38 protein-coding genes, 1 other RNA gene and 2 pseudogenes (1 of these 41 only partly in view) are annotated in these 57,671 nt (G+C 45.2%); 16 read left to right on the forward strand and 25 right to left on the reverse strand.

Annotation, left to right across the window (positions count from 1 at the left end; genetic code table 11):
• Nucleotides 1–1,456: the 3' portion of an asparagine synthase-related protein gene (locus tag QUA25_RS09235; RefSeq protein WP_333037169.1), read on the forward strand. It extends 218 nt beyond the left edge of the window; the window shows 1,456 of its 1,674 coding nt (coding positions 219–1,674); the start codon falls outside the window, past its left edge; it ends in the stop codon at nt 1,454–1,456.
• Between the two features lie 520 nt (nt 1,457–1,976).
• Here the strand turns inward: QUA25_RS09235 and QUA25_RS09240 are convergent.
• Nucleotides 1,977–2,981, reverse strand: a complete 1,005-nt coding sequence (locus tag QUA25_RS09240; RefSeq protein WP_333037205.1) for a zinc-dependent alcohol dehydrogenase family protein — start codon at nt 2,979–2,981, stop codon at nt 1,977–1,979.
• 186 nt (nt 2,982–3,167) lie between these two features.
• On the opposite strand from QUA25_RS09240, the gene QUA25_RS09245 reads away from it, so the two are divergent.
• Nucleotides 3,168–4,232 carry a transposase gene (locus QUA25_RS09245; protein ID WP_333037170.1) on the forward strand — a complete coding sequence of 355 codons (1,065 nt, stop codon included), beginning with the start codon at nt 3,168–3,170 and terminating at the stop codon, nt 4,230–4,232.
• Nucleotides 4,233–4,473: 241 nt separating this feature from the next.
• Complete coding sequence (locus QUA25_RS09250) at nt 4,474–8,019, forward strand: EAL domain-containing protein (RefSeq protein ID WP_333037171.1); 3,546 nt, start codon at nt 4,474–4,476, stop codon at nt 8,017–8,019.
• A 36-nt stretch (nt 8,020–8,055) separates the two neighbouring features.
• Here QUA25_RS09250 and QUA25_RS09255 read toward each other — a convergent pair whose 3' ends face one another.
• The 6 genes from QUA25_RS09255 to QUA25_RS09280 form a co-directional block, all read right to left on the reverse strand.
• Nucleotides 8,056–8,220, reverse strand: coding sequence for a four helix bundle protein (locus tag QUA25_RS09255; protein ID WP_333037172.1), 165 nt, complete (start codon nt 8,218–8,220; stop codon nt 8,056–8,058).
• Complete coding sequence (locus QUA25_RS09260; protein WP_333037173.1) at nt 8,174–8,422, reverse strand: four helix bundle protein; 249 nt, start codon at nt 8,420–8,422, stop codon at nt 8,174–8,176. The genes QUA25_RS09255 and QUA25_RS09260 overlap by 47 nt, the downstream gene beginning before the upstream one ends.
• Nucleotides 8,423–8,533: 111 nt before the next feature.
• The gene (ilvN, locus tag QUA25_RS09265; protein WP_041622928.1) at nt 8,534–9,052 is read right to left on the reverse strand and encodes an acetolactate synthase small subunit; all 519 of its coding nucleotides are present in this window, start codon (nt 9,050–9,052) and stop codon (nt 8,534–8,536) included.
• A 438-nt stretch (nt 9,053–9,490) separates the two neighbouring features.
• Complete coding sequence (locus QUA25_RS09270) at nt 9,491–10,303, reverse strand: carbon-nitrogen hydrolase family protein (RefSeq protein WP_333037174.1); 813 nt, start codon at nt 10,301–10,303, stop codon at nt 9,491–9,493.
• A gap of 240 nt (nt 10,304–10,543) precedes the next feature.
• Nucleotides 10,544–10,672, reverse strand: a complete 129-nt coding sequence (gene psaJ, locus QUA25_RS09275; protein ID WP_333037175.1) for a photosystem I reaction center subunit IX — start codon at nt 10,670–10,672, stop codon at nt 10,544–10,546.
• Nucleotides 10,673–10,790: 118 nt separating this feature from the next.
• Nucleotides 10,791–11,279 (reverse strand): Photosystem I reaction center subunit III, encoded by a 489-nt coding sequence (locus QUA25_RS09280; RefSeq protein WP_333037176.1) that lies wholly within the window; start codon nt 11,277–11,279, stop codon nt 10,791–10,793.
• A 330-nt stretch (nt 11,280–11,609) separates the two neighbouring features.
• On the opposite strand from QUA25_RS09280, the gene tsaD reads away from it, so the two are divergent.
• Both tsaD and QUA25_RS09290 read left to right on the forward strand, forming a co-directional pair.
• Nucleotides 11,610–12,683 carry a tRNA (adenosine(37)-N6)-threonylcarbamoyltransferase complex transferase subunit TsaD gene (tsaD, locus tag QUA25_RS09285; RefSeq protein WP_333037177.1) on the forward strand — a complete coding sequence of 358 codons (1,074 nt, stop codon included), beginning with the start codon at nt 11,610–11,612 and terminating at the stop codon, nt 12,681–12,683.
• Nucleotides 12,684–12,736: 53 nt separating this feature from the next.
• Nucleotides 12,737–13,225, forward strand: a complete 489-nt coding sequence (locus QUA25_RS09290) for an N-acetyltransferase family protein (RefSeq protein ID WP_333037178.1) — start codon at nt 12,737–12,739, stop codon at nt 13,223–13,225.
• A 297-nt stretch (nt 13,226–13,522) separates the two neighbouring features.
• On the opposite strand, the gene QUA25_RS09295 is transcribed toward QUA25_RS09290, so the two are convergent.
• The 10 genes from QUA25_RS09295 to QUA25_RS09340 form a co-directional block, all read right to left on the reverse strand.
• Nucleotides 13,523–14,263, reverse strand: a complete 741-nt coding sequence (locus QUA25_RS09295) for an HAD family hydrolase (RefSeq protein WP_333037179.1) — start codon at nt 14,261–14,263, stop codon at nt 13,523–13,525.
• A 199-nt stretch (nt 14,264–14,462) separates the two neighbouring features.
• Complete coding sequence (locus tag QUA25_RS09300; protein ID WP_333037180.1) at nt 14,463–14,846, reverse strand: endonuclease domain-containing protein; 384 nt, start codon at nt 14,844–14,846, stop codon at nt 14,463–14,465.
• A gap of 396 nt (nt 14,847–15,242) precedes the next feature.
• Complete coding sequence (locus QUA25_RS09305; RefSeq protein ID WP_333037181.1) at nt 15,243–19,469, reverse strand: chemotaxis protein CheB; 4,227 nt, start codon at nt 19,467–19,469, stop codon at nt 15,243–15,245.
• 234 nt (nt 19,470–19,703) lie between these two features.
• Nucleotides 19,704–21,101 (reverse strand): adenylate/guanylate cyclase domain-containing protein, encoded by a 1,398-nt coding sequence (locus QUA25_RS09310; protein WP_333037182.1) that lies wholly within the window; start codon nt 21,099–21,101, stop codon nt 19,704–19,706.
• A 542-nt stretch (nt 21,102–21,643) separates the two neighbouring features.
• The gene (locus QUA25_RS09315; RefSeq protein WP_333037183.1) at nt 21,644–22,750 is read right to left on the reverse strand and encodes a 30S ribosomal protein S1; all 1,107 of its coding nucleotides are present in this window, start codon (nt 22,748–22,750) and stop codon (nt 21,644–21,646) included.
• A gap of 266 nt (nt 22,751–23,016) precedes the next feature.
• A complete protein-coding gene (gene nrdR / locus QUA25_RS09320) occupies nt 23,017–23,574 on the reverse strand; it encodes a transcriptional regulator NrdR (protein WP_333037206.1) in 558 nt (185 codons plus the stop codon).
• Nucleotides 23,575–23,790: 216 nt separating this feature from the next.
• Nucleotides 23,791–23,886: a photosystem II reaction center protein T gene (locus tag QUA25_RS09325; protein ID WP_006635641.1), complete on the reverse strand. Its 96-nt coding sequence runs from the start codon at nt 23,884–23,886 to the stop codon at nt 23,791–23,793.
• A 143-nt stretch (nt 23,887–24,029) separates the two neighbouring features.
• On the reverse strand, nt 24,030–25,559 hold the full coding sequence (psbB, locus tag QUA25_RS09330; RefSeq protein WP_333037184.1) for a photosystem II chlorophyll-binding protein CP47: 1,530 nt from the start codon (nt 25,557–25,559) through the stop codon (nt 24,030–24,032).
• Between the two features lie 198 nt (nt 25,560–25,757).
• Nucleotides 25,758–26,087, reverse strand: coding sequence for a hypothetical protein (locus QUA25_RS09335; protein ID WP_333037185.1), 330 nt, complete (start codon nt 26,085–26,087; stop codon nt 25,758–25,760).
• 709 nt (nt 26,088–26,796) lie between these two features.
• Complete coding sequence (locus QUA25_RS09340; RefSeq protein WP_333037186.1) at nt 26,797–27,540, reverse strand: DUF3800 domain-containing protein; 744 nt, start codon at nt 27,538–27,540, stop codon at nt 26,797–26,799.
• A 218-nt stretch (nt 27,541–27,758) separates the two neighbouring features.
• On the opposite strand from QUA25_RS09340, the gene mnmG reads away from it, so the two are divergent.
• Entirely contained in the window at nt 27,759–29,675 is a 1,917-nt protein-coding gene (gene mnmG / locus QUA25_RS09345; protein WP_333037187.1) for a tRNA uridine-5-carboxymethylaminomethyl(34) synthesis enzyme MnmG, read from the forward strand.
• A gap of 241 nt (nt 29,676–29,916) precedes the next feature.
• Here mnmG and QUA25_RS09350 read toward each other — a convergent pair.
• The 4 genes and pseudogenes from QUA25_RS09350 to QUA25_RS09365 form a co-directional block, all read right to left on the reverse strand.
• Nucleotides 29,917–30,766: pseudogene (locus QUA25_RS09350) on the reverse strand (IS630 family transposase).
• A gap of 551 nt (nt 30,767–31,317) precedes the next feature.
• On the reverse strand, nt 31,318–33,876 hold the full coding sequence (glgP, locus tag QUA25_RS09355) for an alpha-glucan family phosphorylase (protein ID WP_333037188.1): 2,559 nt from the start codon (nt 33,874–33,876) through the stop codon (nt 31,318–31,320).
• Nucleotides 33,877–34,026: 150 nt separating this feature from the next.
• Nucleotides 34,027–34,224, reverse strand: coding sequence for a hypothetical protein (locus tag QUA25_RS09360; protein ID WP_333037189.1), 198 nt, complete (start codon nt 34,222–34,224; stop codon nt 34,027–34,029).
• A 40-nt stretch (nt 34,225–34,264) separates the two neighbouring features.
• Nucleotides 34,265–37,615 (reverse strand): EAL domain-containing protein, encoded by a 3,351-nt coding sequence (locus QUA25_RS09365; RefSeq protein WP_333037190.1) that lies wholly within the window; start codon nt 37,613–37,615, stop codon nt 34,265–34,267.
• 343 nt (nt 37,616–37,958) lie between these two features.
• On the opposite strand from QUA25_RS09365, the gene QUA25_RS09370 reads away from it, so the two are divergent.
• The 6 genes from QUA25_RS09370 (at nt 37,959) to QUA25_RS09395 (ending at nt 45,226) form a co-directional block, all read left to right on the forward strand.
• Complete coding sequence (locus tag QUA25_RS09370) at nt 37,959–38,537, forward strand: hypothetical protein (protein WP_333037191.1); 579 nt, start codon at nt 37,959–37,961, stop codon at nt 38,535–38,537.
• Between the two features lie 352 nt (nt 38,538–38,889).
• On the forward strand, nt 38,890–39,930 hold the full coding sequence (locus tag QUA25_RS09375) for a M28 family peptidase (protein WP_333037192.1): 1,041 nt from the start codon (nt 38,890–38,892) through the stop codon (nt 39,928–39,930).
• A 122-nt stretch (nt 39,931–40,052) separates the two neighbouring features.
• Nucleotides 40,053–41,792: an ABC-ATPase domain-containing protein gene (locus QUA25_RS09380; RefSeq protein WP_333037193.1), complete on the forward strand. Its 1,740-nt coding sequence runs from the start codon at nt 40,053–40,055 to the stop codon at nt 41,790–41,792.
• 77 nt (nt 41,793–41,869) lie between these two features.
• The gene (locus tag QUA25_RS09385; protein ID WP_333037194.1) at nt 41,870–44,230 is read left to right on the forward strand and encodes an FHA domain-containing protein; all 2,361 of its coding nucleotides are present in this window, start codon (nt 41,870–41,872) and stop codon (nt 44,228–44,230) included.
• Nucleotides 44,231–44,288: 58 nt separating this feature from the next.
• Nucleotides 44,289–44,771 carry an SRPBCC family protein gene (locus tag QUA25_RS09390; protein WP_333037195.1) on the forward strand — a complete coding sequence of 161 codons (483 nt, stop codon included), beginning with the start codon at nt 44,289–44,291 and terminating at the stop codon, nt 44,769–44,771.
• 5 nt (nt 44,772–44,776) lie between these two features.
• Entirely contained in the window at nt 44,777–45,226 is a 450-nt protein-coding gene (locus QUA25_RS09395) for an EVE domain-containing protein (protein ID WP_333037196.1), read from the forward strand.
• A gap of 300 nt (nt 45,227–45,526) precedes the next feature.
• Here the strand turns inward: QUA25_RS09395 and QUA25_RS09400 are convergent.
• The 3 genes and pseudogenes from QUA25_RS09400 to QUA25_RS09410 form a co-directional block, all read right to left on the reverse strand.
• Nucleotides 45,527–46,239: pseudogene (locus QUA25_RS09400) on the reverse strand (IS1 family transposase).
• Nucleotides 46,240–46,810: 571 nt separating this feature from the next.
• A non-coding RNA gene (ssrS, locus tag QUA25_RS09405) (6S RNA) lies at nt 46,811–46,998 on the reverse strand.
• Nucleotides 46,999–47,048: 50 nt separating this feature from the next.
• Nucleotides 47,049–48,311, reverse strand: coding sequence for a 5-(carboxyamino)imidazole ribonucleotide synthase (locus QUA25_RS09410; protein ID WP_333037197.1), 1,263 nt, complete (start codon nt 48,309–48,311; stop codon nt 47,049–47,051).
• A 338-nt stretch (nt 48,312–48,649) separates the two neighbouring features.
• Here QUA25_RS09410 and purD point away from each other — a divergent pair, with 338 nt between their 5' ends.
• Both purD and QUA25_RS09420 read left to right on the forward strand, forming a co-directional pair.
• Complete coding sequence (purD, locus tag QUA25_RS09415) at nt 48,650–49,930, forward strand: phosphoribosylamine--glycine ligase (protein WP_333037198.1); 1,281 nt, start codon at nt 48,650–48,652, stop codon at nt 49,928–49,930.
• Between the two features lie 162 nt (nt 49,931–50,092).
• Nucleotides 50,093–52,258 (forward strand): ATP-binding protein, encoded by a 2,166-nt coding sequence (locus tag QUA25_RS09420; RefSeq protein WP_333037199.1) that lies wholly within the window; start codon nt 50,093–50,095, stop codon nt 52,256–52,258.
• Nucleotides 52,259–52,378: 120 nt separating this feature from the next.
• On the opposite strand, the gene QUA25_RS09425 is transcribed toward QUA25_RS09420, so the two are convergent.
• Nucleotides 52,379–53,734 (reverse strand): O-antigen ligase family protein, encoded by a 1,356-nt coding sequence (locus tag QUA25_RS09425; RefSeq protein WP_333037200.1) that lies wholly within the window; start codon nt 53,732–53,734, stop codon nt 52,379–52,381.
• A 33-nt stretch (nt 53,735–53,767) separates the two neighbouring features.
• On the opposite strand from QUA25_RS09425, the gene QUA25_RS09430 reads away from it, so the two are divergent.
• Nucleotides 53,768–55,198 (forward strand): SLBB domain-containing protein, encoded by a 1,431-nt coding sequence (locus QUA25_RS09430; protein WP_333037201.1) that lies wholly within the window; start codon nt 53,768–53,770, stop codon nt 55,196–55,198.
• Between the two features lie 25 nt (nt 55,199–55,223).
• Entirely contained in the window at nt 55,224–57,455 is a 2,232-nt protein-coding gene (locus QUA25_RS09435) for a polysaccharide biosynthesis tyrosine autokinase (protein ID WP_333037202.1), read from the forward strand.
• Nucleotides 57,456–57,671 lie beyond the last annotated feature (216 nt).

Here is a 57,671-nt window from a genome sequence, read left to right on the forward strand (position 1 = left end):
GATCGTCGGGCGGCTATGGGAACAGTCAGGTCCTCAAACTTTGAGCTTACTGGAAGGACAATTTGCCGTGGCTGTGTGGGATAGAGAGGAGCAAACCTTGTGTCTGGGGCGCGATCGCGTGGGAGCCAAAACGCTCTATTACACCCGTGCAGAAACTACTCGCTGGATCGCGCCTCGACTGCGATCACTCAATCCGTATCACGATCGAGAACTTGATTTAGTTGCTTTGCGCGACTACTTGTGCTGTGCGTTTGTACCCGGAGCACAAACCCTGTGGGAAGCCGTGCGAGAGTTGCGGCCCGGTAGCTACCTGTACTTACCGGATATTGAGGGGCAGAGATACTGGCAGCCACAGGAGCAAATTACTAACGCCGATCGCCCTTTGGAATGGCACAGTCAACAAGTGCGATCGCTTTTGGAACAACTGGTGCAGGAAGCGCTACCAGCGGGAGAACCAGTCGCAGCATATCTTTCGGGCGGGATTGACTCAAGTTGCGTCGCGGCGATCGCCACAAGGCTGCACGATCGTCCGGTACACACTTTCTCGATGCACTTTGGCGCTCAATATCCCAGCGAGATTGAATTTGCCAACATCGTCGCAGCACATTGTGGTACTGAGCACCATATTTTAGAAGTTTCGCCGCAGCAAATTTGGGAGTTGCTACCGGAAACGCTGGCGGCGATGGATGATCCGGTGGGGGAAGGCTTGACGGTTCCCAATTTGCTGTTGGGGCGATCGGCAAAGCAATTCGCAGACGTGGTACTGAATGGCGAAGGCGGCGATCCGTGCTTTGGCGGGCCGAAAAATAAGCCGATGTTACTCAACAGTTTGTATGGTTCGATTCAGGGTAAACCAGATCCGATCGCAGCTTATTTGACTTCGTTTCAAAAATGCTATGTGGATTTGCCACGTTTGCTGAAGCCGGAGGTTTGGGAAAAGGTGAAGAATGCGCCTTCCGTCTTTGCTGAGGAATTGCAACAGACAGAAACGACGTTTTTGAATCGGCTGATGCGGCTCAACATTGAGTTTAAAGGAGCCGATTACATTTTGACCAAGGTGAATAATCTCACGGCTGCGGCGGGACTAAAAGCTCGATCGCCTCTATTCGATGCGCGGATGGTGGGGCTGAGTTTGCAAATTCCGCCCGAATATAAGCTTTCGGGCGCGCAGGAAAAAGCGGTTCTCAAAGCTGCTGTGGCGGATTTGCTGCCCGATGTCATTGTCAACCGTCCGAAAAGCGGCATGGTGATGTCGATGCAGCAGTGGTTTTTGAGGGATTGGCAGCGGCAAGCGCGATCGTTGCTGCTGAATCGTCATGCGGCGATCGCGCCTTACCTCGATCGAACACTAATCCGCGAGTGGCTAAACTATCGTGGCGAAGTTTTTCCCCGCTATGGGCTGAAGCTGTGGCTGCTGGTGACGCTGGAAATTTGGTTACAAGTGAATCGCCGTTAGTTATCCCAAATTAGGAGACGCCGCTGTGCCTTTCGTCATGTTAAATTCAGCAGTTGACGCCCAAATTGCTCGATCGACAATGGTATTTTCCCTATGCGGTTTTCGCTCTTGTTTATACCACCAGTTGACATTTTTAGGCTGCCAGCCTTTTAATCATCAGCGTAATAATATGAATTCCGGTTGTATTGGAATGATGAAACCGCAGAGGGCGCAGAGGATACAGAGAAACGGAAGAGACAGATGGATCATTCCGATGCCAATGGATTTTATATAAAACAAAGATTTACCTTGGTCGAATTAGCCAGAACTCTCTCAAGACTATTAACGAGGATTTTGCACCTTTCTATCCAAGAATTTCATATCATGTCCGCTCAATTAACCATAATATCCCGGTCGGGGCGGGTTTTTGAGATTGTCAATTATTGGCAGGTATTCTTGGCTCACTGGTCCCTACAAAAATCTCGTTCCCTCGACCGGACATGATATCAGTTGTGAATTTCTTATTTAACCAGGCGCATTTTTAACCCCCAATTTCAAGCACTATTTTCCCAGTTACTGAGCCTGTTTCTAACAGTTCGTGAGCGGCTTGCGCTTCTTCGAGAGGGAAAGTTTTGCTGACGTGAATTTTTAGCAAGTTGCGATCGCACAAACGAGCACACTTCTGCAAAATATGAGCCTGCTGTTCCTGTTCCTCCACCAAACCTTCTAGCATTGGTGTTAACATTAATTCCAGACTAATTCTCAGATTCCGCATTCTCGCTGTTTTCAAATTGCCCAAAGCTGGATCGGGTTCCAAAATTGTTACCAAATCTCCATAAATCTTCACAGCCGGAATAGTTTGGTAAAAAGTTTCTCCCCCGACTGTATCGAAAGCCAAATCAACTCCTTGTCCTTGAGTCCAAGTCAAAACCTCATCGACAACATTGGTATTTTTGTATAAAATAACTGAATCTGCACCTAAGTTCTTGACAAAATTGGCTTTTTCCTCAGAACTAACAGTCGTGCAAACCTCTGCCCCCTGTAATTTCGCCAACTGTACCGCGACGTGGCCGACACCGCCTGCACCAGCTTGAACCAGCACTTTTTGGCCGGCTTGCAAGCGCCCTCGATCGTACAGCGATTCCCAAGCTGTAATTAAAACTAACGGTGCCGCCGCCGCCTCAGCAAAACTTAAAGCAGCAGGCTTGAGGGCGAGAAAGCGTTCGTCTACAACGGCAAACTCAGCATAAGTACCGATCGACCCGCCCAAACCGCCATTGCAGAAAAAAACCTCGTCTCCTACTTGGAAACTTTGTACACCAGCACCGACAGCCTCTACGACTCCAGCACCGTCGCACCCCAAAACGTGAGGAGCTTTATCGGGGTAAAAAGTGCCGCGCGATCGCAACTTAGTATCTATCGGATTGATACCAGCCGCTCGCAACCGCACCAAAACTTCAGTTTCTGTTTGTATAGTAGGGGCGGGGATATCTTGCAGTTTCAATACGGACGGGCTTCCGGGGGTTTGAAAAACGATCGCTTTCATCATGGGTGTTACACTAGATCAGATAATCCCTAGACTTTATTGTATATTGCTTAGCAAAGCAACAAAAAAGTTTTCGTTTATCCCAAAATTTATGATTGTTGTTGAAAGGCTTTACATAGATCGTCAGCATCAGTTTTATGACTTATCATTTTTGTCCAAAAATCTCAACGACCCTGGTAAATATTTATGAGGAAAAACTTTTTCACTTCTGAACCTAAAGTTAGTGGCACTAAAATTATCAGACAGTTATTTGCTATCTTAAAACCTAGAGACGGCTCTCAATCATTCCCTGCTAAAATTAGCAATCAAGTTCTCAAACAAATTGTTCACGCTTGGGAGGATTGCCAAAATTCAAGGATAGCTTATGACCGAGATATAGCTACATTTTTATTCCTCCCCAGCATCCCCCAATACCAACCTAAAATCTGTACAGGTAACTTGTTCACTTCTGATAACCAATCCATAGAAAAAAGCGGGATAAACCCCAATAAGGGACTAATTTATTTATCTCAAAGTGACATAATAATTTCTACAAACTCCCAAAATGTCATAAAGGTAAGGGTAGTTCCTGCAAAAACGCTATACTTTTTTGAGGTGGCTAGTCTAAGTCTAAAGCCTGTAAGGTTGGTGGATTTAAATTACCACCTCAGAGCAGGTATATGTTTAGGGATTGATAACCTCGTCGCTGTGACATCTAATAAGCCAACATTTACTCCAACTATTTATGATAAAAAACCTCTCAAATCAATTGATAAACGTGTCAATCACCACCGAGCATTTTTACTGTCAAAATTTGACCTGGGAAAATCTACCACGCGCCCACTCCAGCAAATCACCTTTAATCGAAACAAGCAATTAGAAAACTACCTTCATCAGACCAGCAGTTGGATTGTCAAGCGGTTGGGGGATGAGAAAATAATCCAGTTAATTATTGGCACAAATGTGAGGGGGAAACAAAATATAAAATTAGAAAAAAAACATCACATTTTTGGAGTAATTCCTCATATCCAGCTCATAAGATTTATTACTTACAAAACTGAGTTAGTCGGTATCAAGGTAATAGTTACACAAGCATATTATACAAATAAGTGCATATTTGGGGATTTAGAGCCTGTCGGTAAGCAAGAGTCTTGCCAGGATAAGAGCGGTAAACGGGGGTGGTTTCGGTCTTGGAATGAAAGTCCGATTAATGCTGATGTAAATGCAGCGTTAAATATGATTAGAAAAGTAAACGTAAACTTACCCCATTAGAGGAGTGCCACAACCGTATATATGTGTTTGCAATTTCACCTGCACGGGTTGAGCCTGTACGAAAAAAAAACAAAAAGTTCGGTAATGTCAAGTATTGCCAGGTTTTTTGTGAACTGTTAACTCTCTTGTCGCCTTCGCGGCGATCTGACCTTGTATTCGTTACCCATCCGTGACGATACTTAGTTATTTTTAAATAGATTGGCTTCAGATAACTACAACAATTGTCGAGCGGTGCTAATCGATGTTCGATCTAGATTTATTTTTTTACTTTGAGATTCTTGCATATCTTCTGGGATTATTGGCGACTTTAGCCGTGGTGTCCGCGATTTATATCAAGTGGCACCGAAGGCCTTCCAGTCTACCGCTAGCCCAAGAGCAACGGCAGTTGGTAGACTTAAAGCCCGACGATTTATCTGCAGGATTGAAAATGCGGAAAAACTTTTTGATTTTCCCCAACTCAAATCGGTGGCCGGCAACTGACAGCTTCTTGGGTAAAGTTTTAGGTATAAGCCGCGCTGTATTCTTTGCCAAGCAACAGCGCCTAACTGTGAATTCTTCGCCTATTGTGGGGCCTGGAACCAGCAAAACCCTAAGTCTGAGCATTTCGGGTTCGAGGGGGGAAAATCCCGATCGCCCGAATGCCGAGAATCCTCCCAAAGTTAATGCTTTCGCACAATTAGAGGAAGATTTGCTGGGCGAAATCCTAGCAGGTACTGATTCGCCGGGGGGAGCAGAATTCTTTGATGCCTTAGTTTGCCACTTAGCCTCAGCACTCGGAGTTCGCACCGCCGTCGCTGCCAAATCGATTAAGTCGAAGGCACGCACCGATGCTGCTGCCGATAGATTGCAACTTATCAGTTTTTGGAGCGACGGACAGCAGCAGCCAAAATTTGAGTGCGACACCGCCAATACTCCCGAAGCGCGGGTGCTGGAGGCGGGAATGTATGCCTGTCCCGACAACCTTGGGGAAACCTTTCCAGAAGACCGCAGGCCGATAGTTACAGGTGCGCGCAGTTTCCTGGGAGTCTTGCTGAAAAACTCTTACGGCGAACCTTTAGGCATTATTTGTATTTTCCACGATCGACCCCTGGCCGAAGCACATCTTGCCAAATTTCGATTAATTCTCAGCATCTTTGCGGGACGGGCAGCCGCCGAGTTAGAGCGGCAGCGCCTAGAAGCAGCACTGTCCACTGTAGAAGCGAAATACTGCGCCCTGGTAGAACAAATGCCCGCTGTCACCTACATTTCTCCCCTCAACCGCAAGGCTGCCAAACTTTACATCAGCCCGCAAATCGAGACTTTTCTAGGTTATTCTGTAGCTGAATGGAGAGCAGACCCTGACCTGTGGCTGAAACTCGTTCACCCAGAAGACCGTGATCGGGTGTTAGTTGAAAACGCCACACAGAAATTCAGCGATGGAGAAGATATTTTCTGCGAGGGGTCGCTGGTTTCAGAATACCGCGCGATCGCCCGCAACGGCAGAGTTGTCTGGTTCCGCGATCAAGCGACCGCAGTTCGCGATGAAGCAAGCAAGTCTGTCATCCTTCAAGGCGCAATGTTTGACATCACCGAGACGAAAGTAGCTGCCAGCGCGCTGCTAGAAAGCGAATACCGCTATTACACCTTGGCAAAAATACTACCTGTCGGGATTTTCCGCGCCGACGCTGCTGGAGATTGCTTGTACGTCAATGAGCGATTTTTGGAGATGGCGGGACTGACTGCACCAAAGGCACTAGGCGAAGGTTGGGCGCAAAGTTTGCATCCCGAAGACCGCGAGCGCGTTTTGAGCCAGTGGTATCGCGCTGTCACAGACAAGTTGCCCTGTAAGTTAGAGTACCGTTTTTGCAAGGGTGACTTCACAACCTGGGTCTTTTGGCAAGCAGTGCCAGAAATGACCAAAAGCGGTGAAGTTCTAGGCTATCTCGTCACGTTGACGGATATCACCGATCGCAAGCAGGCAGAATTCGCGCTGCAACAGGCGGAAGAGAAATACCGCAGTATCTTTGAAAATGCGATCGAAGGCATTTTCCAGACAACGACCGACGGACGCTACCTCAGCGCTAACCCTGCTTTGGCGAGAATTTACGGCTACGAGTCGGCCACCGAATTGATCGCGAATATCCAAGACATAGACCGCCAACTTTACGTCGATCCCAACCGGCGCGTCGAGTTTTTGCGCGCGATCGAAAAACAAGGTTTTGTGTCTGAGTTCGAGTCCCAAGTTTATCGCGCTGATGGCACTACTATCTGGGTTTCCGAGAACGGCCGGGCAGTTCGCGATCCTGACGGAAATTTACTTTACTACGAAGGAACTGTCGAAGATATTACCCTCCGCAAAATAGCAGAAGATAAGTTAGTACACGATGCTTTGCACGATATGCTAACCGGTTTGCCCAACCGAGCTTTATTTATGGATCGCTTGGGGCACGCGATCGATCTTTCAAAACGCCGCCCCGAGATTTTGTTTGCGGTGCTGTTTATCGATCTCGATCGCTTTAAGGTTGTTAACGACAGTTTGGGGCATTTAGTGGGCGATCGATTGCTAATCGCGATCGCGCAGCGTCTGGGAATCTGTTTGCGCGGTGGAGATACCGTTGCCCGTCTCGGCGGCGACGAATTCGCTATTTTGCTGGAAAATATCAAAAGCACCGAGGATGCGATCCTGATTGCCGAACGAGTGCAAGCGGAACTGGCAGAGCCTTTTTACCTTAACGAATATCAAGTTTTTACCAGTGCTAGCATTGGGATTGTTTGTTCTGGTTTGCCTCCGTATCCAAGGGAAACCAGCACATTGTCGAGTCCCGAGAATCTGGGAAATATCGATCGGGAAACTTCTTTGTCTTGCTTATCTTCCGACTCTCCTGTTCCCAATGTCCCGTTCCCCATGTTGTACGATCGGCCTGAAGAACTGCTCCGAGATGCAGATGCTGCCATGTATCATGCTAAGGGATTGGGCAAAGCTCGCCACGAAGTTTTTGACTTAAGTATGCACACTCGCGCCGTCGCCCTTTTGCAACTGGAAAACGACCTGCGACGCGCTTTAGACTCCCAGGAATTTCAGCTTTACTATCAGCCTATCGTCTCTCTAGTTACTGGTAGAATCAGCGGTTTTGAAGCGCTGCTGCGGTGGTATCACCCGCAGCGCGGTGTCGTATCTCCTGGCGAGTTTATTTTAGTAGCTGAAGAAACTAGATTGATTATACCTATGGGCTGGTGGATGATGCGATCGGCTTGTCATCAGATCCACGAGTGGCACCAAAAATTCCCAGCAAATCCGCCGTTGACTGTCAGCGTCAACCTTTCTAACCAGCAATTTAAACAACCAGATTTAATCGATCGCATTAGCGAAATTTTACAAGAAACTCAGCTTGACCCTCGCACTTTAAAGGTAGAAATTACTGAAGGCGTTATCATGGAGAATGCCGAATCTGCAGTCGCTATCCTCGCGGAATTGAAAAATTTAGAAATTCAATTATATATTGACGATTTCGGCACTGGCTATTCTTCTTTGAGCCGCCTGCACACTTTTCCAACTGATGCTTTAAAAATCGATCAAGCTTTTGTTAGTCGTATGACTGAAGATGAAGGCAACGAAGCGATTGTACAGACTATTTTAATTTTAGCCAGTCATTTAGGAATGGATGTAATTGCTGAAGGAATCGAAACCATCGAACAGCTTAATTTACTTAGAGCGCTGCAATGCGAATACGGACAAGGATACTTTTTCTCAAAGCCGATAGACAGCATCGCAGCCACACTTTTGATAGAAAGTGAACCTAAATGGTAATTTGACTGTTGACTGTTGACTGTTGACTGTTGACTGTTAACCTTTGGCTTTTTGTTTGAGTGAATTAAGATAGGCATTGAGTTTTGGTGAAAGTTCATTTAATAAGGGATGCAGGCGATCGATCTGTTCTTGAGTTAAAAGATTTCGAGCTCCGTCAAGTCTTAACCAGTGTCTTGTTTCGTTTAAGGAACCCAAGAGCAATTTTCACAAAACGCTGATTATCTTGGCAGCTATAGCGTCCATGTCCTTCTGCAATATTAGCACCAACACTATCAGCCGATCGTACTATTTGTTTGCCCATCGTATCCTTCGTAAACTCGTCCCATTTTTTAACAATAAACCATATTTCGTTTGATATTTTTTCAGCTAATTGATAAACTTGTAGCTGTTGAAAGCTTTCCATATTAGCTTGTTTAAATAATTAATAGCAAACAATTAATTAATGACCAATACAAGTTAACCGTCAACCGTCAACCCTCAACAGTCAACAGTCAACAGTCAACAGTCAACTAACTTAAACTTTCGCTTCCAAAGATTTGAGAAACTCAGTATTTACCCCCGACTCCCGCGTCAGGGCAATTTTCCCAGTACGAGCAATTTCCTTAATCCCAAATCTATTCAGAACTTGGACGATCGCCACCATTTTACCGGGATCTCCGACAACTTCCAATGTCAGCGTATCATCACCAATATCCACCACTCGCGCTCTAAAAATTTGAGCTAACTCAATGATCTCCGATCGCGTCCCGCTAGCAGCATTAACTTTCAGCAACATCAACTCCCGTTCCACACAGGGAATTTCCGTTATATCCTGAACTTTAAGCACGTTAATCAACTTGTACAGTTGCTTTGTCAACTGTTCGATAATTTGGTCATCTCCGGGTACAACCATCGTAATCCGAGAAACTCCCCCTTGTTCCGCCGGGCCAACGGCCAGACTTTCAATATTAAAACCCCGACGGGCAAACAAACCAGCAATTCGAGTGAGGACACCCGCTTCATCTTCAACTAAAACCGAAAGAGTGTGTTTCATTTCTCCAAAAAGACGCATTTCGTGCAATTCTACTTTCGCCAATTCGCCTTTTAGCAGAATTGCACGGTCATTGAACCTGTATTAAACAATATATAGCAGTTGACAGTTGACAGTTACATATAGCAGTTCGATCGCTTTGTGAGGTACGCCCGCTGTGCCCTATATCCCAGAACACCTGATGTTACTGAGAAAGACTCTAGTATCCGACTCAAACCGTTGATGAAGCAAGGGCTCGCGGGATCTATTCATGATGTTATTTATGTCAAGACCGATGTAGCGGTTACTATATTATCTTGTACCAGCAGGTATGGGGTCGATTCTTCAATTCTAAAATTGCTTTCGCAGTGTTCCCGATCGCCCTGCAACCTCTAAAATCTAAAATCTAAAATCGATTGACGGGAACTGAAATTTTGAGACCCATTGGGTCTCAAAATTCCTTCAAAGAAAAACCCGGTGTTGCAGAGATGGCATCTGGCGGCGGACTTGTTCTAGTCGATCGGGATTAATTTCTGCAATCGCCACACCCGGTTCCTCTCCCGCATCCGCCAACACAACACCCCAAGGGTCTATAATCATCGCGTGACCGTGAGTTTGACGGCGACCGTAGTGGCGGCCAGTTTGTGCTGGGGCAATCATATAACAAGTATTCTCGATCGCCCTAGCTTGCAACAAAACCTTCCAGTGATCCTTGCCAGTGTAAGCGGTAAACGCCGCCGGCACGAACAAAATATCAGCCCCCTTGTACGACAAATGCCTGTACACTTCCGGGAACCGCACGTCATAGCACACGGAAAGTCCCAGCGTCCCTAAATCCGGCGACACATAAAGCGATGGCAAATCTTCACCAGCTTTCACAGTGTTCGATTCCCTGTAAGTAATGCCGTCGGGAACATCCACATCGAACAAATGTACTTTTCTGTACCTTGCCACTTCAGTGCCGTTTGGGTCTACCAGCAAACAAGTATTGTATACCTTGCCCCCTGGAGTCGGCACGGGAAATCCGCCGCCCAGAATCGTTACCTGGAACCGTTGTGCCATCGTTTTGAGGAATTTTTCGCTTTGGAGTCCGATCGCCTCTGCTAAAGCAATCTTTTCCTCTTCTTCGCCCATAAACGAGAAATTTTCTGGTAAGGAAACTAACTCCGCACCCCGACGCACTGCCAGGTCGATTAATTCCTCTGCCTGAACCAAATTTTTTTGCAGGTCAGGCAAGCTAGTCATTTGAATTGCTGCGGCGAGATAAGACTTCATCGATTCACAATATTAGTCATTAGTCATTAGTCATTAGTCATTAGTCATTAGTCATTTGTAACTAATTTGATAACTAAATAGTTGATAGCCTTGAATTTTACCCATTTATGCGCTGTATAGCACGAACTGGTATGTTTGAGAGTTTTGATATTTGAGCTTTAAATTAACCTGTAACTCATAATTCAAAAATCAAAACTCTCAACTTTTACCTAGGTTTTGCAACCTAATTTCCCTCAAATCTTAAGGCATTGGATGGAAAAGCAGGTCGGGGAAAAAGCGGTTAAATTCAATTAAAGCCGCAGCTTGAATAGATATCCAAAGGATAGCCAATACTGGTGCTGTCGAAAGAAACTTGACAAAGTATTGCATGAATTCTGCTCCTGAAAATTCCAGACAGTTGGTAATTGCCGATCGGTAAGCGGGCTAATTGCTAATTTCTAGTTAATTACTTAACTGTTAGCTATTAGCTCTTCTCCATTTCCCAATTTTAGCGGGGGGAAACAGTAATTTCGTCGTCCTTCGCAAACATTTCACCGCTGGTGATTGATGTGAGAGCTGCCAGAGGCCATAAAACGCCGCTCAGCATACATTTGATTGCCAAAGGAACGTCGATAATAATCTCTTTTTCCTCTGGGGTTGCTGATTTTTTGGTAACTTGCAGATAAGAACGGCCGACCCAACCAATCCAACCTGCGATATACAAGAACAGTATGCTAGGAATCAAAAAGTCCCCTGCTTTGCTCAAGTTGCCGTCTACGATTAAGTGGGGGTATCCTTCCGGGCCGCACATAGCTTGAGAATAGCGATCAAATCTTGCTTTCGCAGATGCCGGGTCGCCATTGGTAGAACGTGCATTTTTAGCCAGTTCCTTGAATTCGGGAGAGTCTTTGCACGGCACTAAATTGTAAGCCGAAGCAACTGGAGCAAAACTGATCCAGACACTCAACACTAAAATTGCAGCAAACAATCGTCGCATGGAATTGTTTCCTTTTGTTACAAAACAATAAGTTTTTGTACAAGCATTTCAACTTGCCGATCTCGAATCCAGATGATCGTGTTTGTTGACAGTGTAAAGTATCCATCATTGATGCGGCAAAGCCCAATAGAATGAGGGATTGCCGTTTTCATAGGTCAATGCTGAGCTAGCAATACCGCGAGGATATTCCTTCATTGCATCCGATGATGGCCTTACCTGTCGATCGGGCAAAAATCCCTTAACAATAACCTGAGTACAGGTAGAGCGGGGGACTTGCGCCGAATTAGTTAAGCTAGCAATAACTAACCTATCAAATAAAATTACCAGTTAATGGCAACCATTTTCGCAATCGAAACAAGTTGTGACGAAACAGCAGCAGCAATTGTTAAGAATCGTCAAGTTTGCAGCAATGTTGTAGCATCGCAAATTAAAATCCACGAGCAGTTTGGTGGGGTTGTGCCGGAAGTGGCTTCGCGCAGTCACCTAGAAATGCTCAATCAGGTAATTGCCCAGTGTCTCGGTGAAGCAAACCTCAGTTGGTCAGAAATTGACGGCATTGCAGCAACTTGTGCCCCCGGTTTAGTAGGTGCATTGTTAGTCGGGCTGACAGCGGCGAAAAGCTTGGCAATAGTCCATCAAAAACCTTTTTTAGGCGTCCACCACCTTGAAGGGCACATCTACGCTTCTTACCTTACCGAACCCGACTTGCAGCCACCGTTTTTGTGTTTGTTAGTTTCCGGGGGACACACTAGCTTTATTTACGTCAAAGATTGCGGCGTTTACGAAACTGTAGGACACACGCGCGACGACGCCGCTGGCGAAGCTTTTGATAAAGTTGCGAGACTCTTGCAGCTAGGATATCCCGGCGGGCCGCTGATTGACAAATTGGCCGCCCTTGGCAATCCCCAAGCATACCCTCTACCAGAAGGCAGAATTTCTTTGCCTGGTGGCGGCTACCATCCCTACGACAGCAGTTTTAGCGGCTTGAAAACCGCAGTTTTGCAATTAGTACAGAAACTCAAGAAACAAAATAACAATGTGGGTGCGGAAGGCATCTTGCCTGCCTCTACAATTAATGATATTGCGGCCAGCTTTCAGGAAACTGTCGCTAAGGGTTTAACAAAAAGAGCGATCGACTGTGCCGTAAATTTCGGGCTTACCACTATTGTAGTCGGTGGGGGAGTTGCAGCAAACAGCGGACTCCGAAAAAATTTACAAGCAGCAGCAGCAAAACACAACTTGCGAGTATTGTTTCCGCCATTAAAATATTGTACAGACAACGCCGCAATGATTGGCTGTGCCGCGGCAGAACACTTGCAGCGAGGACACACATCGCCGCTGACTTTGGGACCAAATTCAAGAATGGCCCTCAGCGATATTATGGAACTGTACAAGAGTCCTTAGTTATTAGTCATTAGTTAACAGTCAACCGTCAACAGTCAACAGTCAACCCAACGATGAAAATTCGCGACGCAGAAGAAAGCGATTTGCCAGCAATTGTCGAAATATATAACGCAGCAATACCGGGCAGAATGGCCACAGCAGATTTAAAACCAGTCTCAGTCGAAAGCCGCCTCCCCTGGTACAGAGAACACTCCCCCAATTCCTGGCCGATTTTGGTAATGGAATCAGAACAAAATATTGTTGGCTGGCTGAGTTTTCAGCTTTTCTACGGACGCGCCGCCTATCAGCATACAGCAGAAGTTAGCATCTACGTCGCACCCGATCGCCAACGCTGCGGAATCGGACAAAATTTATTGCAATCGGCAATTGTGCGGAGTCCAGAATTGAAGCTTAAAACTCTCATAGGAATAATTTTTGCTCACAATCAGCCGAGTGTAAGATTGTTTGAGAAATTTGGCTTTCAGCGGTGGGGATATCTGCCACAAGTTGCCGAACTTGACGGCGTTGAAAGAGATGTCGTAATTCTGGGTTTGCGTTGTTAGCTGTAGGGAAACGGCAATGCTTTTTATCGTGTTAACTTAAGATTAAAAACCTTTGTATCTCTCGCTTATAGCCGAGGCCAGATCCCCCTAAATCCCCCTTAAGAAGGGGGACTTTGAATGCTCTTTCTTGTCTCCCCTTCTTAACGGGACGAAAGAGAAGACTATTGTCCCCCCGTTAAAAAGGGAGACTTTGAACACTCTTTCCCCCCCCTTCTTAAGGGGGGTTAGGGGGGATCTGGACTCAGCTACAAGCGAGATTTTCCCAAGCAAAACCTGCCCAGGCGATGTGATGTTTGCTCAATCTGCTAAAATTTTAATTTCATCCAAAGATGCGATCGCCACATCAGCATTTTCCAAATGGCGAACCTCCGCCTTCCCCCAACAAATCCCGATACACCCGGCCGCGCCCGCATTTTTACCCATCTGAATATCGCCCGCTGAATCTCCCACCATTAAAGTTGCTGCGGGATTTACTCGGAGTTTCTCACAAGCTTCCAAAAACAATTTCGGATCGGGTTTGTGAACCGTTGAATCCACTCCCATTTCTAACTGAATGTATTCACCTAATGCGTGGTGTTTCACAAATTTCTGCACTACCTCCGTCGTAGCCGCCGAAAGAATTCCCAGTTTTAAACCCGCTTCCGAAAGATATTTTAGCACCTCCAAACTGCCGACAAATAAAGGAGAAACAGCACTATTTTTAAACATTTCGTCAGCTTCGTCAAAAGCGCGGCGCGCAATAGTTAAAGATTCCAGCCATCCCCTGCCGGTTTCGGCGATGTATCCCGCTGCAACAATCTCATTTTCCCTGCGACTACCGACTGCTAGCAAGCCCGTAGGGTCGATGCTGCCGCTTTCGATACCGAAAGCCATTTGTAAAGGCTCTCCAACGCCCGGAATTTGAGCGTCTGCGAGGCGCGATCGCTTCATCCCCAACAGTCTCAAAAATTCTTGAGAATCCTCTAGAGTGCCGTCTTTGTCAAAGATTACGGCTTCGATATTTGAGAAGGTAATGCCCCGACATTTAATATTTACCAAGAATCTGAACTCCGTAATTATTATATTTTTTTGTATACTCTCATATTGTGGTATTTTTAGCAATTGTTTTTAGCGCAACCTAACTCTCTTGTCCCCCCCTTATTAAGGGGGGTTAGGGGGGATCTGGCCTTAACTATTACGAGATGCCCGATCGCACTCTTGTCCCCCCTTATTAAAAGGGGTTAGGGGGGATCTGGCCCTAAGAATGACGATCGCACGCACTCAACAACTCCTGACAAACTCCCTCAAAACACTGCAACACATCAACATTCGTAAACCTGACAACTTGCAGTCCATACCCCTCGAAAATCCCTGTTCTTTCCGCATCATATTGTTTCCCCTGTTCGGTAAAATGACTCTCGCCATCAACCTCAATTACCAATCTTAAAGCAGCACAATAAAAATCTACAATAAAATTGTCTATTGGTCGCTCTCTCAAAACTCGAAAAGGGAAATTTCTGAGAAAATCTTGCCAAAGTTTCTTTTCGGCTGGAGTTGGATTTTTCCGAAGTTCCTTGGCGATAGGGATGAGTTTTGGGTTGTAAGGTAGGTGGAAATTCGAGTCGTTTAATTTGGTCATCATCCTCCTAATCTCGGATCGATCCCCCCTTAAGAAGAGGGGACAATACTCTTCTCAAAGTCAACCCCTACTCCCCTTCTTAAGGGAGATGCGAGGGGGATCTCCGGGGGATAAGGAGTGTTATACCAATTTTTTATGAGGCTGCACATATCTCGATCCCCCCTAGCCCCCCTTAATAAGGGGGGGACAAGATTCCGATCAAAGTCCCCCAACAATCAGGGGGATTTAGGGGGATCGAGATATGTGCAACTTCACGTTAAATTGGTATTAACGCCAGCGTATTTGGTCATCATCTTCCTAATCTCGGATCATCCCCCCTAACCCCCCTGAAGAAGGGGGGGACAATAGTTTAACTGCCTAATTTAATCTCAAACATCATAAATCAAAACTCCAAAATATTTAATATCTTCCCGCTAAATTGGCAACTATTAATGATATTTGATCGGGCTGGACAGGTTTGGAAATATGCATTTGAAAACCGGCTTGGATCGCTCTAGAGCGTTCTCGATCGCTCGCATAAGCAGTCAGCGCCACGGCTGGGATTTCTCCTCCGGCTTCTGCAGCAAGAGCTCGCACTTCTCGAATTAAGAAATACCCATCATCCTTTGGCATTCCGATATCCGAGATTAGCACGTCATATCTGCCGGGGTTTTCCTTCATAGCAACGATCGCACTTCTGGCAGATTCCACCGTCGAAACCTCCGCCCCGTAGCTTTTGAGCACAAATTCTAAGAGTTCCCGGGTATCGATCTGATCGTCTACAACTAAAACGTGCAAGCCTTCGAGAGAGGGGACGACATCATTTGAGGGGTTTAAAGACCCTACCAAAACAGTTGACTTTAAATTGATTGTCGAAGTCAACTCTTGAGGCAAAAATCGCAGCGGCAATCTCACAGTCAGTGTAGTTCCTTGTCCCTCACCCGGACTTTCGGCTTGCACCGTTCCTCCGTGCAATTCTACCAGATGGCGCACGATCGACAAACCCAATCCTAGCCCTTGATTCTGCTTAGTGCTGGTGAAATCGGCTTGATGGAAACGATCGAAAATATACGGCAAAAAGTCTGCCCGAATGCCTTTTCCCGTGTCGCTGATTTGAAGTTGAGCCTGATTCTCGATCGCCGACAGCGTGACTTCTACTCGTCCCCCCGCAGGAGTAAACTTAATGGCATTAGACAGAAGATTCCACACAACTTGTTGCAATCTATCAGCATCGCCTAAAACAGTTGCACCACTCAACTGCGAAACAATTTCAATATTTTTTGCCTCCGCTGATAATTGAACCCCATCCAGCGCAGCTTGCACCACCAAAACCAGATCCATCAAACTGCTATTAAGAGCGAGCTTGCCGCTTGTAATCCTGGCAATATCCAGGATATCTTCGATTAACTGAGATTGCGTCCTAGCGCAGCGCTCGATCACTTCTAGAGCGCGATTAGCCGCTGCTTCTTCCAGCACGCCGGAGCGCAGGATTTTTGCCCATCCCAGGATCGGAGTCAGGGGATTGCGGAGTTCGTGGGAGAGATTCGCGAGAAATTCATCTTTAGCACGGTTAGCACTTTCTGCTTGTTGGCGGGCCAACTGTTCCTGCTCCAATAACTGCCATCGTAGTATCTCCAACTGCTTGCGCTCGGTGATATCCTCGATCGACAACAGAATCATTAAAGCTTGGTCTTCTTGTTGAAGTTTACAAGCATTAAGCAGCATAGTTTTATGCCCTATCTGGTCAAAAACGTGCTCCCATTCAAAGTTTTGAAGCTGAACATCACTAACCAGAATATCTTCCAATATCCATCGTAATTGGGGGATATTCCACTGCCCGTTTCCTAGCTCAAACAGCGAATATTGCGCTATTTCTGAGGATGAAATCTGAAACGTTTTATAGAAGGCTCGATTTGCTTTATTCACTCGGAAATTAGCATCTAGCGCCACTAAAGGCGTTTGCACAGTTTCCACGATCGCCTCAGCATAATTTCGTGCTGCCTCTAAGGTTTTGGTACTGCGTTTGAGCGCGTCAATATCTATCAAAACCATGACCACACCGTCAATCAGGTTTTCCGTTGTCCGGTAAGGACGAATGCGGAGGTTGTACCAATATCCCGATAAAGTTTGAACTTCTTGTTCTTTCGTCTGGAGAGTATCAATCACCTCCAAAATCATCTGTTCCAAGTCGGGAGCGTTCACGTTCAGAGTCGATCGGATGTCGCTAAAGGGTCGTCCCACATCTGTGGGAATCAGACTAAAAATTTGCGGTGCCGTTGGCGTAAAACGTCGAATCTGTAAATCGTTTGTCAGCATTAAGATAGGGATATTGATACTGGAAAGCAAATTTATCAGATCGTTATTGACGAGGCTTTGTTCAATATTTCGGCTGCGAAGTTCCTCGTTAGTCGTAGTGAGTTCCTCATTAGTGGCTTGAATCTCTTCTTTGGCAGTTTCTAACTCCTCATTGGTGCTTTGCAACTCCTCGTTGCTCGATAGGATTTCTTCGTTCGCAACTTTGAGGTCTTGGTTGAGACTTTCCTGAGCCTGGATCACCGCTTGCAGTTGGGCTTGAGCGGCATTTTTTTCTTGGTTAGCGACTGCAAGTTGCTGCCTCTGCAGCTCAATTTCGCGCACTAAATCAGCTTGCTCGAAGCTTTCAGAAGGGAGGGTGCTGAAGTTAAGCACCGGCGGTAAACCCTCTTCAAATACCACCAAAAAGTAGCGTCCTTCGACTGCCTGTGGTCCGAAGGGCATCACCTCAAAATTGACGAGACTCGATCGTCCGCCCGATTCAAGCAATACCCCTTCTTTCCTAATGGTTACGTTCTGCGTTTGTGCCTGATAAATCGCGGTGCGAAGCTCAACCAGCAAGCCTGCCCTTACCATTGCCAGCAAGTTTAAGTCGAGCGTTTCGGCTACCACTCTCAAGTAAGGATCGATGTCTCCCCGCAGTTGGATGATTTTCATCTGCTCGTTGACAACCACACTTGGTGGGGAATAGCGATTCAAAATCAGTTGGTCAGTTGCTCGCTGTAAGTCAAAGCTATTCATTGATTTTTCTTCATTCGCTCCCTGCTGTTGAGCAGCTTTAGCGACGGGATAGGAACTCGGCGTAAACGAAAAAGTGGGACGACTCGCAGTCAAATTTTTCGCATAAACTTTACACTTTTTATCCACTGAAGTAAACAAGTAGGAAAATTCTCCGGTACTCTCAGAAGTGCCTAACAGGAGAAAGCCCGTTGGGTTAAGACTGTAATGGAAAATCGGCATCACTTTTTTTTGTAATGACTCTCCCAAGTAGATCAGCACATTGCGACAGCTAACTAAATCGAGATTGGAAAAAGGCGGGTCGCTGCCTAAGTCTTGTCGGGCAAATACACACAGTTCGCGGACTGCCTTGCTGATTCTATAGCTACCTTCCTCTTGGGCAATAAAGAAGCGAGTACGTCGCTCTGGTGAAACATCTACCATCTGGTTTTCTGAGTAGAGGCCAGACCTCGCTTTGCCGATCGCCTGTTCGCCAATGTCCGTGGCAAAAATCTGGATCGGTGGCTGGATAGCTCGATCGCCCAAAAACTCTAACAAGCAAATGGCGATCGAATAAACTTCTTCACCTGTCGAACATCCCGCCACCCAAATCCGAATCGGAGTTTCGGCCGATTTATTTTGGGTAATCGTGGGGAAAACCAGCTCTTTTAACTTTTCAAAGGCTTCCGGGTCACGGAAGAAACTGGTAACGTGGATCAAGATTTCTTCATACAAAGCTGTGACTTCAGCCGAATTGTGCCGAAGATGTTGGGCGTAATCATCCAAGCTATCGAGCTTGTACAGCACCATCCGCCGCTGGATACGTCGAGCGATCGTCGTGGGTTTGTAGTGGCTGAAATCAACGCCGGTGGTCGATTTTAGCAGCGCAAAAATACTTGCCAGGGCATCTCCCTCTTCGGGCGATTCCTCAACTTTTGTCAGGGGAAGCGGACCAGTGAGAAGGGGATTGCGACTGTAGTTTGCCAATTCCTCGGCAATTTTTTCCGGTGGCAGAACGAAATCGACATTGCCTGTGGCAACAGCGGTATTCGGCATACTATCGAATTTTGCCGTGCCTTGACATTGAGCAAAAGTCATGCCTCCGGCTGCTTTGATGGCGTTGAGCCCGAGTGAACCGTCTCCGTCTCCCCCGGATAATACTACGGCGATTGCTTTGTGTCCGCGATCGACTGCCAATGAGGTAAAAAACGCATCTCCCGGCATATATTTGCCATAAATCTTCTCGCGGGGCGATAGTTTCAGCGCGCCGTTAGATACCACCATCTTGGTGTTGGGCGGAATAACGTAGACTTGATTTGGCTCTACAGCTATGCCGTCTTTTACCTCATTAACAGGCATTTGCGTCGTTCTCGCGAGAATCTCGCTCAGCAGACTTTTGTGATCGGGGGCTAAATGCTGAATCAGCACAAACGCCATACCCGTATCGCTCGGTAAATGGCTCAGTAACTGCGTGAATGCTTCCAACCCTCCTGCTGAGGCGGCAATCCCAACTATGGGAAAGGGGGCATCGGTTTTTGCTGCTGATTGTTCGATGTCGAGGGCCGGTGGTGCGATCGATTCGGGTGTATTTTCTGGAGATAATTGAGGAGAAGTCATGATGTGAAGTCCTCGACTTCAGTTATTGAGCCGCCAACATATCTGGTAAGCGTGCGGCTAGATTAATTCAGACTATTTTTATCAGAGCTGAGGTTGCCATTATAACGGCAGTCGCTTCCGGATGAGCTAAACTTTTGCAGCCATGCTCTGAGGGCGATCGAAGAACTCTATCTGCTGTCGGGACGATCGCAACGAGAGGCTGGCAATAACTAAGTAGTATATCTGCTTACCTGCTTAGCTTCTTTCGGCAACCTGTGTAGCAGAAAGTGCGATTACTGATTCCGTATTAATTCTAGCAGTATAAGTGACTTGTGCGCCTTGTATGCCCTTTAAATCTTCAACTCGTTTGTGAATTTCCGACACTCCTGCAGCTTTTAATGCTGTCAAAAATGCTTGGTCGCTGTAAATTTCTTCGGAAAACGAAACTTCGTCACTTTTAGAAAGATTTTGAATCCGGGCAGCTTTGTTGACTGTGGAACCAAAATAGTCGATCGAATTATTGAGATTTACCAGCAAAGCCGTACCTCGGTGAATGCCAATTCTGACTTGAATCCACTCGGTTTGTTGGCGAGTTGAATTGTATTCTCTGAAACGGGCCACAGCACCGACGGCCGCCATAATTGCTTGTTCGTTGCTGATAAAGGAAGCCATGACGGCATCGCCGATTGTTTTAATGACTTTACCGCCAAATTTCTCGATCGACTCAAAGAAAATTTCAAAATGATCGCGCACAATATTGTAAGCTTTAGTATCTCCCAGTGTTTCGTACATTCTGGTAGAACCAGTAATATCAGTAAACATAATAGTAATCGCCCGAATCTTTACTCGCTCTCTTTCCGATATTACTTGATCGCCGAACAAACGCTTATAATCCGGGTGATGAAGCAGTTGCATTCCTGACAGCCGCAGGGGCAGTTGTTCTACTGTCAATTCATCTGTATGCAAAATCAACCCGGACAAATTGTGCTCGGTATTAGTTAGTTCAATCTTAAGTTTTCCGGGACGCACGACAAGCTCTTGTTTGTCAAAATCTGGGCCGGCTAACTGCTGGAGTTTAATTTCTTGTATGTCTTCTGTTCCTTCCCCTTCAACCTTTAAAATCCCTTTAGCTAAAGTCAGGGGACAGCAGTAGCGGTATCTACCTTCTTCTAAGGTGACAGTCTCGGATTCAGTGCAGTATAAAGGCGTTACCAGTTGCAGTTTGCTCTGGAGTACGGGAGGGGGAGCGCAGACGGGCCGCAGTTGCGGGTCTTCGATTTCTTTGTTTAGGGAAAAAGTAACTTCGACGCGATCGAGCAAATCAATTTTAAACTCGCGATCGCACATAGGGCAAAAAGACATTTCTGATGTGTCTGCCAAGTCTTTAAATTCTTCTGTAATCATGTTGCAGTGGGGACAGTGAATATCCCAGTGCAAGTCGAAGACACCAGCTTTCACTCCGTGCAGAAATTCGGAAGTAATTTTTTTAACATTCTTGACTGTATCGCCTGCTACGTAGTAAGGATTAATTCTCAATCTCTGCAAAATGTGGGAACCGGTTAACCAGTTTTCGATTTGGTCGATCGTTCCTTTGCTAGAATTGGGACGTTTTTTTAACTGTTCTAATTTTTCTTTTAATAGTGCGATGTTCATGATCCACTTGCCTTTGAGCGTCAGGGCAAGAAATTTATAATAATTTGGTTGTCTACTTTTCTCGTCTGCTTGGTTCTGGCGTGAGAATTCTGATGAGTTTGCACCTGTGCGGATATCTCTTGCCTTTATAAATCTTAACAAATTAGCACCATGAAGGCCATGCCTATTTAGGCAGATCGATCGCGCTCTCACTTGTTTTGATTCAAAGTGCGATCGGTGCATCGGTCTACAGTAATATCTTAAATCTCGGTAATTAAGAATCGGGAATTGGGAATTGGGAATTGGGAATTGGGAATTGGGAATTGGGAATTGTCAACCACCCAGCAGCTACTAATGACTAATGACTAATGACGAATATCAATTCCCGCTGCCTCGAAATGATATCAAATCCGCGCTTCATCGTAGGGCGTAAAGTCGTATCAAGCTGCCCACAAATAATTCGCGCAATTTTCATTTTTTTGACTCACAGTCAACAGTCACAGAGCGATATAAATAAAAAAAAAGAGGGAATTTTCCCTCTTTTAATCACACTAACTGTGATGTTATTCTTCCGTCGCAGGAGGGATTTCTTCCTCTACATCTAATACTGCTTCGGGTGCTGCTTCGGGTGCTGCTTCAGGTGCTGCTTCCAGTGCTACTTCCGGCAGATCCTCTTCCATTGCTGAGGGTACATCTTCGTCGAGTATTTCGTCGGAGAGGTCATCACCATCGATGGAGTCTACAGGAATGTCTATGCCTGCTTTAGCTTGCTTTTGAGCCAGCATTTTCTCGCGGAACTTAGCTGCCATTTCCTCAGCTTTTTCGTATACCAATTCGCGATTTTTGACCATCGCGCCCGGTTCCGGTTCCAACTGCTTGGTGGAGAGAGAAATCCGGCCCCTCTCGGCATCCAAGTCAATGATCATCACTTTCACTTCGTCGTTGACATTGAAGACGCTATGAGGCGTATCGATGTGATCGTGTGAAATTTCCGAGATGTGCAACAAGCCGCTGACGCCGCCGATGTCGATAAAGGCACCGTAAGGCTTGATACCACGTACTGTACCGATGACGACTTCCCCGACTTCGAGGCGGTTCATCTTGCGCTCAACTAAGGCGCGACGATGACTCAACACTAGGCGGTTGCGGTCTTCGTCTACCTCTAAGAATTTTAATGGTAATTCTTCGGCGACTAATTCTTCCTTCGGTTTGCGGGTACTGATGTGAGAACCGGGAATAAAGCCTCGCAAGCCTTCTATTCTCACGAGTGCGCCGCCGCGGTTGGTGGCAAATACTTGCGATCGTACTGTGGCATCTTCTGCTTGCAGTTGTCGCACTCTTTCCCACGCCCGCATATACTCGATGCGCCGAATGGACAGGGTTAATTGTCCGTCTTCATTTTCATCGGTTAGAATGAAAAATTCTCGGGTTTCGTTTGATTGCAATACCTCTTCTGGGCTTTCGACTCGATTGATCGACATTTCCTGAATGGGAATGTACGCTGCTGTTTTAGCACCGATATCAATCAGAGCGCCCCTGGGTTCTATACTAAAAACTGTACCCGCTACTACATCGCCCGGGCTAAAGTGATAGTCATATTTATCAAGTAGGGCTGCAAAATCTTCGTGAGTAAAGCCGATGTCTTTGACTGTGGTTTTGAGATTGACCATGCGAATAGTTTCCTAGGATTTCTCTCCTTCATGTTTTTCGTTTGTGCCGGCAGATATTCGAGATTTTGGTGAAAAAGCGATTAACTTTTTTCAAAATCTTTTACTAAAGTCAGTTTTTGCTAACTTTTGCCAGGTGCAACTGCACACCAGCGCTTGCCATTACTGTTACTCCATACTCTGTGTTAAAACGTTTAATCTTAACATTCCGAGTCAAGTAGACTATTATAACTTACACGCATACTGGTTTAAAATTAATTTAAGCGAGCTTAGCTGGGAGTAGCGCAGGATGCTGGGCTTTCTCGATCGACTGCTTCGGCATCCGGCAAATCTGCGTCAAAACTTGTCCCTGTTTCTGTAACTTCAGCTTCGTTGAGGGGATTCTGAAGGTGATTTAGGGTATCTACAAAATCTCGGATGCCTCTAAATTGGCGATATACGGAGGCAAAACGGACATAAGCAACTTCGCTGAGCGGCCGCAGGTGCAACAGCACCAGTTCCCCAATTTCTGAACTGCCGATTTCTCGGAGCGATCGACCTTGGAGTTGCGCCTCGATTTCTTCGGCTAGGGTTTCGAGATGCCCGGAAGACAAACCTGTTTTTTCGCAGGCCCGAATCAATCCCCTAACTAATTTTGACCTGTCAAAAGATTCGCGCTTGCCGTCCCGCTTGATCACCGTAATCGGCACAAATTCTATGCGTTCGTAAGTTGTGAAGCGGTGCTGGCAGCTCAAACACTCACGCCGCCGACGGATGCTTTGACCTGATTCGGCTGAACGCGATTCTAGAACGCGACTATTTGTGTGTTGGCAGGAGGAACAGCGCATGATTGCTGATTTTAACAGGCATTGCCAGCAAATTGCCATTCATCTAACCGCCTGGGGTCTGATGAATGGCTGGACTAGAAAAATAACTTAGCAAACAGCGGTAAAATAGTCCCGCACCAAATTCGTTAGCGCAGCCCTCGAAGAGGATCACTTATGATGCGGGCTAACCGCAGTCCGGTTCAGGATATTTTGGACTTGCTGGAGGCGTATAGCTAATTATTTGCCAATCCGGGGAGGTTCCCGAAAGGCGATCGCAAAAAATAGTACGCCTATAGCTAAAGCCAGAATCAAAATGTAAGCAACACTTTCCATGTTAAATTTTCCCTATCTTCCCTTGCCGTATTATTTTATCTTAATTGTTGGTTTTATTATTAACTAAAAAAACCCGGTTTCTTGAAGAAACCGGGTTTTTGTGTAGCGGGGAAGTTTCCCCTCTACCCAGAGGCTGGCGAAATTTAGAGAGGTTCTTGTCTTCTGGTGGTCACGTCGCCCAGTTTTTGGAACAGGCCCCACTCGACTTGTTCTTCCAGGTCAGCCTCAACTCCAGCAAACACGTCGCGGAAGATTGTCCGAGAACCGTGCCAGATATGGCCGAAGAAGAATAGCAAAGCAAAGCAAACGTGTCCGAAAGTGAACCAACCGCGAGTCGAAGTGCGGAACACCCCGTCAGAGTTCAAGGTTTCGCGATCGAATTCAAACACTTCACCTTTTTGAGCAGCGCGAGCAAACTTCTTAACATCTAGAGGATTATTAAAGGTTTGACCGTTAAGTTCGCCGCCGTAGAAGCTGACGGTAACTCCGCTTTGTTCAAAGCTGTATTTTGATTCAGCACGGCGGAAGGGGATGTCAGCACGAACGACCCCATCTTTGTCCGTCAAAATTACTGGGAAAGTTTCAAAGAAGTTGGGGAGGCGGCGAACCGACAATACCCGACCTTCGCTGTCAGTAAATACTGGATGGCCCAGCCAAGATTTAGCAATACCGTCGCCATTGACCATCGCGCCGGCCCGGAACAAACCGCCTTTAGCAGGAGAGTTGCCCACGTAGTCGTAGAAAGCCAATTTTTCTGGAATTTGTTCGTAAGCTTCTTGGAAGCTTTGGCCACCGGCCAAGCTAGCTTGAGCTCTGCGATCGATTTCTTGTTGGAAATAGCCACTGTCCCACTGATAGCGAGTCGGGCCAAAAAGTTCGATCGGAGTTGCAGCAGAACCGTACCACATCGTACCCGCAACCACAAAGGCTGCAAAGAACACGGCAGCGATACTGCTAGAAAGTACAGTTTCGATATTCCCCATCCGCAGGGCTTTGTAAAGACGTTCCGGCGGCCGCACTGTCAAGTGGAACAAACCGGCAATTACGCCGACTACGCCCGCTGCAATGTGGTGAGCCACGATGCCGCCCGGATTGAACGGATCGAAGCCTTCAGGGCCCCAAGAAGGCGCCACTGGCTGGACGTGACCGGTCAGGCCGTAGGGGTCGGACACCCACATTCCCGGACCAAAAAGTCCCGAAAGGTGAAATGCGCCGAAGCCGAAGCAGAGCAAGCCGGAGAGGAACAGGTGAATGCCAAACATTTTTGGCAAGTCGAGGGCTGGTTCACCGGTGCGAGGGTCTCTGAAAAGTTCTAAGTCCCAGAATACCCAGTGCCAAACTGCTGCTAAGAACAGCAGGCCCGAGAGGACGATGTGAGCGACGGCGACGCCTTCAAAGGACCAGAAGCCAGGATCGACGTTACCTTCGCCAGTGATGCTCCAACCGCCCCAAGAACCCGTAACTCCCAAGCGAGTCATGAAGGGCAACACGAACATCCCTTGACGCCACATCGGGTTCAGAACTGGGTCTGTGGGATCAAAAACTGCTAGTTCATAAAGGGCCATTGAGCCGGCCCAACCTGCCACGAGGGCTGTGTGCATTAAGTGTACAGAAATCAATCGGCCTGGGTCATTTAAGACGACTGTGTGTACGCGATACCAGGGTAGTCCCATTGACTGCGGTTCTCCAAGGTGTAAGTGATGATGTCTATTTTTACGGAAAAATCAGATTCTGAATCCCCTGCAGTTACCTGCAGGGTTTAAACTCTGCCTTTTGCCGACTGCCATCTACCTTCAAAGGTGGAGGCATAAAAATGAAAGTTATTTAAAGAAGTGTATCGAGTGTTAGAACCGATTGCAATATGTTGAGCATTACATTAGTTGCGGGTTGCCCATTTCGCAGCGGGCGGCGATCGTCCCGAGGCGTTCGAGGACTTGCTCGGCATCGATCAGTCTGGTGAGGGTAACGTTGCCGATATTTTTGGCGGGATCGGCGGGATCTGGACGGACTGCTGGTTGGACTTCTACCATGAGTACGGCGTCTTCTACCCGGTAGAGCCACATTTTTTCGTTGCGATCGGAAAGACAGAGGTTGAGCTGTTGGATGTCTGGCGGCCGCCTCCAGGCCGCGTGACTCCACTCGCCGCCTACGCCCCAGACGCGCCCAACTTTCCAGCCGTCGGATAAGAAGAAGTATTTCACTTGTGTACGCTTGTTGAGATTTTTTTGTCTAACATAGCGCAAAACTGCAACAGTACGGAATTATTGAACCGCGAAGGACGCGAAGGATGCGAAGGAATAGTAGAGAAGATGTAGGTAATCTGCAAGCTGTTGGGGGTAAATCTACAGAATTGTCAGATATGTTTCGGTCTGGTTAATCGGCAAAACTTCCAATCTTAGATTGTTCAACTCGAGTGGAATTCCTAGTATTTCGAGAAGGAAGACTCCTCACAGCGCCTCGCTTGGTTCAGGAAGTTCTAACCATTCAAATGTGTATTGTGGCGATAACAAGGTTGTGGTAATTTGGCTCTTTTAGTCGCTTGCTGTCGATCGCATCATCTTAATCTCGATTAATATGCCTCAATTATGATCGTTCGATATTTTACCAAACCTTTTAATATACTATATAATGGTATTAAATGACAGGTGCCCCGAACTGCACGGGGAGGTATGGTACGGTTGAGATACCGTGCGCCTGTCAGAGACAAGGTGCCCCGAACTGCACGGGGAGGTATGGTACGGTTGAGATACCGTGCGCCTGTCAAGCTGAAACACAAAGATGTTTTATAACAATACCCCGGTTGACAAAACAACGCCCTGCCAAGGCGTAGAGTGTTCTTTTAAACACTCAGTAAGGGCGAAATCCACGGCTATTATAGTCGTGGATTCGCATTTAAACTTACCCTTCATTTTAGCGGTCTTCAAAGTGGATTTTAGACTGGAGAATAGGAATTTTCAACAACTGCATTTTCGGCTCAAGTAGATTGAAGGCTTCCTCCAATTCAGTATGACCACTGGCTGTCTCTGCTTCCTTTGAATAACGATCGATCAAGTACACCACATAATCTGCTAGCTGCAAACCCGTGTAAAATTCTGAGAAGCCAAACAAAGGTAGTTCCACAAAGTTAGAAGAGTTTTTTTGTAACTTCCAATCTCGATACACTTTGAGCAATCTCCCATCCTGAATACTGGTATGCTGAGTTGAGCGCGAATCCATAAGTAATATTCCAGTTTCGTTATATTGCTTTAGATAAGCATCTAGCTGCTCTAATAATTGATTGAAAGCTAAGCGATACAAACCAGTTTCATCTTTAATATCTTCACTGGTTTCGCGCAATCTTTTTTTGTTGACTTGAACAGCGAAGATATGGCAAGGTAACTGACTCATAGTTTCTGAAACTTCCTTGAACGCTTGAAGACGAAATTTCCTTGGAAAATTCTTAAATGAACCCACACCTTGCCAAATATCGCGCCCCTTAAGTTCCCAGTCTTCAGGTTCCCTCCCACTAAATAGCTCTTTTTTAAGTGCTGAAAATTGTCTATCCATTTGTGACCAGTGCTGGACATGGATAGCAAAGCTAGCTAAAAAAAAGAAATTTGTCTCCATATCTTTCCAGCCAGTGCCACCTTCATCAACATAAAATAAAATCGTCATCTTGCCTGATGGTAACTTTTTGACATAAGCGTTACATTATAAGTGTTTTTTAGCCTGTAAGTTATACTAGAATAAAGACAAGACTAAAACCCCATCTCTCACCGGCGCTTATATTGAGCGCAAACATCCAGGATACAAGCCCCCAGATTAATCCGTGGAGTCACCTATTCAATCTAAAATCTAAAATCTAAAATCTAAAATCTAAAATCTAAAATCGAATGACCGCACAAACTCCAGTTCCATTCCAAGACAGTTTCGACATCATCGTAGTAGGTGGCGGACACTCCGGCTGCGAAGCAGCCCTCGCCACTTCTCGCCTCGGCTGTCGCACCCTTCTCCTCACCCTCAACCTCGACAAAATTGCGTGGCAACCTTGCAATCCGGCTGTCGGCGGCCCGGCTAAAACCCAACTCACTAACGAAGTTGATGCGTTAGGCGGGGAAATTGGCAAAATGGCCGATCGCACCTACTTACAAAAGCGCGTCCTCAACGCTTCGAGAGGCCCCGCAGTGTGGGCCCTGCGAGCACAAACTGACAAGCGGGAATACGCCGCTGTAATGAATAATATTGTCGAAAATCAAGAGAATTTGACCATCCGCGAAGCGATGGTAACAGACTTAGTTTTGGGCAAAAACGAAGAAGTTATCGGAGTAGAAACATACTTCGGCGTCGCCTTTGAATGCAAAGCAGTAATTCTGACCACAGGTACTTTTTTAGGTGGCACAATTTGGGTAGGCAATAAGTCGATGCCCGCCGGACGTGCGGGAGAATTTGCCGCCGTTGGATTGACGGAAACTCTCAATCGTTTGGGCTTTGAAACAGGCAGGTTAAAAACAGGAACTCCGGCAAGAGTTGACAAGCGTACTCTGGATTATACCAACCTAGAACCGCAGCCGGGAGATGCAGAGGTTCGCTGGTTTAGTTTCGATCCAGAAGTCTGGATAGAACGCGAACAAATGCCTTGTTATTTGACTCGAACTACGCCAGCTACTCATCAGTTAATTAGAGACAATTTGCATCTTTCTCCAGTCTACGGCGGCTGGGTTGATGCTAAGGGGCCGCGCTATTGTCCGAGTATTGAAGATAAGATTGTACGGTTTGCCGATAAGGAAAGTCACCAGATTTTTATTGAACCGGAAGGTAGAGATATTCCTGAACTTTATATCCAAGGATTTTCTACTGGTTTACCGGAAAATTTGCAATTGCAAATGCTGCGGACTCTTCCGGGTTTGGAAAAGTGCGAGATGATGCGCCCTGCTTATGCTGTGGAGTACGATTATTTGCCGGCTACTCAGTGCTTTCCAACACTCATGACTAAGAAGATTGAAGGGCTGTTTTGCGCGGGTCAGGTGAACGGTACAACTGGATATGAGGAGGCGGCTGCACAGGGGCTCGTGGCGGGGATTAATGCAGCCAGGTTTGCAAAAAATCAGGAGATGATTGTGTTTCCTCGCGAGCAAAGTTATATCGGCACTTTGATCGATGATTTGTGTACGAAGGATTTGCGGGAACCTTACCGGATGTTGACTTCGCGATCGGAATATCGGCTATTATTGCGATCGGACAATGCTGACCAACGCTTGACGCCGCTGGGACGGGAAATTGGTTTGATTGACGATCGCCGGTGGGAGTTGTTCGATCGCAAACAAGCTAATATTGTGGCAGAGAAGGAACGCTTGTACTCGACGCGGGTGAAAGAGCACGAGGAAGTAGGCAAGGCAATTTTTGCAGACACTCAACAAGCGATTAAAGGTTCAATTACTCTGGCTGATTTGTTGCGTCGTCCTGGTTTTCATTATGTGGATTTGGAACGCTACAATTTAGGCAATTCTACTCTGAAGTTGGCTGAAAAAGATGGTGCAGAAATTGACATCAAATATTCCGGCTACCTGCAAAGACAGCAAAATCAAATCGATGACATTGCCAAACACGAACGCCGACAATTGCCCGCAGATTTAGATTACATGGCAATTACAACTCTCTCCAAAGAATCGCGGGAAAAGTTGGCTAAGGTGAAACCGCTGACTATTGGCCAAGCTGCCCGAATTGGTGGGGTAAATCCGGCTGATGTTAATGCTTTGTTGATTTTTCTGGAAGTGCGAAACCGTCAGCAGCCAGCGGGTGTTGGTAAATAAGCTCAACTAGAGGTGTATCAAGGCTTCCTTCAATTTTATGAAATCGCAGTATGAAAAAGTGTGACTCTTGTGGAACCACTATTTTGTTCGGCGGATTTCATATTGAGGGATATAGATTCTGGGCTTTGCTGAGTCACGGTATGAATCAACTTTTCGCTTGATGTTACAAAACTCACCCGACTGGGCTTATAAAAATTCCGAAATTTTGAATTTATAGTCATTTCAAATAAGTATGAGACACTTACTCTGCACAATAAGCACGAATAATTTCATCAAGAGATGTGCCAGGAGAAGCATACATTTTAGCTCTCTTTAATGCACTAAAATCATGCTCAATATCATTTAAATCAGGAGAGTATTTTGGTAAAAATATTATCTGATGACCTGCCGACTCAACCAATAGTCTAATGACAGTCTTACGATGAATGGGTGCATTATCCATAATTAATATAGATGGACTTGTTAAATCTGGTAACAAATATAAAGATAACCATCCTTCAAATCCTTCTGCATTCAAACTACCCATAAAGAGCATTGGTGCAATTAAGTCCTTCTTTCCTTTTCTTCTTCCTGCTACTAAATTTTCTCTTTTTACCCGTTTTCCTGGTCTTTCACCATAGACTTTTTTTCCTCTTTTCGCCCACGCATAGACAGAACCTTCAAATTCCTCAAATCCTGACTCATCAATAATGAAGACAAGACTTTTGCTGCCATAAATTTTAATTAATTCTCTCAGATTTCTATAATATTTCATTCTTGATTCTCTATTTCTTTCTTTATAGCGAAGTTATTTTTTTTTTGTAATTTTCAGTTTTTTTAAGGTATAGCAGATGGCACTCGGTCTGACGGAGAAAGTTTTTGCTCTTTCTACTAATCTTGCTTCCGGATTTTTTTCAACATCTTTTTTGAGAGCTTCCCAATCTAGCTTTCGTTGACGGTGAGTGACCTGAGTTGGTCGAATGTCTTCCCTACCTAGCCATCTATAAATTGTTGCTCTTCCTACCTTAAATATGGCGGCAGCTTTCGTTATACTCCCTCCATTTTCCACATCCATTGACTACTTTTTGTCGATAGTCTAGACTGTAAGCCATTTTTTTATAATTAACTATTTTTATCGATTTTATCATGATCTTACCTCTGTCTCACATTTATTTGAAATGACTATATACCTGTATTCAGCAAAGCCACAAAAAAGGAAAACGGGCAGAATCTCAACTCTAATTAATGAAATTCTGCCCGTATATTGTAAATATTGATCAATCCTCGAACCAAGTCGGAATTTCGCAAACATCCTGCATAAAAATCAGCGTTCATCCGTGGTTCAAACCTCCCCGAAATTTCCACCAGTTTTGCCACCCTCAAAGCCTTAGAAGACCAGCGAGATTCCTTGCTGTACGCTTATATACGCGGTCACTGGTGGTACTAGGAAATAGAGCGGAGTTTGGTATTGGGCGATCATTGCACAACCGGCTACATAGTCATCCCCCAAGGAAGATAAGCAGAGAGGGAGTGGGAGAGTGGGAGAGTGGGAGAGGGGGAGAATAGGTAAAATCTTCCTGATTCCTGATTCCCTCTTCCTTCCATCCGTTACATCCGTTACATCCGTTACATCCGCCCTTGCTAATCCGTTGCCGAACTTCCTTTAATGTGCCCAGAGAATCACGCCAGCTTCATAAGGACTGCTGAGATTATCGTGCTTCGGCAAAACCCGCAACGACAAACCTTGCAAACCACTAGAAGTATAAGTAATGTCAGCCGTATAAAGGCTAGCATTGTTAGAATCTTCTCCCAAATACTCCATCACCACCGGCACGCCACCAATGATATCGCCGTTAGCATCAACCGAGCCTTGATAAAGTTCAACTTGCACGTCCGCAGGCGTCAATCCCATCAGATTAATCCGAGATTTAACAGAGATCGACTGATTGACCTTAACTTCCTTATCCTGGGAAATATCAACAGCCTCAATCTTAATATCCTTCCACTTCGCGAGAACGTGCTTCTTCCAGTGAGACAACTCCTTGGCGGGAGCGCAATTATCCGAAGTCATGGTATGGTAGCGATCGCTCACTGGGAAATATGCCCGCCGCGCGTAATCCTTCACCATCCGAGCAGTATTGAACAAAGGACAATTCAAGCGAATCGAATCCTTCATTTTCTCCGTCCAACCGCGGGGAATTCCATCAGCATCCCGGTTGTAAAACAGCGGTACAACTTCCTTTTCCATCAAGTCGTACAAAGCATTCGCCTCGACCTCATCCTGATACTTAGTATCTTCGTAAAACTCCCCATGTCCGATCGGCCAACCGGTACGAACATAATCAGCCTCATCCCACCATCCGTCAAGAATGCTCAGATTCGGCAAACCATTCATCGAAGCTTTCATCCCGGAAGTACCCGAAGCCTCACGCGGGCGGCGCGGCGTATTCAGCCACACATCGCAGCCCGACACCATCATCCGAGCAACGTTAATGTCGTAGTTCGGTAAAAACACCATCGAGCTCATCGTCTCGTGCTCGCGGATGAAGTGAACGATATCCCGAATCAATTCTTTACCCGGAATATCCATCGGGTGAGCCTTCCCAGCAATCACAAACTGCACCGGGCGATTTTGATCGCGCATGATCCGCATAATTCGATCGACATCGCGCAAAAATAGCGTCGCCCGCTTGTAAGTAGCAAAGCGGCGGGCAAACCCGATCGTCAGCACCTTCGGATTGAGAGCTTCCCGCGCGTGTTCGATTTCCGTTTGGGCAGCACCGCGCTCGCGCAAAGTCTTTTGCAGCCACTCCCGCGCGAACACCACCAACTCCGATCGACAGCGTTCGTGATTGCGCCATAGTTCCTCATCAGGAATCGACGACAGCCTGTCCCAGAGACGATCGTCCTTACCGGTCATTTCCCAGTCCGGGCCAAGGTATCGATCGTATAACTCCTGAGTAGACTTCGCCACACAACTGCGAGCGTGCACCCCATTGGTAATCGAAGTAATCGGTACTTCTTCCTGTGGCAAGCCCGGCCACAAACCCTGAAACATCGGGCGCGACACCACGCCGTGCAAAGCCGCCACCCCGTTGACAAAACTCGACATTTTAATTGCCAAAATTGCCATATTCAGAGGTGCGGACAAATCGCTAGTATTCTCCCTGCCTAATCCCAGAAACTCATCTTGCGACAAGCCAAACATCCTGGGATAATGATCGAGATAGTGCATCACCATATCCGGCTCGAACAAGTCAAACCCAGCAGGTACGGGCGTGTGAGTCGTAAACATACTGCTCGAAACCACCACCTGTTCCGCTTCTACGAAACTCAGGTGATATTCCTCCATCAGCATCCGAATGCGTTCCAAAGCCATGAAAGCCGCGTGGCCTTCATTCATGTGATAAGCCGTAACTGTCAGCCCCAATGCCTTGAGCATTTTCACGCCGCCGATGCCCAGCATGATTTCTTGGTGCATCCGCAGAGTTTTATCACCGCCGTACAGTTGGTCGCTAATATCTTGGTCATAGCGGCTGTTAGGTTCAATATTTGTATCCATTAGGTACAAAGGAACCGTTCCCACTTGTACTCGCCAAATCCGGGCGTACACCTTGCGGCCGGGATAGTCTACCTCAATCCGCAATTCCGAACCGTCGGGATTGCGTTCTGGGTGCAGCGGCATATTGTAGAAATCATTGAGCGGATAGCGTTCTTGCTGCCAGCCGTCGGCGTTGAGATACTGCGAAAAATAACCTTCTTGGTATAGCAAGCCGACACCGACTAAGGGCAAGCCCAAATCGCTAGCTGATTTGAGGTGGTCGCCTGCGAGTACGCCCAAACCGCCGGAATAGATTGGTAGGGCTTTAACTAAGCCGAATTCCATCGAAAAGTAAGCGTAGCATTCTTGCTGCTCGGTGCCACGCTGTTTGCGGTACCAGGCGCGATTTTTGAGATAATCGTCTAATTGTTGGGCTGCTCGGTTCATTTGGGCAATGAAGCCTTCATCTTCTGCCATTTCTTGCAGTCGCTCTTGAGATATGGTTCCGAGCATCAGCACCGGGTTTTGGTTGCTGGAGTCCCACAGGTCTCGATCGAGGCGGCGGAAGAGGTCTTTGGTATCGACGTTCCAGTCCCAGTGCAAGTTGTAAGCAAGCTTGCGTAGGGGTTCGAGAATTGCCGGTAGCGACGGGGAAACGTTAAATGTGCGAATTGGCTGCATAGACAAAGCCTTTATGTTGGGGTAGCGATATTTTCCTCTGTCTTTAGGTACAAGTCCGTTATTCTGCACACTATTTTAAGTTTTAACCAGTTGATGCACGATGCCATCAAGCAGACGAAACGGAAGCGGAGGTCGTTCGATGTGAGCGAACTAGCCGTTTTCGGCTGCGATAACTGTCGCAAGAAGGCCTTGCCACCAGACCATCACTACTGGACGGGGATCTGTATTGAGTGCGGCAACGAGTTTTCCTACAGTGGCTGCTCGTGCGACGGCTGCTGCGGCGGGACGTATGCGGGTTTCGGCGGTGGTCGCACGACTTTTTACGTGTAACGTTCGCAGGAATTGCACGCAGCGTTACAACCTTACGCAGTCGTAAGTCGCGACCCAATTAAGCAATTTTTACTTGTTGCAACTGAGAATTTACCAATAGCTTACTAGCATCATTGGCTGATAGTGCAGGGCTGAAATAATGACCCTGAATTTCTTGACAGTGGAGCGATCGCAAACACTCCAACTGCTCTTTAGTTTCTACTCCTTCGGCTACCACGCTCAAGTTCAAATCTCGCCCCAGGGTCGCTACAGCCTTAGCGATCGCCCGTTCGCACGGATCAGTCGTCAATCCGCTGACAAAGGATTTATCTATTTTTAAGATATTCAAGGGAAACTTTTTGAGATAATTTAGAGAACAATAACCAGTGCCGAAATCGTCCAGCGCAATTTGCACTCCCATATTCTGCAACTCCCTGAGAACTTTTGTGGTATAATCCACATCTTGCATGGCTGTAGTCTCGGTAATTTCTAACTCTAAATACTTGGGTGCTAAACCGCTTTTTTCCAAGCATTTCGCTACCATTTCTAATAAATTAAATTGCTGGAACTGCCGAGCCGAAACGTTGACTGCTACCCGCAAATCTGGCTGCAAAGCATCCTGCCAAGCTTTATTTTGAGTGCAGGCTGTTTGCAGCACCCATTCCCCAATAGTTACAATGAGCCCGTTCTCTTCGGCGATCGGAATAAATGTAGCGGGAGTAACTAAACCTAATTGTGGATGTTGCCAGCGTAGCAGGGCTTCCATGCCCTGAATTTGCCAAGTAGTAATGTTGACTTTGGGCTGGTAGAAAACCTCAAATTCTCCCTGTTCTAAAGCCTCGTGTAGCCTGTGTTCTATAGTTAGTAAATGGCTGCCTTGGGGATTAAGTGTTGAAGTATATAACTGATAGTTATTTCTTCCCATTTCTTTAGCGTAGTACAAGGCAGCATCGGCATTTTTGACTAAAGTTTCGGCCTCTTCACCATCATCGGGATAAAGGGCAATGCCGATGCTGCTGCTAACATGAAACGGTTGTCCTTCTAGTTTAAATGCTGGCTTTAAATTGTTGAGTATTCTTTGAGCTGTTTTAACGGCATCTTCTAAGCAATTGATATCGGGAAGCAGTATGGTAAATTCGTCGCCTCCCCAGCGGGCAACAGTGTCAGTCGATCGCAAAGTGTCGCTGATACGTCCGGCAAAACCTTCTAACAGGCGATCGCCCGCAGCGTGACCTAATGTATCATTAATCTTTTTGAACCTGTCCAAGTCTAAAAACATCACAGCAAGCATTTTTTTTGTTTGTTTAGCTTGTTTTAAGGAAGCCAGCAGCCGCTCGTTAAAAAGTATCCGGTTCGGTAAACCTGTGAGTTGGTCATAAACAGCTTGATAGCGAATAATTTCTTCAGCTTGCTTGCGCTGAGTGATATCCATCATCGTGCCGATCGCCCTGACTGCTTGGCCACTTTCATTGCGGATGATATAGCCGCGATCGAGCACAAAAACATATCCCCCGTCTGCACGGTGAAAGCTGTATTCTTCCGACCAACATTGAGCATCTGAGTTCATTGTTTGGTTGAAACTTAACATCACTCTTTCCCGTTCTTCTGGATGAATATTTAACCACCAGGATTCTAATTCTATCGTCTGAGTTTCGTTGAGTTTGTATCCAAAAACGTTTTCAAACTCTGCGCTCAACCAATACTCATTTTTTAACAAATCAAAATCCCATACGGCATCATTTGTCGCCCGCGTCAGCAGGTGAAAGCGTTCTTCGCTTTTGCGTAGTTTTTCTTCGGATTGCACCCGTTCCGTTACATCCCGAAAGCTGAATACTCGACCAGTAATTTGGCCTCCCGTGCGCTGGGGCAACGAGTAGCGCTCGAAGATTCTGCCATCTGTCAACTCGATGAGATCGTAACTTTCTGCTGCAGGGCGATCAGACAATTCTTTAGCACGGTTGAGAAATATTTCGGGGTATTTTAACTGGTTGATTCCAAACCCCAAAATTTGGTTGTTATCTCTCGAATCAACCAGCAAATCCGGCAACTGCCACATTTCGGCAAATTTGCGGTTAAAGGTGATAACTTTTCCTCCGCTGTCAACCGCCAGAATGGCGTCAGCAGTAGATTCAATGGTTGCTTGAAGCAACGAAAGAGATGTTTCTAGTTGTGACTCTGCTAATTTGCGATCGCTGATGTCAAATGCTGTGATTAATATTGAGGCTTTTTTTTCAAATTTTATAATATCTACAGTTGCTTCAATCCAGCGCATTTCTCCTGTTTTCGTGACTATTACTAATTCATATTTAGAGCCTGCTGTTGAGCGCGCATGGCTGGATTTACCCCATTTTTTAACTATTTCTATAAAATCTAGATGAATTAAGTCGTATAAATCCAAGGCTAGTAATTCTTCGCGAGTATATCCTGTCAGAGCTTCTGTCTGAGCATTGACATAGCGGAACTGTCTGCGGTGATAGATAAATGCAACAGCATTAACAGTTTCTATCAGTTGGCGAAACTTTTTTTCACTGCGCCGCAAATTTCTTTCAACCCGCTTTCTATCGGTAATATCTTGTGCTATATATAACTTGCCGCTGACCTTGCCTTGACCGTCGCGAATAATTGAAATAGAAAGCAGTACAATTATTTTTTTTCGATGTTTAGAAAGGTAGACTTTTTCGACGTTGCGCACAGAACCTTCGGCTGTTAAACTTGCTAACTCTAATTCCGGGGCTGGTGATTCAGTTTTCTGAAACAGTCTGGCTATTGGTGTGCCTAACAACTCTTTTTTAGAGTATCCTAAAAGTTGACAGGTAGCTTGGTTTAACGACAGAATATAACCGCCCGGGGTGGTGGCGATTATCGAGACGTTCATTTCTTCGCAAATATCGAGAGCATATTCGGCAGTTTGCTGCAAGTCTTGGGTCATTTGGGCAATAGTATGCCAGATATCCTGTTCTTTTTTTGGTGGATACAACACTTTTTCTCCTTTTGGTACCTTGTCATTTTCTGTTTCAGACTTCGGCTTGATTAACCTCATCGTCTTGGATAAGCTATTTACTGTTTTACCCCGGAGCAATAATGATATTGCTACACAAATAAAAACCAGGTAATAACAGATTATTTTCCATCTAAGAGTAGCTTCTTTTCGAGGAATTTCCTGAGATTCTATATAATTAGAAATCGGTAATTTTACTGGCTCAATTTGCGATAATTTATCCAAAAATAATGCGGTGCTTGCAGAAGTAAGGGGGCGAGCTGCCGATGGCAAATAGCTATGTTTCTGAGACCGAACCAAAATCCCTTCTACAGGGCGAGTGCCAGGTTCATCTCTTAGACTTGTCCGTAATATTTTTGGATTTATGCCACATTCCAGACCAAAAATAGCAACCGCGAAATATCCCAACATCAATTGAGAATTTTTTTTCATGTGCTCTACTTCCTAATTTCAAATAAATCTTTTTAGCCGCCATAAATCTAAAAAAAATTAGCCGAACTTTTTCTATCATGGGCAAACCCAGCCACTATTAATTTATGTGGATTTGTAAATAAATTTTTTTCAAGCTAATAATTTAGCTTTATAACTAATTACAATTTTAATCTTAATTTAAAATGTGTCATCAGCCATTGTGCCACAAATTATCCGCCATTCTGCCTAGACACCGCGTGGGAGCGCGCTAAAATTAGATAATTCCCGCAAAAAGGCGACCGGGATTCGTTAGAAAAATAAACAATTAGCTTAAAATCGATGCAGAGGTCCACTAATTGAACCCATGAGTCAGACGATCCCACAACTCGAAAAAGAAGTCCGCGCGCTGCAAGCAGAAGTTACCGCCCTGCAAGACTCGCTGGAAAAACTTGGCGTACAGCGCTCTGAGTGCCGAGTGGCAGTCAGTTTTCCCAAAAATAATACTCCTCAAGCCATTGCTGAGTTCCACCAGCAAACTGCTGCTTTTGGGGAGCAGTGGTTGCAGCAAATCCAGGAAATTGACCGAGAGACTAAAAATATTGAAAAGCAACTGCAGCCAAAACAGGCTTTACTCAATTACAAGCAAGGTGAACTAGAAAAATTGCTGGCCGGACAGCACTGGCAAGAAGTAGAAAACCACGTTCAAACCGGGGAAAAACGCTTGCAAGCACAAGCTCGGAGAATCAATCAAGCAGCCGCGCAGCTAGAGGCAGAGATTCAAGCTTTAAAAGCACTGTACGACCAACTCAATCCGAGTTATTCAGAGTGGTTTCAACAACCAACTCAAATAGTAGAATTTTCGGCAAAAACTATTCCTTATGCTTTTCCTAGCAGCAGCGGGTTGATCTTGGAGAATAAGGAGATTGAGTGGGAAAAAAAGTAGTTTTGGCTTGTGAATTTTAAAGGTAAATTAGTGATTTGAATGTCGCCGTCGAACGATCCAATAAGCAAGACAGATTCGACGGCAACATCCCAAGGATTTTACCTGCTTTTTTAGAGGAAAAATACAAAACTGCCTCGGGCGCCGTTAATTTTAATATTTTTGAGTTTCATTTTTTGAAACAAGTTTATTTTTAACTCTGGTGTCAATCTAAAATCTAAAATATAACAGTTCTGGACGCATCAACCGGGTTTTACAAAAAGACTTTGTTGCAGCTTTCGCTTCCGCTAAAAAACCCGGTTGATGAGAGCGAGGAGTGCGTAAGCCCTGTCTAAAATCTCACATAGACTTACTGATGAAACAATTGATTTGGATAGCCCTATTTATTATGGTTGCGGTGGCGGCTGTGGGTTGGCGTTCTGACTCGTGGCAGCGGTTGTCGAGTGTACCCGCAGTTTCGCTCGATCGCAATATCCACACTTCCCAAAACCCGTCTCCCTTACCGCTTCCTGCTGAAAAAAATGCTTTTTCTCTGCCCCAAATTGACCAGTCCCGGTTGTGGAAACACGTCGATAGTTTAGCAGGAGAACGGGATGGAGAACGATCTCGCTCTTTTACTAGAGACTACATTTCAAAACAACTGCAAACATTAGGATTTTCCCCCGAGTTGCAGCCGTTCGATCGCGGAATCAACGTTTTCGCTGAGAGAAAAGGTACTGACTCCAGCGCCGGTGCAATTTTAGTTGCAGCACACTACGATACTGTACCAAACTCCCCAGGCGCTGACGACAATGCGACGGGAGTTGCAGTAGTTTTAGAAGTAGCAAGATTGCTGGGTTCTCGTGCCACACCTCGGACATTGCAAGTAGCTTTTTTCGACAGGGAAGAACTCGGACTTTTAGGCAGTTTAGCATTCACTGGTAGCGACGCGCGGTTAAAAAAATTGCAGGGTGCGATCGTCCTAGATATGGTAGGTTATGCCTGCCGCACGCCCGGATGCCAGCAATATCCCGAAGGATTGACAGCGCAACCTTTTCTAGAAGCATCGGGGGTAAAATCTCCTGACAAAGGCGAGTTTATCGCTGTGATTGGGGATGCGGAACATCCGCTGCTATTGAAAAGTTTTGCGGAGTCGGGAAAAGCCGATTTGCCGCCTGTGGTGGCACTGCCGGTTCCCCTGAAAGGGTTGCTGACTCCCGATGTTTTGCGGAGCGACCACGCGCCTTTCTGGTATAAAGGAATTGGTGCTGTGTTGGTGACGGATACTGCAAATTTGCGATCGCCCCACTATCACCAATCTAGCGATACATTAGCAACTATCGATCGACCTTTTTTCGCCGGTTCTGCTCAAATTGTTGTCAATGCCGTGGCTAAATTATTGGAATTAGGTAATTAGTAATTGGGAATTGAGCATGGGGAATTGGGAATTGGGGATGGGGCATCGGGCATTGGGCATTGGGCATGATGACTGTTATTGATACTGCCAACTGCCAACTGCCAACTAATAACTAATAACTAATGACTAACAAAGAAAGCCTGCAACGGCATTTACTGCAACTAGACAATCGAGGCTACAAAGCCTACAAAGACATTCAAGGTAACTACGACTTTTCTGAATTCACATTAATTATTGATTACGTGCAGGGAGATCCGTTTGCTTCTCCCAGTAAATTTAGAGTTAGAGTTCCGCCAAACATTGCTCAAATTCCTGGCGAACTTTTCAATTCTCGCAGTCGAGAAATAGCCTTGCGAGATTATCTAACTCGCCAGTTTGACAAAGCAGCACACAGCATCAGCAGCAAACGCGGTACTGGGAAAAGCGGTATGATTGCAGTGACTGGCTTCGGACAAGAAGTTTTAGAGCGAACTTCCACATTTATCATTTCCTCAAATACATCCGATATCGAAGATTTAGGAGGAGTTGAACTGCGATTTGCCGTCGGACTTCCAGCGGGCGGACGCAGTATCTTAGGGCGACAAGCTGCTGAAATGCTGTGCGAAGATATTCCGCAAATTGTCAGCAATTCTCTGAAGTATGCTAACTTAAATTCTGCTGAATGTCGCCGTCACGTTGAAACTGTAGAAGATGCTGACTGGCTGCGGCAGCAGTTAGCTGAAAACGGATTAGTTGCGTTTGTGGCTGAAGGTTCTATTTTGCCCCGCCGCACGGGTGTTGACGATCGCCCTTTGTTAAATAATGCTGTGGCTTTTCAGACGCCACCGTCGTTAAAAGTTGAGTTTAATTGTCCGAATCGCGGTTTGATTTCCGGTATGGGTATCCCGGCTGGTATTACTTTGATTGTTGGCGGCGGCTATCACGGCAAATCAACTTTACTCAGGGCGATCCAGTTGGGAGTTTACAACCGAATTCCGGGAGATGGTCGGGAATTTGTGGTGGCTAATCCGGCGGCGGTTAAAATTAGGGCGGAAGATGGCAGAAGTGTAGCGGGAGTTGATATTTCGCCTTTTATTAACCACTTGCCACAAGGTAGAGATACTGCACAATTTTATACTGAAAATGCGAGCGGTAGCACGTCGCAATCTGCTAATATTATTGAGGCTTTGGAAGTGGGGAGAATGCCTGTTTTATTGGTGGATGAGGATACGGCGGCGACGAATTTCATGATTCGCGATCGCCGAATGCAGGAACTCATCGCTAAGGATAAGGAACCGATTACGCCGTTTATTGATAAAGTTAAACAATTGTACGCAGATTGCGGCGTATCGACTATTTTAGTAATGGGAGGAAGTGGCGATTATTTTGATGTGGCAGATACTGTGATTGCAATGGAAAATTTTCAAGCAGATAACGTGACTGACAAAGCTAAAGAGATTGCTAAGAATTACTCGATTAGCCGGGCTGCTGAAGGGGGAGAAAATTTTGGTGAGATTACTCAAAGAGTGCCGATTCCTGCTAGTTTAGCTCCGAGTCGGGGACGGCGAGATGTGCGGGTGAAGGTGCGGGATGTTGATGAATTGGCTTTCGGCACTGAGGAGATTGATTTGGGTTCTGTTGAGCAAATTGTTGACAGCGGACAGTTAAGGGCGATCGCTGCGGCAATGGTTTATGCTAAGCAGCAATACATGGACGGAAAACGTACTTTGTCGGAAATCATAGATTTGGTGATGGCGGATATTGAGGCGCAGGGGATGGATATTTTATCGCCTTTTCCTGAAGAGGATTTTGCCATGTTTCGACGGTTTGAATTGGCGGCGGCAATTAATCGGCTTCGCAGTTTGTCCGTTGTTGCCAAGTAGACTTGCTTAATATAAGTGTATTGTTGTCCTACTTTTGATATGCTGACCAAAGTGAGTGCAAAAACCGCGATTGAAGTATGACAGGCAATATAGGACAACTGACTGCTTTAAGCGATCGACCTTATATAGTATTAAGCAATCAAGGGCAGGTTTTACAGTTAGAGTTAAAACAGCAGCAGCACTTATTGGGGCGCGATCGCACTCGTGCTGATTTAGTCATTCCCGATGCTTGGCGCGCAGTTTCCGGCGTTCACGCTGTTTTGCGACAAATTGGGGATAATTACTGGATTTACGACGGTGACGGCCAGCGGCCGAGCACTAATGGCTTATTTGTTGATCGCACTCGCATCACTCCCAATGACGGTTATTGTCTGAAAAACGGCACCGAAATTAAAATCGGTCTCGATCCTCAAAATCAAGTTTTGCTGAGTTATTTTAATCCGCTGGCGAATCAGGTTGCTGTCCCTAGCAAGCAGTCAATTCTTCTTAAGAATCGGTCGGTTTTGTTGGGCCGCGATCCAAACGCTTCGCTGCAATTAGATGCGCCGCTGGTTTCTAGACGCCACGCCACAATCGACCAAGACAGCCGCGGTAATTATATTTTGCGAGACCACAGCGTTAACGGGGTTTTTGTTAACGGTCAGCGAGTTACCAATTCTATACAATTGTCCGAGGGAGATGCAATTCGGATCGGCCCGTTTACTCTAACTTACCGCAGCGGTGAGTTGGAGATGCAAGACTCCGGCCATCAAATTCGTTTGGATGCTGACACTCTGGTGATTCCCAAGCGTTTGGATAACATCACTTTGGCGATCGAACCGGGGCAGTTTGTGGCTTTAGTCGGCGGTAGCGGTGCGGGTAAATCTACTTTAATGCGGACGCTTTTAGGCATCGAAAAAACTACTAACGGCGCTGTGTTTCTCAACGGTGACAACCTGCGCCAAAATTTCAATATTTACCGCAATCAAATCGGTTACGTGCCTCAAGATGATATTGTACACGCAGATTTGACAGTAGAAGAAGTCTTGAGTTATGCAGCTAAATTGCGCTTACCTCCCGATACAGATGTCAAGCAGGTAGTCGCAAAAACTTTAGAAGATATTGAAATGACTCACCGCCGCAAGGCTTTGGTAAAACAGCTTAGCGGCGGACAGCGGAAGCGGGTCAGCATCGGAGTTGAACTGTTAGCAGATCCGAAACTTTTCTTTTTAGACGAACCGACTTCAGGACTCGATCCGGGTTTGGATAAGAAGATGATGCAACTGCTGCGAAAGTTGGCAAATCAAGGCCGGACGGTGATTCTGGTGACTCACGCGACGGCAAATATCACGATGTGCGATCGGATTGTGTTTATGGGTCGCGGCGGACGCCTTTGTTACTTCGGCCCGCCTAGGGAAGCGCTCGATTTTTTCGATGTCAAAACGGGCGATTTTGCAGACATTTACAACGAATTAGAAACAGGAGAAACCAACGTTCAAAGCTGGGCAGAAAAGTTTAATAAATCTCCCTACTATCAGCGCTATATTGTCAACCACTTCAGCACAGGAAACGCTAATGCAAAAATACCTTCTGCACCTTCTGTACCAAAATCTCAATCTTTTGTAAAACAACTCGTTTTGCTCGGTCAGCGCTATTTTCAACTCGTTTCCCGCGACTTAGTTAACTTAAGCTTAGCTCTTTTAACAGCGCCGATCGGCATTAGTTTACTGCGGCTAGCCGTCAGAGATAAAGACCCATTAATTGGCGCACCGGAGGCAACTTTAGCACCTTTAGCGCTCAGAGTTTTATTTGTATTTACCTGCGCGGCTATTTGGGTGGGGCTGGCAACTTCTCTGCAAGAAATTGTCAAAGAATCTGCTATTTATCTGCGAGAACGTTTGGTGAATTTAGGATTGTTTGCTTATTTAGGTTCAAAATTTTTTATACTTTCTGGTTTGGCAGTATTTCAAACACTGTTAATGGTAGGAGTTATTGTGATTGCTTTTAAATCTCCCGAACCGAGTTTGATTTCCTGGGCTATGGGAGCAACTATTACCACATTCCTAACTTTGATGAGCTGCATAAGTCTCGGATTAGTCGTTTCCGCGATTGTTAAAAATAGCTCTCAAGCTAATAGCGCTTTGCCTCTATTATTGCTGCCTCAGATTATTTTTTCTGGAGTTTTGTTTAAGATGAAAGGTGCGGCGAGCACATTTTCTTGGCTGATGTTAAGCCGCTGGTCTGTGGGTGCTTACGGCTCTTTAGTTAATGTGAATGGGATGGTTCCCGCGCCTACTACATTACCGGACGGGAGTACGCTTCCTCAGCCGTTTGAGCCTACTCCTGTTTACGATCCAACCTGGGAGAATTTGAGTTTAAACTGGGGTATTTTGTGCGTGCATATTTTCGTTTATTTGATGTTGACTCTGTGGTTGCAGAAGCGGAAGGATATTTTATGATTAACATTCCGCGTTTTTAACTCACAGTTCATTATCCAATCAGATGGGGGAGGAATAAATGTTAGTTAAAACCCACGCATTAGTAGAAATTGCTGCATCGCCTGAAGTAGTCTTTGATTTTGTTACGTCGCTGTCAAATCTGCCCAAAGTCTTTCGCGGATATGGCCCAATTCCAGCAATTATTAAAGCTGAGATGGCAGATGGTGGAGAGATGCGTGAAGGCGGGGTACGGCGGATAGAAAATTCCGATACTTCGGTGATTGATGAAGAAATCATTACTTTCAAAAAGCCAGAAAGACAAACCTACCGACTGGTTAGAGGGTTTAAGTTTCCGATTTCTCTACTCATTGAGTCTGGTGGCGGAGATTGGAATTTCACTGCTACAGCCAAGGGAACTCGGATTGATTGGGAGTTTTATTTTATCCTAACTTCTCCGGTATTCTATCCGCTTGGGTTGTTGCTTGTTCGGGTTTTTATGCAAAAAGCTATGCAGCAGTGTTTAGATAATATTCAAGAATATTTGGCTAACCCAAGCGAATAGATTGTATGAATTATTGGCTAATGAAGTCGGAACCAGATGTTTATAGTATTGCGAATTTGAAGCACGATCGCACTTCCCTTTGGGATGGCGTTCGCAACTATCAAGCTCGCAATTTTATGAGAGAAATGAGTCTGGGAGATTTAGTATTTTTTTACCATTCTAATACTAAAATACCCGGAATTGTCGGCTTAGTGCGCGTCGTTGAAACAGGAATTGCTGACCCAACTCAGTTTGATATGAATAGCGAATATTATGATGCTAAATCGCAGTTTGGTGCACCTCGCTGGCAAACTGTGAGAGTTGAGTTTGTTGAGGAATTTGCTAAGTTAATATCTTTGGATGAACTGAAACAAAAGTTTAGTGCTGATGAGATTTTGGTGGTGAGGAAAGGCAATCGGTTATCGGTGATGCCGGTATCTGAAGTTGCTGCTGAGAAGATTTTGAAGATGAGATGAGTTTCTTACCCACTTTATACCGGGCGAATGTAATACTAATTTCTCAAAATAGAGTTACAGTTAGTATGTGTCATTGTTGTAATTTATTACCCAAATATCAGGAAGAATAATGTCAGTCTTGTGTCAAGATTCAAATTCGGGAAACAGCAGAAGAGGTGAGAGATATTCTGAGGAAAGAGAAAGATGTGACTCTCCACGAAAAACTCCAAGTTCTGTATTGGCTCAAAACCCAAACGGTAGAAACTGTATTGTCGGCTGCTGTGCGGTGGTAGTCCTGCATAGTCATGATAATTAAGGGTTTTATTTAATAAATAAATTGGCGTTATAGCTAGGAATAAAATACCAAATAGCTGTTTATATTATTGGAGAGTTTTTTAGAAAATGAAAGGGTTTTTCTTGCCAATCGAGATATTCTTTGTCTCATGGTATTATTAAATCTTTCTATATAGTTTGTCTGACCAGTATGCTTTCCTACTGCTCTCTGTCTTTTTTTTAGGAAAAACTATTTCCTCAGAAAGGACAAAAGTGTGTATAACTGACAGCAGATTGACGATAGACTGCAGGCATTAAATTCCCAAGTCATCGAGCACCATCTTTATCTCTTTTGCCAATGTATACTCCTACAATTTCTTTAGTCAAGACATCAATTGCTAGCCAAATCCACTGCTTATTACCCTTATTTCCTACCAATGAGCACATTTCATCGCCTTGAATTGTTAGCTTCCCCCTTTTTTTTTATTTCACTTCCACTTGTCTTTTGACGGCTCCTAATTTTTCATTAACATAGTATTGTAGCCACCTTTGTGAAACCCCCGTCGCCCTAACAATCCCAGCCAGAGATATCTTTTCTAATAAAGTCTATCTCTCAATTCTCTTGTTTCTTCCGAAATCTGCTGATGTCTGGGAGCCATGACAAATTGTCTGTCACAATCTCGACATTTAAAGTTTTGTTTATCAGTGTGAGTGTGACCATTTTTCACAATATATTGAGAATTGCACCTGGGACATTTTATAAGCTAAAAGTTAAGGCAGATTGAAGAAGTAAATTATAACAGGTACTCCTGACTATGCAGGACTACCCAACTACCATGATGCTTGACGTAATACTTGCTACGGGGCTTGATTTGGTCAATACCCAGCACTTCAAAAACTGGTTTACAAGTTGCTGCTACTGTATTTCATACACCTGAAATACGCTGTACCTTTTGGTCAGAGCTTGTCAGCCTGATTTGGCTCTTTTTCGTATAACGCAGTTTAAAATGATAGTTCACTGGCGTTCACTGTTGGAGGATTCTCCTTGCACGCTTACCGCTTTAGGCTACCAGTTTCGGTTACTTTCGTGGTCTGCATTCCATCTCGTTCATTGCTTACTTGAGGCGTGACCGGACTTCAAATGAAGTCTTTTACGTAGGAGTAGCGGGTGTGAATCCGCTAGGAAAGTGGTCTTTCCATACTAAACAACCTTATCAGGTCGCGCTCGACTAAACGAATCGCACCTAAACTCCAAGTATGAGTAAAAGCGTTTATCTCAAAAAAAAATAGGCTAGCTATATTTCACAGCGCCTATCTCAATCTAAATTTTAATGGCTCCCCGCAACGCCGTCTTACCTCAGCTTTTGACCTGGTATTTTACCAGGTGGGTACCGTTGGCTCGGACTTAAAGTTTCTGGGTACAAGCCCAGTTTACTGCTGTCCAAACATCTTGATTCCCGAGAGTTAAGAGTTATAGATCAAAAAAACATTATTGGCAGTCACCAACGTCGCAGTAGAACCTTTATTTAATATATACCAACTAACCAGATTTTGGCAAGCTTCGAGCAATTTAACTTGCATACCAGATAGATTCAACGGTTTGAGCGAGATCCTCTGCTGACGATCGCCCCTGAGCCACCAAGTCCGCGTCAAGCACAACTGTAACGTGACCGAGTTTGCGGCCGGGACGCGATTCTTTCTTACCATACCAATGTACAAAAGCACCGCTAATTTGTGCCAGTTGTTTTCTTTTTGCTAAATAATCGGACTCGGCAGACTCGTAGCCTAGCAAATTTACCATGACAGCGCCTGCACATTTCAGAGCCGAATTACCTAAAGGCAGTTGACAAACTGCGCGCAAATGCTGTTCAAATTGTGAAGTTTCGCAGGCATCGATGGTAAAATGTCCCGAGTTGTGGGTGCGGGGTGCAATTTCATTGACTAACAGCTTATTATCAGCGGTTAAAAATAATTCAATGCCGAATACGCCGACAGCTTCTAAGCTGTTGAGGAGAGTGCGGGTGATCGCACAAGCTTCAGTTTTCACATCTAAACTAATATCAGCGGGCGCAATCACCAGATGACAAACCTGATTTTGCTGCTGAGTTTCCACTATCGGATAAATCGCAATTTCGCCATTTGCCGATCGAGCTGCAATTACAGCCAACTCGCGATCGAATGGCACAAACTCTTCCACCAGCAAAGACTGACCTTGGAGTTTAGCACGAATTGACTCCAAACTCCCTCGATCATTCACAATAAAAGTACCTTGGCCGTCATAACCGTGGCGGCGAACTTTGACGACAAAGGGAAAGTCGATCGATCCAGCATCCGAGTCTCCTTCACTCTGCACGCTGTCAGAAACAGAAATTGCCGGAAAGTCGATCGCCACCTCCTTAAACAATTCTGGGGGCAAATCCGCGCTGCAATCCCATTGCCAAAACCTCGGAGTTGGCAAACCTAAACCTTGTAAATAACAGCGCTGAACGTACTTATCCAACAAAGGAGAAAGCGACGACAAACTCGGCTGAAATAACACACCTTGCTGTTCTAGCGGCCGCAAACCATCCAAATCCACAAACTCATTTTCAAAAGTAATAACATCGCAGCCAGCAGCCAATTGAGCCGTAGCCAAAACATCATCCACAGCCGCCAAAACAGCACCAGCAGCAACAGAAACTGCCGGGTCACTAGCATGGGGAGTTTGCACTACCAATTCAATACCCAGCGCACTAGCAGCATCCCCCATCATCGAAGCTAGCTGGCCGCCGCCGACAACGCCCACCCGCTTAAATTTGGCAGACGAACTCGCAGCGGTTTGATTTGATTTCATGTGAGTAAAATTCCCCAGAGTCAACCTGCCTATCTTATCGCTATTTGTCCCCGAATCAATTATAGTAATTGCAGAGTTAAAAGCCAGAAAAGAGTTTTAATTGCGTGATTAAATCGAGGCAGAACCCATAAAAATTGGGCAGCTAAAGTCTTTAATTATTGCACGCTCGCAGCCATTGAGAAACAGCCGTCGAACCCCACTTCTCCAGAAAAGTGCCACATCTAGCAATTCCCTAGCGCCAAGCATGGCATAATTGACAGCACTGCAAAAAGCAGATAGACAGATGCCAACACTGAAAATCAGACATTCAGGGAACAAAATTTATAGGTGAGGATACTGTGAAAGTTTTAGTTGTGGGAAACGGAGGTCGCGAACACGCGATCGCAAAAAAACTGCTAGAATCTACGCGGATTAAACAAGTATTCTGCGTACCGGGCAACGGCGGCACAGCTACCACCCAAGGCTGTCAAAATCTGTCGCTCAACATCGACGACTTCCAAGGCATCGAACGCTTTGTGATGGTCAACAACATCGGATTAGTCATCGTCGGCCCCGAATTGCCCCTATCGCTAGGCATCGCCGACTATTTCCAACAGCGAAAAATGATGATTTTCGGTCCCACCAAAGCCGGCGCCCAAATTGAATCCAGCAAATCCTGGGCTAAAGAATTGATGCTCGAAGCAGGCATCCCCACACCCAAAGCGGCCGTATTTACAGACGCAGAAGCAGCAAAAGCATACGTTCTAGAACAAGGCACCCCAATAGTCATCAAAGCAGACGGACTCGCATCAGGCAAAGGAGTCACCGTTGCCACCACCGTCAAAATGGCTCACAGCGCCATCAACACCATTTTCCGAGGCGAATTCGGCACCGACAACATCCGAGTCGTCGTCGAAGAATTCTTAACAGGTCAAGAAGTCTCGATTCTCGCCCTCACCGACGGCATCACAGTGGAACCGTTGCTGCCGGCCCAAGACCACAAAGCTATCGGCGAAGGCGACAAGGGAGCCAACACCGGCGGTATGGGAGCCTACGCCCCAGCGCCCATCGTCACCCCGGAACTCATGGAAAGGATTCAGGAAGAAATTCTCGAACCCACCCTCGCAGCACTGCAAAAACGCAAAATCGACTACCGGGGTGTACTCTACGCAGGTTTAATGATTACCCCCGACGGAGAACCCAAAGTCTTAGAATTCAACTGCCGTTTCGGAGATCCCGAAACTCAAGCGGTTTTGTCGTTGCTGGAAACTCCTTTAGAAGATTTGGTGCTGGCCTGCTGTCAGCAGCGTCTCGGTGAATATTCTATTCGCTGGAAGTCGGGGGCCTCTGTTTGCGTAGTTTTGGCTTCTGGGGGCTATCCTGGAAGTTATCAAAAAGGCAAAGTTATTACAGGTATCGAGGAAGCTGAAGCCAAAGGGGCAGAAGTGTTTCACGCCGGCACTCAGTTGAAGCAGCAGCAGTTGGTGAGCGACGGCGGCCGGGTTTTGGGTGTCACCGCGACGGGAGAAACTTTGGAACAAGCTATCTCAAAAGCTTATGCAGCAGTTGATTGTATCCAATTTGAAGGGGTCTACTGCCGCCGGGACATCGGTCGCCGAGCTCTGGGCGATAAAAATTAGGAATTGTGACATCAGCCGCCATCCGAAAGCCAAGCAATCTCAATGTAGAAATGTAACAATGAAGTTTGGTATCTCTGCGGTGGCGGTAGCGGACAAGTCGCAGCAGAAAATTCGATCGGGAGCCAACTGAATTGATCTTGCTTTTAATATTGAACTGGTGAAATGCTGGCCATACTAAACAAAATCGGAGAAATTATTGCCCGCTGGTGGTCGGATTTTACCCTCCAGACTCGCCTGATGGCCGCTGCTACCCTCGTAGTGTCGTTAATTATGAGTGGCCTGACCTTCTGGGCCGTGAATACTATCCAGCAAGACGCCCGACTTAACGATACTCGTTACGGCCGAGACCTGGGCCTGCTGTTGGCAGCAAATGTGGCGCCGCTGATTGCCAAAAACGATCGCTCCGAAGTCGCCCGCTTTTCCCGCCAATTTTACAGCAGCACCTCCAGCGTCCGCTATATGCTTTACGCAGACGAAGCGGGAGATATTTTCCTGGGGATACCCTTTTCGGAATCCGAGGTGGAGACTTCCCTGACACTGCGCCGCCAGATCAAACTTCCCGATAATTTTCTCGCCGATATTGAGGCGAGAAATTTAACTTCTTTGCCTTTGGTGCGGCAGCATTTGACGCCGGATGGAGAAGTTACCGATGTATTTGTGCCGTTAATTCATGAAGACAAATATTTGGGAGTTTTGGCGATCGGCATTAACCCAAATCCGGCAGCAGTTATCTCTTCAAATCTTACTAGGGATGTCACTTTAGCAGTATTTGTCACAATTTGGGTGATGGTAATTTTGGGAGCTGTATTTAATGCCCTGACAATTACTCAGCCGATCAAACAATTAGTCTTTGGGGTCAAAAACATTGCCAGCGGTAATTTTAAGCAGCGAGTTGACCTGCCTTTAGGGGGAGAATTGGGCGAGTTGATCGGCAGTTTTAATGAAATGGCCCAGAAACTCGAAAGTTATGAAGAACAAAATATTGAAGAGCTGACAGCGGAAAAAGCTAAGTTAGAAACTTTGGTTTCAACGATTGCTGATGGCGCACTTTTATTAGACGCAAATTTGCAAGTGATTTTAGTTAATCCGACGGGGATGCGGATTTTTGGATGGGAAGGTAAAAACGCGATCGGAGTAAATGTTCTGAACATTTTGCCTTCGGAAGTGCAGCAGGAGTTGGGGAGACCGTTGCAGGAAATAGCTGCGGGCGATCGCGAAGGCGGCGAATTTCGCATCTCGATGAGCGAACCTGTTAACCGTACAATTCGGATTGTTTTAACTACAGTCATTCTGCACAAAGCGCCCGGTGCCGAACCGCTGTGCAAAAGCTGCATCCGCCATGAGGAAGATACCTGTACCGAGCCACAACGCCCGGTAGCTGTAGAGTGTACTTTCTACGAGCAAACCTCCAAGCATCAAGGTTCTGGAAATTACCGAGAAAGTCTCAAAGGCATTGCAATGACAGTGCAGGACATTACTCGCGAAGTAGAACTCAATGAGGCTAAAAGCAATTTTATCAGCAATGTTTCTCACGAATTGAGAACACCTTTATTTAATATCAAATCTTTTATCGAGACTCTCCACGAGTACGGAGAAGACCTTCTAGAAAGTGAGCGCAGGGAATTCCTAGAAATTGCCAATCGAGAAACGGATCGACTAACTCGTTTAGTTAACGACGTATTAGACTTGTCCCGACTGGAATCCTGCCGAGTTTATCACTTGGAAGCTGTTGACCTCCCGCAAGCTGTGGAACAAACCCTGCGGACTTATCAGTTAAATGCTAAGGATAAAGGCATTGAATTAGAGCAAGAAGTTGACCCGTATTTGCCGCCTGCTTTAGGTCATTACGATTTGCTGCTGCAAGTATTTGCAAATTTAGTAGGAAATGCCTTAAAATTTACTCAGTCCGGCGGCAAGGTAGCCATTCGAGCGTATTTGCTAGAGTCGGAGGCGTCCACCCACAAAGACGGTCAATCCGTCAACCAAAACTTGTCACCGGATGCCAAACATTTTCCGGTAGTGCGGATCGAAATTTCTGATACTGGAATTGGCATAGATCCCGAAGACCAACAAGCTATCTTCGAGCGCTTTTTCCGGGTAGAAAACCGAGTACACACTTTAGAAGGAACTGGATTAGGTCTTTCTATTGTCAGAAACATTATTGACAAGCACCACACTAAAATTAATTTAGTTAGCGAAGTTAATGTCGGTACGACTTTCTGGTTCGACTTGGCAGTTTATCAGCCGAAACAAACAGTAGAGATGGAAAATTCTTGGCCAGTGGCAGCAACGGTGGAGAGTGAAACAATTCCGAGTCATATTAAGTGAGCTCACTTAATTAAACGTAAAATGCGATCGGTGTTAAAGCCCCGACTTCTTAAAGAAGTCGGGGCTAGGCCTATTCTGTTTAAAGATTCTCCTAATACGCCTGACCAAATACTGACCTCATCAGTGTGGATTCTCCTTAGCTGTCCTATCTAAGCTCAATTTTACCGATAAAACTACATACCAAGACCAATAAGTACCAACCCCCAATAGTCCCGACTCTGTCAAATTGGTCATTAGAATAAATGTTAATAAATACAAAGGCAAACCCGACTCTGGAAAACTTCCTTTAACTAGGTACTTTATACCTCTAAATATATTATTAAAAAATGACCCAATAAACAACAATAGTCCGGCCCAACCCAGTTCGCAAAGTATATCAATAAAACCATTGTGAGAGTGGGGTGGCACAAAACCAGTTTTAGCTACTACAATTCCGTAAGCGGGATTTTCCGATCTACGCCACCACTGCCAAAATCCTTTTATTCCATAACCAAATATGGGATTATTTTGATTAATTCGCTCAATAATTAAAGGCCAAAACTCGGTTCTACCGGTTAAAGTCATATCTTTTTTCAAACCATCCACAATAATAGCCTCTAAATTATTTAATACCAAAATACTTATACCTACACTACCGACCAAAAATAAGATAAAGCAGAGAAAAGCCCATTTTACAGGTAATTTTTTTAAGAGGGCTAAATAACTCCACAAACTGATTAATACCACTGTCAAAATCCGACTAGCACCACTACAACCTTTTTGCAATCCTACTAAAGCTATTAAAATTATAAATAATGATAAATATCGATACTTGCGATCCTTAAAAGCATATAAAATCCATAAAGAAGCTGTATTAGCCATTTGAAAAGAAAAAGGGTTTTTATGACCTAAAACTCCTGTCCAACAACCGTCCGGCGCTGCATTGGTTTTCACAAGTAACCACAAAGCTAATAAACCAGTTAGCCATCTCAATAATCCATAAATTTCTAACCAACTATACACTTTACCTACATAAATAGAAACCAGTGTTATTCCCCAAATAGCACCAATAGCCCTAAATGTAATTTCAGGGGTTTGTGACCACAAGCCAGATAAAGTCATAATTAACAAAAACAAACCTAAAAAAATGTCTCCTGCTATCCACTTAATGCACATAGAAACAGTTTTTTGGGTAGTTTTAGTTAAACGGGGAAATAGCATTAATATCATACCCCCATAAATGGCAATTTGAGCAATCATCGTTGGGGGTGTAGTTTCTACGTTGTAGAAAACGTTAGGATGGAGTTTGGTAAAGGGCATGGCTATGATACCAGATCCACCAGTTATGGTAAAAAAAAGTATCCCCACAAAAATCTTTTCTAATGTGGCACCCAATTTGGGATGGCGTGCAGCTAAAATATAAATAGTCACAAAGACGATCAGCGTTAAACACAATAGCATCAACGCAAACATCGGCACCCTTAAAATATCATTCATGGCTTTACCTCTATCATAAATTTGTTACTACCTATGAAATGGCTTACTCTACGTGCTTTACAACTGCCACTGCTGGCGTTGGTAGTCACTCTCTCCTACCCTCAAACCAACCTCGCTCAGTCGCCAGCCCCCGCAATAAGTATTAATACTGACTACTATCTAGGTGGTGGAGACAATATTAGAATTGATATCTATGATCTGCCCCAGCTTAGTGGGGAGTATCAAATTCCCGCTGGGGGAGCTATTCAAATCCCCATTATTGGTAGTATTTCCCTTCAAGGATTAACTTTAGAACAGGCCGCCCAAGTTATCACTAGAGCTTATGGCCAGGTTGTGAAAAAACCTTTAGTTACAATCAGCTTACAAGCTGCCCGCCCGCTTAATATTTGGTTATCAGGTGAAATAAGTCGTCCTGGCTCCTACTTATTGCCCCTAGCTAATGGAGGTGGAACTAGACCATCTATTCAGTTTCCCACGCTTCCTCAAGCTTTAGAAAAAGCTGGGGGTATTCGAGCTAGCGCTGATATTCGACGAGTAATTGTGCGGCGTCGGCTCACGGCTAACAAAGAAATAACTATCACTTATAATCTGTGGGATTATTTACAAACTGGTCAGACCAGCCAAGATATCACGTTGCGAGATGGAGATCAAATCTTGGTTCCTCCTCAAGAAACAATTAATTTAGCAGAAACAAATCAACTTAGTGAATCTAATTTTTCTATCCCCGCAGAGCAACCCCGTACTGTCTCAGTATTCGGAGAGGTGAAGCGTCCCGGTAGATATGTAGCGATTGGTGGTGATACCCAAAATGGTCAAAGAAGCAACGGACAGCCGACAATTATTCGTGCTCTACAACTAGCTGGTGGAATCACATCAATCGCTGATATTCGCCAAATCCAACTCCAACGTTATACTAGAAGTGGGAAACAACAAGTTAGAACTATTAACCTCTGGCAATATTTGCAAGAACAAGATACCTCTCAAGATACTATTCTACAAGAAGGGGATATCATCTTTGTGCCGACAGCGACCGCGATCGACCCCGGAGAAGTTTCGGTTCTAGCTACTGCTAGCTTTGCTCCAGGGACTGTGCAAGTGAGTGTTATCGGAGAAGTCAATACTCCGGGTGGACTCAAATTACCTCCTAATACTACCTTAAATCAAGCAATTATGAGTGCGGGGGGTTTCAGACCAAATCGCGCTAACTCTAGATATGTGGAACTGATCAGGCTGAATCCTAATGGCACTATATCCCGCTCGGAAGTATCAATTAATTTGAATCAAGGAATTGACGCTCAAAGCAACCCACTGATTCAAGATAATGACATAATTATAGTGGCACGTTCGAGGACTGCTATCTTTGTAGACAACATTAACACTGTTCTCTCACCAGTTAGTAATATTATTGGTGGAATTCTCGTTCCCACCCGACTGATAGAGCTACTCAGACTATTCGGAAATTAGGAATTAAATAACATACATTTTTGCTATGGATAAAAAACTGTTGTCTTCCCTCAAGAATGACCTTAATGGTCAATATTTATCTGTTCCCTCCGCTAATTACCTAGCTAGTACCCCAGCAGAGGATGACCAAGTTCTTGATATGAATTGGGTACTAGCTGTCGTCAAACGTCGCCTTCTGGTGATGGGCATAGTAGCGGCCAGCATAGCTACTTTAAGCGGTAGTTTCGTACTCAGGGCTGCCAAAAACTCTATTAGTGAGTATGAAGGAAAATTTACAGTTTTAGCCGAACCCATTACGGCTGAGGATCGGCTATCAAAGCTCTTTGTTCAAGCTCAAAATAACAGTTTAGGCATCACCGACTTGAACAAAATTAAATCATCAGCAGAAGAAGGTTCTTCGGTGGATTATCAAAGTTTATCGCGGGTTTTAAAAAGCCCAGAAGTGTTACTACCATTAGTTAATAAGTTGCAAAAAAAATATCCAAAGTTTGACTATAAAACTCTCAGTAGTCGCTTGGTCATCCAACGTGTTACTTTCTTGCGAGATGGGAAGCAGGGTGGTACTAAACTCCTAGATATTAGCTATCGCGATCGAGACCCCAAGCGCATCCAATATGTCCTGGATGAAACTGCCAAATATTACCTAGAATATATGGATAAAGAGCGTTTAAGAGTTAACAAACAAAGTATTGACTTTATCGCTCGACAAATGCCACCACTCCAGCAGAAAGTTGATAAATTGCAACAAGAATTACAAATGTTAAGAGTTCAGTATAACTTTAATCAACCAGAAGTACGCAGCCGCAGCCTATCAGATCAGCTAGATAATTTAACTAATCGTCGCCTCGAAGTGCAAGTACAACTAGCAGAAAGTAGGCACCAATATGAAAGCTACAATAAAAGAGCTTTAACAGGCGATTATCGTTGGATTGTTGATATTAGCCCCAAGTCTTATGAAAATTTAATTAGCAAAGTAAATGAAATAGAGTCGCAATTAGCTTTAAGCTCTACTCAATTTTATGAAAATAGTCTTCCCATTCAATCTTTGCGGGAAAAGCAGCAAAGTTTGCACGATTTAATGAAAAAAGAAGCTGAGTCTGTCATTTTTCAGATGAAAACACAACTCGAACAGTTGGAAGCTCGCGAGCGATTGATAACTAATAGCCAAAATTTACTGCAAGCAAAAATCACTCAAATGCCTCAAGCTCAACTTCGCTATGATGACATACAATTAAAACTAGAATTAGCTAAAGAGAATCTCAAACTGTTCATCGAAAAACAAAAAACTTTGCAACTAGATGCTGGTCAAATAGATGGCTCTTGGCAAATTATATCTAAACCACAATTAGTCACAAACGAAAAAGGTGATCTCTACCCAGTAACAGAAAAACCAACCCGTCGCCATCTAGCGATCGCGCTCGTTATTAGCACTTTACTAGGCATTGCTATAGGTTTCCTAGTAGAAGTTTTAAATACTGTTTTCCATACTCCCGAAGAAATTAAATCAGCAACTAAGCGCCCTCTTTTGGGAGTCATTCCGATCGCCAAAGCGATGAAAATTAAATCTCGTAGAGGTGAAAGGGTTCCCGCTCAATTCAGTAGCGTAAGTTCAAATACTAACAGTGCAAGCTTAAAACGAATAATAGTTTCCAATTACAAAGATTTTCCTGTGGTCGAGGCATTTCACTACTTATACACCAATATTCAATTATTAAATGCGGAACACCCAATAACTTCTTTAACCATCACTTCTACCATTAAAGGTGAGGGTAAGTCAACTGTAGCACTTTATTTAGCTAAAACTGCTTCTGCTGTTGGTAAACGGGTATTATTAGTGGATGCTAATATGCGTGTGCCTCAACTGCACACATACCTTGGCTTATCAAATATGAAAGGTTTAAGTAATGTTTTAAGTTCTGATTTAAGCTTAAATGAGGCTATTCAGCGATTACCAGATGATGACAATCTTTTTGTCCTTACAGCAGGTACTATTCCCTCTGATCCAATTAAATTACTTTCTTCGAGAAAGATGCACTATTTAATGGAACAATTCCTAGCCTTATTTGATTTAGTCATTTACGATACGCCGCCTTTGATTGGTTTAGCAGACGGCCATTTACTAGCTTCTCAAACGGATGGTACAGTGCTGATAGTTAAAATAGAAAAAACCGATCGCGGTCTGGTAAACAAAGCTTTAGATCAACTAAATGTAGCCGATTTTAAAGTATTGGGAGTAGTAGCTAATGGGGTTAAATAACTAACGCTAAAATGAAGTTAGATAGCCAAAGGAAGAAGTAAGACTATTTGTTTTTTTGTTGGCGAGAGGTATTAAAATCCTGGATAGGGGTTTGCAGTTAGCCTATAGTGGGGTTATTTTTGGAAACTGGTAGAAGAAGCCGATGTAAAATGCAAAATAAGTAAATCAACCTAATTAAACCTAAAACCATCGCACTCTTACCACCCCGACTTCTTT

It is taken from the genome of Microcoleus sp. Pol17C6 (assembly GCF_036701145.1).
GTDB lineage: Bacteria > Cyanobacteriota > Cyanobacteriia > Cyanobacteriales > Microcoleaceae > Microcoleus.

Bases quoted from the DNA above. Each gene is read 5' to 3' on its own strand.
- QUA25_RS09425 (WP_333037200.1), bottom strand. From the start codon at position 53,734: ATGAATGATATTTTAAGGGTGCCGATGTTTGCGTTGATGCTATTGTGT.
- QUA25_RS09250 (WP_333037171.1), top strand. From the start codon at position 4,474: ATGTTCGATCTAGATTTATTTTTTTACTTTGAGATTCTTGCATATCTT.
- ilvN (WP_041622928.1), bottom strand. From the start codon at position 9,052: ATGAAACACACTCTTTCGGTTTTAGTTGAAGATGAAGCGGGTGTCCTC.
- QUA25_RS09305 (WP_333037181.1), bottom strand. From the start codon at position 19,469: ATGACTTCTCCTCAATTATCTCCAGAAAATACACCCGAATCGATCGCA.
- mnmG (WP_333037187.1), top strand. From the start codon at position 27,759: ATGACCGCACAAACTCCAGTTCCATTCCAAGACAGTTTCGACATCATC.
- QUA25_RS09365 (WP_333037190.1), bottom strand. From the start codon at position 37,615: ATGAAAAAAAATTCTCAATTGATGTTGGGATATTTCGCGGTTGCTATT.
- nrdR (WP_333037206.1), bottom strand. From the start codon at position 23,574: ATGCGCTGTTCCTCCTGCCAACACACAAATAGTCGCGTTCTAGAATCG.
- QUA25_RS09430 (WP_333037201.1), top strand. From the start codon at position 53,768: ATGAAATGGCTTACTCTACGTGCTTTACAACTGCCACTGCTGGCGTTG.
- QUA25_RS09380 (WP_333037193.1), top strand. From the start codon at position 40,053: ATGACTAACAAAGAAAGCCTGCAACGGCATTTACTGCAACTAGACAAT.
- QUA25_RS09245 (WP_333037170.1), top strand. From the start codon at position 3,168: ATGAGGAAAAACTTTTTCACTTCTGAACCTAAAGTTAGTGGCACTAAA.
- QUA25_RS09340 (WP_333037186.1), bottom strand. From the start codon at position 27,540: ATGACGATTTTATTTTATGTTGATGAAGGTGGCACTGGCTGGAAAGAT.
- QUA25_RS09375 (WP_333037192.1), top strand. From the start codon at position 38,890: ATGAAACAATTGATTTGGATAGCCCTATTTATTATGGTTGCGGTGGCG.
- psbB (WP_333037184.1), bottom strand. From the start codon at position 25,559: ATGGGACTACCCTGGTATCGCGTACACACAGTCGTCTTAAATGACCCA.
- QUA25_RS09290 (WP_333037178.1), top strand. From the start codon at position 12,737: ATGAAAATTCGCGACGCAGAAGAAAGCGATTTGCCAGCAATTGTCGAA.
- QUA25_RS09420 (WP_333037199.1), top strand. From the start codon at position 50,093: ATGCTGGCCATACTAAACAAAATCGGAGAAATTATTGCCCGCTGGTGG.
- QUA25_RS09395 (WP_333037196.1), top strand. From the start codon at position 44,777: ATGAATTATTGGCTAATGAAGTCGGAACCAGATGTTTATAGTATTGCG.
- QUA25_RS09385 (WP_333037194.1), top strand. From the start codon at position 41,870: ATGACAGGCAATATAGGACAACTGACTGCTTTAAGCGATCGACCTTAT.
- QUA25_RS09300 (WP_333037180.1), bottom strand. From the start codon at position 14,846: ATGATGACCAAATTAAACGACTCGAATTTCCACCTACCTTACAACCCA.
- psaJ (WP_333037175.1), bottom strand. From the start codon at position 10,672: ATGCAATACTTTGTCAAGTTTCTTTCGACAGCACCAGTATTGGCTATC.
- QUA25_RS09390 (WP_333037195.1), top strand. From the start codon at position 44,289: ATGTTAGTTAAAACCCACGCATTAGTAGAAATTGCTGCATCGCCTGAA.
- QUA25_RS09410 (WP_333037197.1), bottom strand. From the start codon at position 48,311: ATGAAATCAAATCAAACCGCTGCGAGTTCGTCTGCCAAATTTAAGCGG.
- QUA25_RS09240 (WP_333037205.1), bottom strand. From the start codon at position 2,981: ATGAAAGCGATCGTTTTTCAAACCCCCGGAAGCCCGTCCGTATTGAAA.
- QUA25_RS09270 (WP_333037174.1), bottom strand. From the start codon at position 10,303: ATGAAGTCTTATCTCGCCGCAGCAATTCAAATGACTAGCTTGCCTGAC.
- QUA25_RS09370 (WP_333037191.1), top strand. From the start codon at position 37,959: ATGAGTCAGACGATCCCACAACTCGAAAAAGAAGTCCGCGCGCTGCAA.
- QUA25_RS09280 (WP_333037176.1), bottom strand. From the start codon at position 11,279: ATGCGACGATTGTTTGCTGCAATTTTAGTGTTGAGTGTCTGGATCAGT.
- QUA25_RS09325 (WP_006635641.1), bottom strand. From the start codon at position 23,886: ATGGAAAGTGTTGCTTACATTTTGATTCTGGCTTTAGCTATAGGCGTA.
- QUA25_RS09435 (WP_333037202.1), top strand. From the start codon at position 55,224: ATGGATAAAAAACTGTTGTCTTCCCTCAAGAATGACCTTAATGGTCAA.
- glgP (WP_333037188.1), bottom strand. From the start codon at position 33,876: ATGCAGCCAATTCGCACATTTAACGTTTCCCCGTCGCTACCGGCAATT.
- QUA25_RS09315 (WP_333037183.1), bottom strand. From the start codon at position 22,750: ATGGTCAATCTCAAAACCACAGTCAAAGACATCGGCTTTACTCACGAA.
- QUA25_RS09260 (WP_333037173.1), bottom strand. From the start codon at position 8,422: ATGGAAAGCTTTCAACAGCTACAAGTTTATCAATTAGCTGAAAAAATA.
- tsaD (WP_333037177.1), top strand. From the start codon at position 11,610: ATGGCAACCATTTTCGCAATCGAAACAAGTTGTGACGAAACAGCAGCA.
- QUA25_RS09310 (WP_333037182.1), bottom strand. From the start codon at position 21,101: ATGAACATCGCACTATTAAAAGAAAAATTAGAACAGTTAAAAAAACGT.